Genomic DNA, 57671 nt, shown 5'->3' with positions numbered 1-57671 from the left:
CTGATACTTTGGTAGTTTATGCATCCATATCATTCTATTATCTGACCCTAGTTTTAGAACAAAAATATCTCTGTAATAATATCTATATGTTGTTCTGGAACCCGAGGAACTGGATGTTGTAAATGATTCTACAAAACGTTGTTCTCCCAGAAAGGTTGTACTACCATCACTATTAAATACGATATCATTTATTCTAAGTTTTTCAAGATCTTTTAGATCATTTTCTTTTTGCGTTCCTTCATTAACCCGCTCTTCTCTCTTTAAAGCAAATCCTTCTAACGTTTCTAAAGGAATATCACTTTTTATTACAGAACCTACTGTACCGCTTTCAGACAAAGTAGCAGAAAAAACTCCAGAAACCTCTTCTTTATTATTTGAATTAGCATAAAAGCCAGATACTTTTACTTTTCCCGCTCCGTCAATTTCAATAACGGCATCGGTAATTGATCTACCAGCAACATCGATCTTACTTTTTATGATTTCGCTACCGCTCTCTTCGGTAATCCTAAAAACTTCAGTATGGTATGTGTTTTCTAATTTATTTTTATCCTTTGATTCTGAATTAAAAATAGAAGCAGTCATATAAAAATGTCCATCATTGCCAATAGCAAAATCTTCATTTTGAATTCTATCAGAAGAATACGGTAATGTTACTTTTCTTTTCCACAGGAGACTTAGATCATCATTATAGACAGCCATTCCTATTTTATCTCCTTTTCCTGCACTTGTTTCTATACGATATAAAATCAATATTTTTTTTTCATCCGCAGATTTTTTAAAAACAAATTTGTTAATTCTTCCGCCAGCATCAAATCCATAGGTGCTCTTAAAACCAAAATCTCTATTGACATTTTCTCTGTCATTAACAAGTTGAATAGGTTTCTCTACCACTATACCTGTAAGAGATACTTTTTGTGCATATGCTTTATCATTTATAGAATAAAACACTACAGCTTTTCCTCCTAGCTTCATAACAGTTTCAAAATTTCCTTTATCATCTACAACTTGTCGTTTCTTTACATCTTCTTTAAGGTTATCCAGAGAATATCGCTGTATGGTCATAGTGTTACGGCCTTTCTTAATAGAAACGAATCGATTTCCTGAAGCTACGTGATAGGTGTTTACACTTCTTATTCGTTTATATTTTTCTCCAATTTTAAAAGAAAAATCTTCTAGTAGAATAGGTTTTTGTGCAAATGTATAGCTAGAGATAAGTAAGGCAAAAACTAAAAGGTATTTACTTTTCATTTTTATATTGTTTTTATAACTCTTCATAACATAATATATAGGTCAATAGTATACAAATATATAAAAGAAGTATTTAAGGTTTCTGTAGCTTGTTATTCAAAATTCAAGCCATTTTTTTTTTGAAGAAAAAACTGATTTTCAAGTTTTTAAAAAGAAGGTTGAGCTAAATAAAAAATAATGGCAAAAAAATGTTGCATCATAGACTCATAAAACCTACATTTGCATCCGCATTTGAAATATTAAATGCGACGTTCATAACAAAAAATTTATAGGAGAGGTGCCAGAGTGGTAATGGAGCAGATTGCTAATCTGTCAACGCGCAAGTGTTGCCTGGGTTCGAATCCCAGTCTCTCCGCTTTATTTTTTATGATTCGGGGTGTAGCGTAGCCCGGTTATCGCGCCGCGTTTGGGACGCGGAGGTCGCAGGTTCGAATCCTGCCACCCCGACTTTTTAGAGTTACGGGCTCGTAGCTCAGCTGGATAGAGCACCTCCCTTCTAAGGAGGCGGTCATAGGTTCGAATCCTATCGGGCTCACAAAAAGCCATACTTTTATTAGTATGGCTTTTTTGTTTTTATAAACTTCTAGATATCTTAGAATATGTTTTTCTACAAATATTTAGAAAGTAATCATCAATATATTCTTATCATAATTCACTTCTCCTTTTTCTAAATGGATCTATCTTCTATCTAAGACTCCAGTACATCACAAAAAGATGACACTTCGTACCAATTCCCTTTCTATAAGCAGTGTATAAAGGTTTCAAAAATACTTTTGCTGTCATTAGAAATTTAAAAAACAAGAATCATTATGAAAAAAATCATTCAGAACTCTATAGGTTTTCTGTGTTTAATCATTGGCATATTGGGCCTAAACAGTTGTGAGAAAGAAAACCTTTCTTCAATAAAAAACAATCACCCTTTTTCTATTACATCAAAGTACACAAATACAACATACAGTATACATGTTTTGTATCCCCAGGCTTATGCCCCTTCAAATAGCTATCATACAATCTATATGCTAGATGGTGATGATTATTTTAAAGAAGCTGCAGATATCGTTGCAGAATCAAGTAGAGACGATATCATTCTTATAGGAATAGGATATGCCAATAAAAATCGAAGGGGAACAGATTACTCGTATCCCGAAGACAGTAATTTTTCGGGAGCTTCTGGAGGTGCAAAAGAATTTATCAATTTTATAAATAACGAACTTATTATTCATATTGAAAATGAGCTTGAGATTAAAAGTATCGATAAGACACTATTTGGCCATTCTTTAGGTGGATATCTTGCTTTGTATACATTATTTCAACAAGATCAACCCAACCCTTTTGATAATATTATTGCAGCAAGCTCAAATCTTATGTGGTATAATGCATATTTACTCCATTTAGAACAGCACTACTTTGACACCCATGATTCACTAAATAAAAATCTTTATATAACTGTTGGAGATTTAGAAGGAGCTTCGATCAATCTTTTTTTTAACGCCTTTAAGGAAAAAATAAGTAAACGGTATTATACTGGTTTAATGCTACATCATGAGAGATTAAAAAATATTTCTCATAGAAACAGTCCTATGGTCACTTTCAAAAAAGGATTATCCATCATTTTATAAATACAACATCATGAAAAACTATTTAGTATTCCTTTCGTTTATTCTTTCCTTACCAGTTTTAGCTCAGGGACAAAAAGAAAACATAGAATCAAATCAAAAACGATGGAAATTAGAACTTTTATATACTCAAGATATATTAAATACCAGTTATGGAAAAAACTATGGTTATATATTTAAAGGAAAATTAATGTGCTTGGATAGCAAACATTTTACGTTATCATATGGTGCAGCTCATCAAAATAGTTACATAAATGAAACAGACAATTCATTTACTGATTACGTAGATGGACATACAAGAGATATAGGGTTGTATTCTATTTTTGACATCACTTATTACCCTTTTAATAAGAAAAAGCTATTCCTATCACTAGAACCTTTTATAGGAGTAACACATTTGAAGTCTAAAGGAACTTTAAAAATACCACAGTATTCGGTATATGAAAAATACAAAAATGAATATGTATATTTTAATTATGGATTTTCTCAATCTCTTGGCTATAACATTAATAAGTTTAGTGTTAGTGCATTTGCATGGGCCTCTTTAAAAGGAATTTTGGATAAAGGAAGAAACAGGCCCGCGGACTTCGATTCTCGATTTTTTGTAGGGTTAGGTATCGGATACGCCTTGTAGATAATATATTAAATAATCACAATTTTTAAAAGTGTAATCTCATCAAAGGTTACACTTTTTTAATAGTAAAGGCATCTTTGAAAGTTTGAAATTTATTCCTTGACACAGGAACTTCATGAGGAACTCCTTCAAAACTAATACGATAATTTCTGGCGTTGCCTGTGGTAGTATTGATGTTTCTTATATTAACGACATATGACCGGTGTGTACTAATAATAAATGGATAATTAGTAAGTACTTCTTCAAGTTTTTGAATCGTAAGCCGATATGGTTTACATTTTACTTCACTAAGTGTTTTTGTAAAAACATCTACATAATTACCTTCTGATTTAGCGAATAAAAAGGCATTTATATCAAGCTCAATGATTTCGTTTTTATTACTGGTTTGTATATTAATAATATCGGATACTTCATTCTCTGTATGTATAATTCTAGATTCGAGTTGTTCATTGTATAAGGAGACTTTTTTTAAGTTTTCTTTTAAAAGAATGGTATAATTAAGCCAAACAAGAAGAAAAGCCGGGACAATGCCTAGAAGAATAACATATAGCGATGAGTTTAAAAAATGTAGTATTATATTGTTAGAAGGCTCCTTACTAATCATAAGAGACAGTATATTATTAAATATAGCAATTACAAAAAGAAGTGAAACGATTAAAAGACATTCTTTTCCTACTGTCCAGTTTTCCTTTAAATCAGGCTTAAAAAATATCCGAGGTATAACTTCGAGTACTAAGAGAATACTAAAAAAGGTCACTAATCCTGCTAGTGTACAAAGGAAAGGTTTTGAGAGTACAAAGTTTATGTCTACATAACTTTTGTCTACTGCTAATACATTAATAATATAAATCAACATTCCCAGTACAAAAGCGATTATCAAATTTCTTTTGGGATGAAATAGATATGGATAAGGCTTATGTATGATTTTGGCAATATAATGTCGAGACATTAAAAACTATCTTTTTAATCAAAAGTAACATTTTTAAAGGGTTTGAATCGTTTTTTAATCTATATAATCTTTCCTTTTCTTAATTTCTTCCAGAAATTTTTCTTTATCCTCCTTATTAAATTTCTTTACAATTTTCTTGATAAAGAAAGACCAAATAAAATATTTATCAGATGACTGGTTCATATAGCAAATCTGGAAATTAGTATGTTGTGATGTCTGTTTATGTAGTTTCTTTAGCTCGACAAGAATTTAATCAGCTTATTTTTTATTTCTCAATGCAAGTACATTTCCAAAAATAATAAGCACAATCCCTATAAAAGCATACACATCTGGTTTATATCCTTCAAAAATGGTAGAAATAGTTAAGGCAATTACTGGTATCACTACAATAACGTAGGCTGCTTTACTTGCTCCAATTTTGCCTATTAACGTAAGATAAGAGGTAAACGCAATGATAGATCCAAAAATTGTCAAATATGCTAGTGAAGAAATATAAGAAAATGAAGTATCAAAACTTATCGATTTCCCGCTAAACAAGGCTATTAATAACATAGCTATAGCACCATATAACATCCCAAAACCATTGGTTTGAATAACAGGGAGTTTAAATTTGCGTTGATTATTCGAAGAAGTAATATTTCCTAATGAAGCAAAAATGATTGAGCAAATACAAAATATCAATCCCTTGATTTGATCATTAGTTAAATCCACCTTTCTAAACTCGGTCTGGTATATCAAAACTGTTCCTAAAAGCCCGAAGACAGCCCCTATTATTATTTGTTTTTTTATTTTATCTCCTAAAAATATTGCACCAAAAACTATATTCATAAAAATTAATGTAGAAAATGCTACAGCCACTAACCCACTACTTAGATATTGTTCTGATAAGTATACTAACCAATAATTTGTTCCAAATAGTAGAATCCCTTGTAAAGCAATAAAAAAGTGTTGCTGCTTTGTAAATGATAGTGGAAGTTTTCTAATCTTAGAATACCCCAATAATATAATACCGCCTAATCCAAATCGATAGGCAACAGAAACTATAGGATCTACAGTTCCTAACTGGTATTTAATGATATACCAAGTAGACCCCCATATTAATGCCGGAATTATAAATAATAAGTAATTAGATTTTAGCATGATAAATAAATTTATTCTTTAAAACTAGACTATAATATTTTTATGATCTTTCTTAAGAAATTTCTTTTGTTAATTTAAACGTATTAGTATACTGCCTGGCACATATTATAAATAATAGTAATGAAAAAAGAATGAATCCAATTAAAGTAAAAATAAAATTAGACCACCCCCATTTTGATACTATATGCCCAGTTAAACTTCCTATACCACCTGCTCCCATATACTGGCATATTAAGTATAAGCAATTTGCAGTGCTTTTTCCTTCAACTGCATATTGAGATATTATCTTGTTTACCACAGTCTGGATCCCTAATAAACTAAAAGTAAGCAAGCTTAGACCTAACACCAATAACCACAATTCTTCTACTAGTAAACCTAATGTTCCTATTAGAAATAACACTAATAAGATTTTTAATATACGAAAAGGGTGAATTCGATGTGTCAATGCCCCAATTGTTATTGTTCCTCCTACTCCTGTAATATAGATTAGAAATAATAACGAAATAACATAATGAGGAAGTGAAAAAGGAGGCATTTCCAGTCTAAAACTCAAATAATTATAGATACTTACAAAAGTGCCCATCATTAGGATCATTAAAATAAAGACTCCAAAAAATAATGGATTTTTAAGGAAGCTCTTCATATACATTAGCTTTTGAAATGTTTGAATTTTTTGTGGATTAAAGTTTAGGGATTGTGGTAAAAGTCTCATAAAAAAGATACTTAATACCACGCCTACACCTCCAATAAACAATGTCGCTATTCTCCAATCATACCAACTAGAAATTAAACCTGCTACTACACGCCCCCACATACCACCTAATACATTTCCGGCTAAATATATCCCAATGACAATCCCTACATCTCCTATCTCAACTTCTTCAGAAATATAAACAATAGCAACTGCTATCACTCCTGATAATAAAAATCCTTTTATGAAACCAAAAACGACCAGTACATTAAAATTCCATGAGATTGCCGAGAGTATCGTGATTAATGAGGATAGAAATAAAGCAATCAGCATTAATTTTTTGCGATGTAGGATATCTGCATAAAAAGCAAACATAAAAAGCCCTAAAGCAATACCAATCATAGAAGACGAGACAACCAAGCTACTGATAGCAGGAGAAACTAAAAAACTTTCGCTTAATGATGGTAATAATGGCTGAAACATATAAAACTGTGAAAAAGCAGCCAAACCAGGAATAAAGATCGCTTTTCGAATCTCTTTATAACGTCTTGTATTTCTTTCTGCTTTTGTTTTCATTTCTTTATTTACCTCCTCTTTCTTATAAGTTATAAAAGATTTGAAGTACAAAGTTCAAAATTATTTTTACATTAGTAAAACGTTATTTTCTTATCATATACATTAGTAAAACTTATTAATAATGGAATTACGCCAGTTAAACTATTTTGTTAAAGCAGCAGAGTGTTTAAATTTTACAGAAGCCTCTCATAAAGTATTCATAACACAAAGTGCACTTTCGCAGCAAATAAAGCTTTTAGAACAGGAATTAGGAGTTCCTCTTTTTGATAGAATAGGAAAGAGAATACAGCTCACAGAGGCTGGTTCATTATTTTTAACCCGTGCCCGGCATACTCTTAAAAACGCTGAAAATGCCAAACAATTAATAGAAGATTTACAAAACCTGCAATCGGGAACTTTACATATCGGAGTAACCTATGGTTTAACTAATTTGTTTACAGAAACACTGATATCCTTTTCTACAAAATTCCCTTCAATACAGGTTAAGGCTTTCTTTGGCACATCAGATGAATTAATGGAAAAACTCAAATCGGGTATGTTGGATTTTATTTTATCCTTTAATAAAGCAACAGATGATAAGATGATTACTACTATTCCATTATTTCAATCCTATTTAATGTTGGTAGTACACGAATCACATCGGTTAGCTAATAAAAAACAAATCAGTATCGAAGAGCTTAATACTATGGAGCTAGCTGTACCTGCAGAGGGGTTTACAACCAGAAAAGTTCTGGATAAAGCGTTTAGAACAAACGAACTTCCATATCAATATCAAATAGAATTAAACCATATTCCTACCTTAATTCGACTTATTGAAACCGGAAAATGGGCAACTGTTCTTACAAAATCGACTACACAATATTTACCTACCCTCAAAAGTATTCCTATAAACAAAAAGAAACTTAAATTACGATCTGCAATACGGTATCTTAAAGGCAACTATCAAAAAAAAGCTTCTAAAATTTTCTTCCAAATGATTTTGGAACATTATGAGCAGAATACAGATTTAAATTAGCATATTATGAAAATGACGATACGAGAAGTTATCATAAATGATTTAAAAAATTAATTATAACTAAAATTATAATGAAAAAAGCTGAAATACATATTCGACCTGCATATAATAAAGATCTGGAAAGAATTTGGAGTCTGTGGAAAGTAGTTGTAGATCAAAAAATCTATTTTCCATATGATGATGGTTTTTCCCGAGAACACATTGAAAACAGTTGGGTAAATCTAAATAATAATTGTTTTGTCGCAGAAGTAGAAAAAGAAATTATAGGTGCATATATTTTAAAACCTAATCAACCGGGTTATGGAGACCATATTGCAAATGCTTCATATATGGTTGACAGTCAAAAAAGAGGAATGGGTCTTGGTCATAAGCTTTGTGCTCACTCTATTGATGCAGCAAAAAAGCTAGGGTATTATGCAATGCAGTTTAATCTGGTAGTTAGCACTAATAAACCTGCAATAAAAGTATGGTTAGCCAATGGGTTTGAGATTATAGGAACAATACCTGGTGGGTTTAGGCATTTTGAAAAAGGATATGTAGATGCGCATATTTTTTACAGGAAATTGTGATTTGTATATATTTCAGAAAAAATGGCATATAGGTTTTATACGGTAAAATAATAACAACTTTATATAAGTTCCTTCCTATACCTCGTGGGGCTAATCCCTTTATTTTTTTTAAAAAATTTATTCAAATGACTAACATCTGTAAAGCCTAGTTCATCAGTAATTTCAGTTATGCGCATATCACTATACTGAAGCCTGTTTTCTATTAATCGAATCCGGTAATTAGTAATATATTGCTGTAGCGTTTCTTTGGTATGTTTTTTAAAATAACGGCCAAGATATGTTTTAGAAATACCAAACTGATGACAAATTTCCTCTGTCCTCAATTTGGTTGGATCATATATATTCTCTTGTATATATTGTAATATATTCATCGCTTTTTCTTCTGTTCCTGCGTCTATAACATCAGGAAGATATTTTGCAATATTTCTCGCAACAATAACAATTAATGTATTCACTAACTGCTGTATGATTTCTTTGTTGTATAAGTCCCTGTTAACATATTCGCGTATCATAGCCTCTACCATAGGTTTAACTAGTGTTTTGTCTGTAAGATTTCTTAAAATACAGCCTGGTTGATGATTTGCATTTTTTAAAATAAACTCTAATCGTTGAATATTATCAGCACTTATCTTTCCTGATTTAATATAAATATCATTAAATCTCAAAAAGAAAAATTGTGTAGTTGTATTGATTTCTATAGAAGATATATCTGTTGGAGTTAATAAAAGCATATGCCCAGGATGATATAAAAATTCGTTCTTATTTACACATTGAGTTCCTGTACCAGATAAAATATAAACCAATTCAAAAAAACTGTTTTTGTGCTCATGCACTGGAGATTGATCTAATGTCTCAAAAGCTATCGAAAAAGGTTCATATAGATTATTTTTATCCATGATTATGCATTTTTACATTTAAAACGAAAAAATATACTACTAAACAATCTATACAAAGGTATAAATTTGCTATAAATTATTAAAACATATATAACATGAATGCAATAGGAATCAAAAAATCATTACCAATAAGCGAGGAAAATAGCCTAATTCAGTTCGAAACAGAACGACCTGTACCAAAAGGACAAGATCTATTGGTAAAAATTAAAGTAATAGGAATGAATCCTGTGGATTATAAAGTTCGTCAAAGAAGTGTACAAAATCAAGAATTAGACTCTCCAAAAATATTAGGCTGGGATGCTATAGGTATTGTTGAAGCGGTGGGTGACAAAGTAACCTTATTTAAAACTGGTGATGAAGTGTTTTATGCAGGAGATATTACACGTCCAGGATCTAATGCCGAATATCAATTAGTAGATGAGCGTATAGTAGGCAAAAAACCGAATACTATTTCTGATGCTGAAGCCGCAGTCATGCCGTTAACTTCATTAACTGCCTGGGAGGTATTGTTCGACAGACTAAAATTAACTCCAGGAGAAGGAAAAGGAAAAACTATACTAATTATTAGCGGTGCAGGTGGTGTTGGCTCTATTGCAACTCAATTAGCCAAAAAATTAACCAATTTAACTGTTATAGCCACCGCCTCTCGCCCTGAGAGTCATTTATGGTGCCAAAATATGGGGGCCGACCATGTTGTTAATCATCATAACCTCATTGAAGAAGTACATGCATTAGGAATCAATACCGTAAACTACATCCTAAATTTTTCGGGAACTTCTGACCACTGGAAAAACATAATCGAATTAATTGACCCACAGGGACACATATGTACTATTGCAGAATCTCCTGATAACCACATCAATATAGGGTCTTTTAAATCTAAGAGTATAACCTTATCCTATGAGTTAATGTATACACGATCCATGTATCAAACAAAAGATATGATTGAACAACATCATATCTTAAACAAAATAGCTACAATGCTTGAAAACAATGAAATTAAATCAACACTCAATAGCACCCTTACTGGTTTTACAACTGCAAACCTCAAAGAAGCTCATCAAAAATTAGAATCTGGAAAAACCATAGGGAAAATTGCTATTACATTTTAGCACCACTGTTTAATTTTGATGAAATGAGTTGATAATCATCAAATAAAACCAGAACTCTTATACGAATTACTTAAGAATTGATTGAACTTGTAGTTGTAACCGAGGTATAACCTCTTTTTTATACCATTCATTTTTTGCCTGCCAAATATTATTTCTTGGCGAAGGATGTGGTAATACAAAATAATCTGGCAAATATTCTTTGTAATTCTTTACCGTATCTGTTAGTGTTCTTTTTAATCGATCACCCAGATAATACTCTTGAGCATATCTGCCAATGAGTAGTACAAGCTCTACGTTTTCTATTTTGGTCAAAAGTTTTTGATGCCACAGGGGAGCACATTTTTTTGTAGGGGGGAGATCTCCGGATTTCCCTTTTCCCGGGTAACAAAACCCCATAGGTACAAGTGCAATTTTTTGTGAATTATAAAACGTCTCATCATCAATTCCCATCCAGGCTCTTAAATTCTTCCCGCTTTTATCATCCCATGGGATTCCCGACTTGTGAACAATACTTCCGGGAGCCTGCCCAATGATTACTATTTTACTATGAGTATGTGCTGAAACTATTGGTCTTGGCCCTAATTCTAATTGTGCTGCACATTCATTACATTTTGAAATCAAAGACAATAATTTTTGCATAATCGATATTACGTTTTATAAATTGATTAGTAAATTATAAAATAATATGGTTTCACTTTACTTATTTAAGATTTGTTTGATGTTTTATCTCATTCATAAAAGAACACCCTAACGAATTAGCCAAGGTGTTCTCCAAAAGAAAAACTAATCACACCGGTTAGAACTTTTCTACTAGACTAAAGAAAAGTATCAAAACCTCTAATTATATGTATTACGAAGCTTCTCCCAATTACCATTAGCTTTTGCAACTAATTTTTTATGATTGTTTTCTGCAAGCCATAATTGTTGTGCGTCTAGCTCTATGTTGTATAAAAACAAAAAGTATTTTCCATCTTTTACTACAAACTTATTTGGGTCTGGTCTAAACTTAGCACCAGCATATACTCCAAATGCACAGAATCCTCCATACTCTGGTAAGTAGTGTTTAGGGTTTTTATCAAATTTGGATTTTTGCTCTTTAGATGTAAAATAATACACAACCTTCTCATGTTCAGATTTATATTCTTTGTTTCCTCGTTGTGCAATACCGAGATCCAGATATGATACAGGACTATACCCTTGCAAAGCTATATTGCTGTTATCAATATTATTTCCTTTCTTATCCTGCGCAATAGTAGTCATAGTTGCCATTATCATTACTACTAATGTTATTTTTATATTTTTTAAAGTTTTCATTTTTTTTATCTTAAGCATTAAAATATTCTTCTTGTACAACCTGTCCGTCATTGTTCCATACTCGTCTAATGATTTCATGCCAATAAATTGTACTATTATCGGTCATCTCGAAATCAAATGTGAATTCTGAAGCTGAAACATTACCGTCTACTATCGTATGGTGATGAGTGATACCGTTTACTTTTTTAATAGAATTGGCAAAACCTTCCATTTTTTCTACCATTTGTGCTTTGTTTTTGGTGGTAAGATTATTGTAATCTGAGGTTGTAGCATCCTCAGCAAAAAATTGTTTTACTGCATCTACTATTGCTCCTTGTGTAACAATACTATCCATTTCTGTAGCTAATGCTTTAATATCCATTGTTTTTATTTTTAAATGATTAAACAAATATTGTTTTGTAATTACACTACAAATTTCTGGATATATCAAGGAAAGAGAGCTACAAAAAAAGGACTAGTTCTTGTACTTTTTATTCTTGAAATGTGACGGAGATTCTCCTGTATAATGCTTAAAGAAGTTAGAGAAATGATTAGGCTCTTCAAAACCTAACTCCAGTGAAATTTCCTTAATAGTAAGGCTTTTGGCTAAAAGAGACTTTGATGTATTAATCATCTCATGCCTAATAAGTTTTCCCAGAGAAGTTTGCATTTTATCTTTCACTTTCCTGGAAAGTACTTTTGGAGAAAGATTCATTTTTGAGGCATAAAAATCAAGTGTTCTCTCTTTGGTATGATATTGCTGAAGAAGTTCGATTATACTCTGAGAGAAAAGATCTCTATTTTGATAATCAAAATTCTCTCTAAATTCTTGAGGGTTCCTACCAACATTATTTTTAAAAACTCTGGTAAAATATGCCGGGTCATTGTACCCTAAATCATAAGATATCTCTTTAATACTTTTATCTGTAAAAGCAATCTCTTTTTTACTTTCTAATAGCTTTTTACCCGATAACAGAGATTTTAAAGAAATTCCTATTTTATTTTTTATCAAAGACTGAATATTATATCCGTTTTCATCAATCAAAGCCGTGAGTTCTCTATTATTAATATTACTAGAATATTGCGTATCAATAACATCCTTTGTATCAAAAATAACACGGTACTCCTCTCTATTTGCCTGAAATGGATTCTGATAATACCATTGTTCTGCAGAAACATCTATGATGCGATCTACTGCTATATCATAGTCAATTTGATTTGTTATTTTTTGGAAATCATTGGATTCATCAAAATTTATGTACCCCAAAGAAATAAGATGTTTAAATAACACTCTAAACTCTTTATTTCTAAAAACCGTTTCATCAGGAAATTCAATTTTTTGAATCAAGAAGTCGTCTGAGAGAAATTTTATGTATTGTCCTTTTTCGAGATAAATGGCTTTATTTTGCCAATCGAAGTAATTCTTAAAATCAACTTGAATACCACCACTACCAGATAAAACCTGGAAAAAAGTATATTGATTTATAAAGTATACTTTATTTATTTCTGGTGTAAATTCTGTAAACACGATAATCGTTTGATTGGTGTATTATAAGTCGAAACTTTTATCGAAAAATAACATCTTAACAATCTAATTAATTATTAAAATCAATAGAAGCTTTTTTTAAAGAGTTTAAGTTCGATCTAAATTTAGAGGGCAATAAAAATCGTCAAATCGAGTGATTTTTAGAAATGTAATGAAGAAAAATTGTATCGAGATTAGGTTTTTGTTGGAAAACAGCTTATTCTCGATACATTTTCTTGTCTTTGCAAGCCAATAAAACACTCGACCTGACGCAGTTTTTTTGCTCCGAACTCAGGGTTAAGAATGTATTTTTTAGAATATATGGAGCAAAGTGATGGTGTGTGGTATACTTTCTAAAGTATAGAAAGTATTCTGGGCATAATACCAAATTATACCCAGGTGTTATTTACTTTTTAATACGGTTTTATTTTCCTTACTTCTTTTTATTATTATAGAATCTCTATAGATTTTTTTTACTGAAATATCTTCTAGCATATCCCCTTCTCTAATCTTATAAAATTTATTATTCATTCTAATTAAGATTAATTCTGAAGTACTTTTGGCTCCTTTAACATAACCATGATAGCTTAATTTAGGCCATGGTTTTTTGATATTATTTTTAGGAACACTATTTGTTTTCTTAGGTCTAGTTACTAATTTCGTACTTGTCTTACGTTTTTTTGCTCTAGAAGTCATATACTTTCCTAAGAAAGGGTCTCTTTCAATTTTTCTAAGATTAAAAGTATCTTTTGAAAAATTCATTCTAGGATCTACAATAGTAATTGGATTGACCGACATGCTATCTTCCTCTATATTGTTTCCAAAAAAGTTGAAAATTTTATTAAAAACAATTGCCCAGATGATAAGCATGAAAAAAATCAAAACGCTATTTAAAATCTTTTTATTCACTAGCCTAAAATTATAATTCGATATATTCTATTTACTCAACTGTTATTTTTCTAACTTCACTATATGTACTTTTATTACCTGCTTGATCCACTATTCTCACTCTCCAATAGTAATCTCCTAAATTAGAAAATGTTATTTCCTGAGAGTTCGAACTGGTCGGTACAGTTTCAATTATGGTTGCAAAACCACTATCTGTTGCTACTTCTATAACACTAGATAATGTAGATTGAACTTCTCCTGTATCACTAGGTATATTCCAGGTAAAAGTAATTGGAGATGATCCTTTTGCATCATTATTAGGTGATGCCAATGTAGGTTGATTAGGTACTTCGGTATCTAGAAAAATCTTTCTCGTCGAGAATTCAGTTTCAGTACTATTATTTGTATTTACTGCTTTAACCTTCCAGGTATAAATTGCATCTTCGCTTAAAACTGTAGAATTAAGTGTAAAATTATTATTGGTTAAATCAGGAGTTTGGATTTCGGTAGCCGTATTTCCCTGAATTGTTTTATCTACTATTACAGTATATGAAGTTGCTGCCTGAATTCTATCCCAGGTTAATATTAAAGCATCTTTATTCGTGTAAAAATTCTCTGATGGTGACGTTAAAAACACATCTTGATTAGTTAAATCGTCTGATACAGAAAGCGTAAAAGAAATAGGAAAACTATAGGCTGTGCTATACGCAAAATTTTCTCCTCGTATCCTCCAGCTATATTCGCCGGGATTAAGCCCATATGTAAAGTTATTACCCTTAACTAATGAGTCTAACACATTTCTTTGTGTGGCTTCTTCTACTACTTGTATTCTATAATCATCTGCATCTCCTAATTCATCCCATCTAAACTGAACCGAATTACCATCCAGATTACTTTTATCCTTTGGTGCTACGGTTGTTACCAAATCATCTGTAATATCTTCTTCGAGAACATCATCGCACGCTATCAACAGAAATAAACTGCTAAAAACTATGCCTATACTAACTATTTTTTTCATAATTCTGAAATATTATCTTTACTCTTAATTTATTTTTCCGTGTTTGGAATTCTTTTTCTTTTGTAAATGAAATGCTAACAATATTTGAAAACTTAAATTCTTTTTCAAATGCATACACAATTTCTAACAAAGCATTAAAATCTCCTTCTAGTGTTAACTGGTTACTAATTACATTAAAACCATTACTCTCTGCTATATGAATTTCATCTAAGTTAAAAACATATACATTATCATAAGATGATGTAAAATCAAGTATTTGTTGTTGTATTTCTTCGGGCTCTATACCCTGTTTACCTATTATTTTATCATAAAATTTTAACTCTACCTGTGTTTGAGTAACATCGGTCGTTGATGAATTTACATACTCTAATTTGTCTTCTAATTGTTGAACCTGATCATAAGCCTGTCGAGTAATTTTAAAAGATCTTTTATTCGCTGCCATGAATAGCAATATTCCTATTGCTATAAGTCCAATTAATTTTTGTTTATATGTTAGGTTTGCAAACACTATTTCATCTGTTTATTTTATTGTTTTTTACAGGTCATATGGAATTATTCACCAATAACCATTTAGATCGGCATTAACTAAGTTATTATGGCTCATTTCACAACGATTTTTAAAGTAAACTCACTTTTTTTATTTCTACTCTTACTAAAATCCAAAATCTCTATTTTGGAAATCCATTTTTCTTTCTTTAATTCTTTTACCCAAGAATTAATTGGCATACTCGAACTAGAATTACCATTAATAATAATGGTATTTGTTTCAAATACTATTTTTTCAAAATTCTTAATCTTTTTCTGTGTAGGGTTTACCTTTAGACTATTAAGTCCCACATTATTAGGAATAGAATTCACAATACGATACATATAAAAAGAGAGAAAATTCTGGCTTAAGATACCTGATTCCTGAAGTATTTTTGTTTTGTTTTGCTTTTCGTTTTCTAGCTTTTTAACCTGATTATAAGTATCATTAAGGTTGTATAACTGAGATTCGTAACTTACATATTTATCGTTATAGTAATTCAATAACAAGTAACTAATCAATAAGGCTGATAGGAAAAAAATCCCCAGTACCGTAGCTACGGTATTAAATGTCTTTTTAAGTAGATTTTCCTTTTTATTCTGTTTTAAAAACTCTGCTTCATAGCTAAAATCATCTGAAGGATACAAATAATGAAGTAGTGTAGAAAACAAAGGAACCTGAGTATTGCTAATCCTCTCTTCTCCCAAGACATATTCCTTGGTAATAGCATCTAGTTTCTGAGTTCCAATCAAATAATTTTCATCAAAACTCAATTCGTAATCGGCAGAAATAATCGATGACTCATTAGACAACCCTTTAAATAGTACTCCAACAAAAGGGCCAATACTATAATCTACAACCAAATACTTATTTTCTAAAAACAGTGCAAAGAATTTTTCTAAAACATCTTTTCTTACAATTGAAATAAAATTTTGTTGACTTTGATGTAGCTCATAAATATAGAAATCATCAATAGAAGCATTAAACAATACCTCTTTTAAATAGTTTCCTTTTGCAGAAACTTGTTTGTTTATAATACCTTTTCCATAAAAATTAAGAAGTAAGGGAACCGATGTATTCACTTTATCTTTAACAACATTAAAGTCCTCAGTAGAAAACGAAGTTTCTATCGATAAGGCATCAGATTTCTTATCTATAATAAGCACATTGTACATAGGGATATCCCCTAATACTACACCTACAATAGCATATTGTTTTTCCTGAAAAGGCTTAAGAATAATATTTTTTATCTGCTCTAACATTAGTAAACAACAGTCGGTTTTATAAATACATGTAGTTTTGACTTCTTCTTTTTCTTGGTTTTACTACTAAAAAACCATTTTATTATTGGTATTCTAGATAATAATGGTGTTCCTGTTCCAGAGTTTTCTTTTTCTAATTCATCTAATCCTCCAAGAAGTATCATTTCACCATTTCGTACTCGAACCAGAGACTCAAACTGCTGGGTCGATTTTCCTGGTGGAGCGTTCTCTCCTGCTCTTCCTAAAAAAGCACTCTTTTCTACAACAATAGTTAGTGTTATTTGTTCATCTTTAGAAACAAAAGGTTTTATATTAACACTTAAATTAGCATCTGTAGCTTTCCATTGACCTGACTGCAAAATATCACTACCTACTCCATTATTAATTAACCTATTATTTTGTTCGAAGTAATAATTAGTTTCTCCGATAGAAATTTTTGCTTCATGACCGCTTAGTGTAGAAATCTTGGGAGTCGATTGTAATCGGATTATAGAATTATTTTCTAGCGCTCTTAAATTAAGATAAAAGTCTTTTGCTACTTTACCAAGGTTAAAAATACCAAACCCATTAAAGGCATCAATCAATTTATTTACAGAAGATGAATTTAAATTAACTTCAGCTTGTGGAAATAAAACTCCAGAAGTAACTCTCTCTTTTTTATCAATTCCTGCTTTAATCCCGGTTTGAATATCATACCCTTTTTGATATTGTACTATGAGTACCTCTATAAGGATCATGGGTACCACTTTATCAATTTGTTTTATATACTCTTTTAACTCCAATATTCTTGGTCTCGAGCCAGAAACTACGAATCCATTAAGTTCTATAAACTCCTTAAGTTCTACATTTTCTATTAAGTCCTTGGGCAATGTTTCTAAAACAGTTTCTATTGTTCTATTCTCTAGTTGTATAAGCTCAGTACTTCTGAGACCTTCTCCATTTTGATCTCCAATAAGGTAAAAATCATCTGTTTTTTTGTACGTACTGTTTTTACCCATAAAAACATGATCCAAAAGCTCATCAAAAGTAATTTCGTTTACCACCAATGTTGTTGTAGCTCCTGCAGGTTTATCATACATAAAATAGTTTACATTGAGTTTTTCTGCTGCTTCTAATATTAACGAAGTAATATCGGCATCAAATGCCTGAACACTCAAAAATCCACTTGGTAGAACCGTTATTTCTGCAGATGACTCTGGAGTTCTGGTTTTTTTACCTTTCCTAGATGATCCAGTAGTGGTACCTGCCGGTAGTACTTGATCTTTTTCTATATAGTAAAACCCATTATCATCTTTAGTGATTATTAATCTATTAGATTTAGCCATCATCTCCATTACCTGATCAAATGGTCTATTTAAGATATAAGCAGAAATTTTTTCGTTTTTCACATTAGGGCCTAAGATTACATTTTTGCCTGATACATCAGTAATCTTTTGAGCTACGCGAGGTAAAGAATCATTTTTAAGTTTTATAGCTAAAAAATCATTTTGGCTATTGTAAGTGACGTCAATTTCTTTAAGCACTTTTGGTTTAGGAAGTTCTTTTGGTTTTATAGTTTTCTTAAAAACAATGATCTTGTTTATAAACTCTATACTTAGATTATATTTTTTAATCACAAAAAGAAACACATCCTTAACAGGAACATTAAAAAAACTACTGGAAACAATCTGATTAAGATCTGGATCTGCACTTATATTTAGCTTGTGCTCTATAGCAACAGATGTTAGAAAATCATATAGTGTAAGCCCCGAAACATCAATCTGTATAGTTTCATTAAGTTCGGGAGTATCTTCTGCATATGCATTAATTTGTTCCTCAATCTTTTGCATGTCCTGTTGTCCATACGAAAGTGGGATTACACAAATTAATACTATATAATATAAAAGTTTCTTCATAATTAAGCTTTGATTAGCAGCGAATAAATTTCTTCGAGAGAAGTTTCCCCTTCTTCTAATAAATTAAAAGCTTTATCCGCGAGGCTTTGGTATTTATAACTTATATTTTGTTCTAGATTGTGACTGTTATTTTTAATGGCATTAACTACATCATCTGTGATCGATACAATTTCATAGATTGCTCTTCTGCCTTTATATCCTGTATAATAACATTCTGTACATCCTACCGGCATATGATGTGTTGATATGGCCCTAGGAAGTTTGTAATTTCTAGGTAGTTCCTCTTCATTAAAAGGAGTTTCTTTTTTACAATGTGAACAGAGTTTTCTAACTAATCGTTGAGCAACAGACAGGTTTAAGGTTTCTGCAATATAAAATGCAGGAACCCCCATATCGACTAATCTGGATATTGTTCCCAGTGCAGAATTAGTATGTATTGTGGATAATACTAAATGCCCTGTTAATGATGCTCTAATGGCCATTTTAGCTGTCTCTGCATCCCTGATTTCTCCAAGCATAATTATATCTGGATCTTGCCGTAAAAATGATCGCAATGCCGAAGAAAAAGTAAGTCCGATGTCTTCTTTAAGTTGAACTTGGTTAATTCCTTTTAACGTATATTCGATCGGATCTTCTACGGTTACAATATTTCTTTTTACATCATTAAGAAGTTTTAGCGTAGCATATAGTGTTGTTGTTTTACCAGATCCAGTGGGTCCGCTAATCAATACAATACCGTTATTCTTTTTTACAGCTTCAAGGTATTTTTCTTTTTCATTCGACTCCAACCCCAGGTCTTCTAATCTAATATTAGAAGCATCTTTTCCTAACAGACGCATCACCACTTTTTCACCATGTAATGTCGGTAATATAGAAACTCTAATATCAAAATCTTTATAATCTATCCTTCCGTCTTGTGGTAATCTTTTTTCTGTGATATCAAGATTAGATTCTATTTTGATCTTATTTACTAATTCTAAATAACTCTCTTTAGGAATTTTATATTTTTCAACTAAAACACCATCAATACGCAATCTTGCCCTTGCTTCTTCTTCATATACTTCGAAATGAATATCACTACTACCAATAGATTTGGCTTCAAAAATCAAATTATCCAAAAAACTACTTTCTACAGTAGAGATACTTTGTGTTACTTCCTGATCCCTGTTATTCTTCCTGTAATAAACAAAGAGTGCCTTATTTAGTCGTTCTGATGAAATCTCATCAAACTTCAATGGTTTTCCCAAATACAGTTCCAGCTCTTCCTTGATCTGAGAACTTACTTTTTCTGCATCAATATAGAGTTCCATCACATCTTCAGTATTGTTCTTTGGAATAATACTATAATGATGTGCTAAATCAGCATTAATAAGCTGTTTTAGTTCTACAGATATTTGTATGTTGGTATCAGTGCTCAAATGAAAAAGTCGTAAAAAATATTAGTTGATAAAAATAGATTTGGAATCATTACTATAATGATATAAAGTGACAAGTACCCTGCCAGTGGTATTGTGTTTTGCTCGCTTTTATTCTGAAATATAGCATACAATACTAAAGACAATATCATCCCCGAAATAAAGAACAGCATATAATTTCTAAATGAAAAGAGAGGAATTACAGCAATTAAAAACACTAAATCTCCTATACCAATATATTGCTTAAATGGGTTTTGAATTTTTAATTGTTTAATGGAAAAGTATGCCGCAATAGAAATAAAATTAATGCCAATAAATAGTAATGATTTCAGGCTATCAAAAAGAACTATTACATCCTTATTCATATACATACTCACTACAAACACCAAAATAGGTAGCCCGATGTGTATATGTCTATATTTGACATCCTGATATAGCATTATCCCAAAAGAGATAAATAAAATAGATACTAATACGTATATCATTAGTCCTTTACCGTTTCTTTTAATAACTTATTATGATCAATCTCCCAGGTATTAAAACTCCCATCGCCATCAAAATCTGATAAAGAAACTGCTCTGGCTCTAAACGAATTAGTAGATGCCTCTGTTATTTCAATTCTATACACAGCCTGTCCTCCTTCACTAATAGATAATGCTGGCTCAAAACCTAAGGCTTCAAAATCTGTTGTATATTTAGAATTTCTATAAAAATAGCTTTTCTCTAATCCATACAAATGGTTTAGCATACTCTGAGCTTCAATAGCTTTTGCTTGTGATACTACAGCAGTTTGATTCGGTAATACCAATAGTATCAAAATCCCAATAATACACAATACAATTACCAATTCTGACATCGAATATGCCTTTACATACCCCTTTTTACAGGTGTTCATTTTTATTTTCATTTTCCTTTTTTAAGAAGGTTGAATAATTTTACTTAAATCAAACATAGGTGAATACATTGCAATTAATACTGTACCCACAACCAAACCTATAATTACAATTATTAATGGTTCCATAATAACACCAATCATCTTAGTTTGATGTTGCACTTCTTCATCATATTGCTTAGCCAATCTCTCAAACATATCATCTAATTTATTTACTTGTTCAGCTACACTAACAAGTGAAACCAATTTAAAATCATATATAGAATGTTTGGCTAATGCTTTTGAAAAAAGAGTTCCTTTTGTCACCTCTTTTTTGATCATATCTAAACTTGATTCTAATGGATAAAAAGATATCATACGCTGCACTAAATCCAAAGAAGTTACTAATGGAGTTTTTGCAGATAACAATAAGCTTAGTGATTGACAAAAACGAGTGATGTATATTTTTCTTACCAGTTTACCAAAAAACGGAAGACGTATAATTACATTAGATATTGCTTTTCTGTAAAAAGTATGGTTTTTAAAGTAAAAATGAAAAGCAATTATGGAGACTAATACAATACCAAAAACTATACTTATGGTCGAAAAATGCTCTGAAACGTAAATAATCTTTTTAGTTAAATTTGGTAAATCTTTTCCAAACTGTTTAAATACGGTAGCGAACATAGGCACGACATACTTCATCATAAAATACAGCACTCCAAAAGTTAGCAGCAATACAAACGAAGGGTATGTAAAAACAGATAACAACTGCCTTCTCATTTTTACTTTTCTATCAAAGTATTGATATAACTCTAATAATACTTCGTCCAATTTTCTGGTTTCTTCTCCAATTTTAACACTGAAGTATTCATACGGAGAGAATTTTCCAGAATCTCGTAACGCCTCGAATAAGGCTTTACCTTGTACTACTTCTTTTGTTATCGCTTGTATCAGATCTTTATGTTTCTCTTTCTTTTGCTGGTCTTTTAATATTTCGAGTGCTTTTCTAAAATCTACACCAGAGTTTAATAAAACAGAAAGCTCTTTATACAAATCCATTTTATCTTTATCAGAAAAACGATTGCCAAAGCTCACTTCCTTAGAGAAAAAGCTATTGCTTTTCTTCTTTGTCTTAGTGACATTTTTTGTTTTATATGTTGAAATATTAATACTCATCCAGCAAATAATTATTCATTCTCGATGCAAGAGAAATTTCTTTTGATTCAAAAAAATCAAAACTTGTTCCTAGTATCTCAATCTTAAGTTTTATGAGTTGATATTTTTCTTCAATTTTTTCATTTTGATTAAGCTTAACCTCCAGAACTTTTATATTAAAAGTATCTACAGCTTCTGCTTTTCTGATTATCTTTTCTGTTCTGAAAAAATAATGAACTTCTTTATTTGATACCTCTAGTACAATATGTTTATCATCATCTATATCTATAGACTTACTAAGTTGAACATCTTTTGAAAAAAGGTTTTGAAACTGGTTATACGCCATCAAATCATCTTGTTGATCTGCATAAACCACTACTTGCCTTGATAAATTATCATAAATAACATATACCATTGTAATTACCAATGACGATATCACCATGCCAATGACTAGTTCCAGCATCGTAAATGCTTGTAATCGTATATGTTTTTTACTCTTTAACAATGTATTGATACGTTTCTTTTTTTGACTGTACTTTTATTGTAAACACAACCTTATATCCTGTATTATTTTCTAATTCCTCTACTTTCTTTACTATGGTAAAAGACTCAAAATCATAATCTTCATCTATAAATTGTTTTTCGGTTTTTGTTTCCCAAAACAATTCTTTTACCTTTTGCCGAGCCTGGTAATGAGCAATACTATGATCAGAACCTAACACTCTACTATAAATTATAAGCGCCATAGACAAACAAATCGCAATGATGGTCATGGCAATTACCGATTCTATAACAGACCCTGCTTTTACATTATATTTGTTTAATAATTGCATAGGGTTTAAAGTATTCACTTTTATTTTTAAAGAGTGGTATCCTTACAAATTCATCAGGAAGACTTTTCCTATCAATTGTTCCGTTCAAAATATAATTATCATAAGCAGAAGCTTCTGTTCTAAGGTAAAAGTTACTGGTATATACCGTACCTATTACATTTCCTTTAAGCTGTAACTTACCACTACAGTAGATATCACCTATTACTTCGGCATCCTCTTCTACGGTAACTATCTTATCTAATCCTCTATTTATATCATTTATCACAATTCCTCCCAGAATCTTACTTTTCTTTCCTACAATAACCTCTCTTTTATCCACATTGCCTGTATTCATCAAAATACCAGATGGGTATTTTAAAACTACATTTTCTTCAAGTCCCACCACTTTTTCTGCTAGCACCTGAACATTACCAATGAAACCAGATTCAAAAGCTACCTTCGGAGCATCTATAATAATATCTTCTAATACATTGTTTTTCTTGATATAAACAGAATCTTTGGATCTTATAACAATATTTCCCGAAAGCCTTTTGTTATTTATAATTATAGTATCACTTTCTATAACTAGTGTCTGCTTACTAAAACTATTATATAAAAGAACATCATCTTTTATATCATTTAGCCTAACCTGGCGTATAGTATTAACATCATAAGCAAAATCTATATGATCAATCTTTGGTAAACTTGTTTTTGAGTTACGCTTTGTGCCTAACAAAAATTTTGTGTCTCGGTATGCATTAGAAGTTATATACCCTGCTTTTATACCAGATTTTGGTAAAAACACATTACCTGTAATTTTAGCTTTTTCTACCATAAACAAAGGTTTTGAAGCATCTGAAAGGTATAGTGCTAGTACATCTTCTTTCTGCCACTGCCCTATCAGAGCAGCTCTTTTTATAGTATCTTTCTTAAAAACTGAAGTGGTTAGCAATACTTTATAAAACCCCCATGGTTTTATACTACCCGATGAAACCATGCCATTATCAAAAACATCTATGGTAATTCCCTTCTCTTCGATATCCTCTATTTTTGCAAGAAAATACTCTTGTGCTGATTCATTATTAGATACTAGTTCGGCATGGGCATCAAGCATCCCCTGATGTATTTTAGAGTATCCACTCATCAATAACAGCGAATAACAAAATATCCCTACTACAATACAAATTAGTATCGCATATGCTATAGAACCAGCTTTTATCACGTATTATCTTTTTCTTTTTTACCAAATAATCGTTGAAAGAAATTTGGTTTATCGTTAGGTGTCTTTTTTTGTTTTGTTTTTTTAGCTCCCTTTTTAGTATTCCCTTTTACCTTTGTTTTATTATTTTTTGTCTTTTTGGAAGTTGCTCTATTTTTATCTTTTTTAGAAAAAAGTCTTTTAAAGAAACCTGATTTTTTCTGCTGAGGAGCTACTGAATCTTTAGCTTTCTTTTTAAACAGTCTAGCAAAGAATCCAGATTGTAGTGTATCTTTTTCTTTTCGTACTTTTTTACTATAATCTATAGTATCACCTTTTTGCACAAAAACCCATTTCCCCGATCGTTTACCACTAGTATATTTTCCCTTTGATATAACATTACCAATACTATCATAGAATACACATTTGCCATTTAGTATCCCGCTGTTCCAATTTTCTGTCGTTGCTAATTGGCCATTTTTATACCATGATTTCCAGATACCAATCTTTTTTCCTTTATTAAAATTGCCTTTCTCAGCTAATTCGTTAGAGTAATAATATTTGGTATATAACCCATCCAATAATTCTCCTGCATAATCACTTTGTGTAGCCTGTATTTTCCTGGATTTAAACCAATAGTACTTTACTCCAGCTTTTGGTTTTGGTTCATCATCTGTAATATGAAAGCTTTCTTTATACTCGGTAGTACTAATATTTTTCTTATTAAACAGTTCCTGTGAAGTTTTACAACTCAACAGGCAGATGAATACGATACTTATATATATTATTTTTTGCATTCTTTTACAATACTTTCGAACCATTGTGGTTCTTAAAACGTTATTTATTCTATACTGCACCAAACTTAGTTGATTACATCAACGACTACTATAAAAAATCTAAAAACTCATTTTGTAAAAATATTTTTAAAACACTAACAATCAGTGTCTTAAATTCATTTTAACAAAACATATACAGATACTACACCTTGTATACTTGTAAAAAATGAAGTCGCAAATATATTCATTTTTAAGTTGTTAAAAAGTTAAGATTTAACTTTACTTTAAGAGGTCTATTTTTCCTAAAAAAAACTAGCTCTTCATGTATTTTCCACACCCTCTATTGGATTAGCAAAACACATCAAATCACTCTAAATCATGATTTTAAATCAACCTAAATCTCATAAAAATTGCGCTTAACATCACACTACACCATTTTTCACAGTACAAGAATACGAGCCCTGAGTTTCATTTTTCGGGACTGGGAACTTTTTTTTTATTTTTTTTAGACCTTTAACATTATCGGAGTCATAAATCTGTTTTTATTTTGATAATACATTGAAGGCAGATAATTCTTATTTAAAAAATGAATAATTATTACTCTTCATGAATGTATATGATGTTATAAAAGCAGCAAAATAATTGTTGATTTTAACAACAAATGGTTATTTTCGTTCTCATAAAAATTGGCGAAGTTCTTTTAAATACTGATGTAAACAAGATTTTGATTACTATCCGTTTGGGATGCTACAACCTAATCGACATAAAGACTCTAAATCCTATAGATATGGATTCCAGGGACAAGAAAAAGACGATGAGATTAAAGGTGAAGGGAATAGTGTAAACTATAAGTACAGAATGCACGATCCTAGAATTGGTAGGTTCTTTGCGGTGGATCCGTTGGCTAAAGAGTATCCTCATTATACTCCTTATTCTTTTAGCGGTAATAGACTAATAGATAAAATTGAATTAGAAGGATTAGAACCATCTGATTATGATATTCAAAATGATCCTTTTGTAGTTGTTCGCTTAGTAAGAACTATTATGGATGGCCTTGAAATAGCCAGTTATAATACAGTTACATATATAAATGCATATGGAGGAATAGGAGTTCCACCTGTTGGGGTAAGAACTATTAAAGAATCAGTACAAGGAAAAGATGGGTTTTGGCGTGTTGAAAAAAGGATAGTTACTAAGTCTTTTAGCGATGCTACTTTTGGGCTTTTAGATGTACTAGGTTTAGGAGCTACACTATATGGAGGACCAGGAGGGTTGTTAACTAAACCTCAAGGAAGTGCGACTCAAGCTACTCAAACACTTAAGCAAGGTGTACTTTCGGAAGTAACAATGCTTTCAGATTCGCCAGTGCTATTGGAGTTATGGAACAAAACATTAAAATCGGCAGCAAATTCTAAAAGGCCCAATCTATATAAAAAATATTTAGAGAATTTAGAGAATGGTGTAGAAATGGATAATGAATTTTTAAGTGATACTTTTGGTTATATTCGTAGTAAATTTAAAACTGTAGCAGAAGAAGCAGGTGAAACTATTTCTGGTCAAATTCATCATTGGAACTTCCCTAAAAAAGATTTTCCTGATCAGGTTTTTAATCCTGATAATCTTACACAACCTGTCACCAGAGAAGTACATCAATTAATTCATGAAGCTACTTCAGGAGGAAGTAATATGTGGAAAGGACCAATACTAGAAGAATATGTAAAGCCTATTAACGGTACACCTATTCAAAATTAAAAGAACTCATTTTTATGATTAACTTAAATAAATTTATTGAAAATTTAAATGTTAGCGAAAGTTTTAAAAAACTTTTATTAGGGAATGTTTACATTCCTTATATCGCAGACGGGTATGAAAAAGTAAATGAAAAGGAACCAGTATTTTTCTTTCCTCCTATGCTAATACCATTATTTGTTGATTATTCTTTGACAAAATATAAAGGTTTAATTACTCATCCATTAAGCAATAATAGAACTAGCACATTTATTTCTTATAACATAGAGGATGATAATATATTAGAAATTGCTCGTAATGAAAATCAATTTTTGACATTGATGGTTTTAGAAATGAATATGATAATAGAAGGCCTGGATGATAAGATAAATAGTTTTTGTGATGAAATTAATTATTCATTTGCTAACGAAATAGATTTTTATGCTGATAAATATGGAAACGATTCTATTTTTTTTAATAAATTAATTTTTTTAGAAGATGATTTACCACTAAGCTATTGTAAAAGTATCGACCAATATAAAGGTGATTATCCTTCTTCTAAAGATTTAATTAATCAAAAAGTAGTTTATTCTGCAAGCTCATATGAGATTCATAATAACCAGTTGAGTTTTCTAAAAGAACAACCTTCTTGGTTCAAAACTAATGTTAGTTTAGAGAAATTATTTGTTAATTTCTTAGAGGCTGGAGAATTTGAATCGGCTTGGTTTACGCTTAATTGTAGAGGATGGGATATAGAAAAATTAGCAATGAGTTTGGAAAAGCTAACTATAAAAGTTAATAATCCGACACTTAATTTAATTTCAGATAATTGGCTAAAAAATTATTCGTTTTTTAAGTCATAAGTTAACCCAATAGGGCTGATTTAAACTCGTCCACTTAAAAAAATAGTAATATAAAGATAAAAACTGCCTATCTCTAGGTAGTTTTTATCTTTATATTACTTTAAATTTTACATTTTTAATAATAGTATTAAGTATGCATGGAAAAATATTTTGAGTCTCGAAAAATGGAACTCAAAACCCGTATTCTTGTATTAGAGTAAATAATGTCGTGAGACAAGAATATAAATAAATGAAAAAAACAATTGATTTAATACCTCTTTTTAAACAGTTCATTCGGGATTCTGAAACAGGAAAACGATTAAAGAAAAATGGAAATAGAATTACTGCTGGTACTATCGATAATTACCGATATGTATTGCATAATTTGATTGAGTTTTCCAGCTCTTGTGATTTTGATTTACGAGTCTGTGATGCACAAAAACTCACAAAACGAGAATTTGAATCTGAAAAGAATTATTGGAAAAAGTTCTATCGAAAGTTCTCTGATTTTATGTACAAAAAAGGGTGTTATGATAATTATGTAGGTAGTAATATGAAACAGATACGTACCTTCTTTAATTATCTAAAAAATGAAAAACATTTTAATACGGGGGACTTTCATAAGCTTTTATATGTTCGTAAGGAAGAAATCGATATCTTAGTGATATCCCCAGAACAATTAAAGTTCTTGATTCATAACAAAGAATTTGAAACTATACTTACTCCTCCCGAGAAACGTATTAAAGATATTTTTGTATTTGGCTGTACTACTGGTTTGCGTTTTTCGGATATTTTTTTGTTAACTACCAAAAATTTCGAAATACAAAACGGAGATTGGTATTTAAAGGTTAAAAGTAAAAAAACAAAAGCCTACAGTTCGATAAAACTACCAGGATATGCAGTAAAAATCTACCAGAAGTATAAATCCAAGAGTGCCAAAATTACCTTGTTTACTCCAATAGCATTATATACTTTTAATAAAACTCTAAAAAGTATCGGAGAAAAAGCAAATTTTACTGCTCCTATAGAGCTTTCTAGGGAGCGGCAGGGTAAAACCTATACTGTTTATAAAAATACTCAGAAAAAGCCAGAACGCTTTTGTGATAAGATGAGTTCTCATATGATGAGGCGTACAGCTATTACTACTTTACTAATTTTAGGGATGCCAGAACATTTGGTACGCACCATAAGCGGGCATAGTGCAAATAGTAACTCCTTTTATAGATATGTGCATTTTGCGCAATCCTATGTGGATAAAGAAATAGAAAAAATACATAATAAGCTAGAAACATATGAGTAGTAGCTTTTCATCAGAAAAGCTATAAAAAAAACCAAAAACTACCTAGAAATAGGTAGCTTTTATCCATAAATATTACCATTTTTCTTGTTGAGTGTTAGGATTGTAAATTCAAGATATATGGTTATTACTAAATAGAATATATTACTATTTTTACCTCACCTAAATTCTATTAGACATAAAATTATATTTAAATTTTGGATACCACATATTTATTGGTTGTGATACTTCTACTTAATATATTATTGCTACGTGATACCTTGGTAATACAAGATTGTAATTCTACAAAAATACATTAAATTAACTTATTATGGTTGAGCAAAAATATTATAATTTCTTTTTCCAAAAGAGTATAAACTATTATTTAAAAAGACTTAACAATCAATTTACATTTAATATTGATGCTTTTTTTCTAGGGATACTTTGGGTATTCTATAGAAAAATGTATAAATATGGTGTACTTGCTGTATTGATAATTTTGTTTTTTTTATTTATTGGATATGTTATCGATTATTGTATTATTACAAGCGACGATTTCTTTTACTATTATAATTTAATTCTTACTATTTGCGGAAGTATAGCATTTGGCTTTTTGGGAAATTATTTTTATTTAAAACATACTAAAAGTAAAATAAATAGTATCATCCAAAATACATCAGATAAAAAGTCGATATTAATAGAATTAAAAAGACAAGGTGGAGTAAATATAGTTCTACCGACCATTATTTTATTTTTAATACTTTTAATTAGTTCGATTCTCAATTAACCCTTATTGTTACATTTGATTAAGAAAATAAGGTAAATTCCTTTGAAAATATTCATTATTAGTTTTTTCTAGAATACTTTTAAGTCTTTTATAATAAATATCACCTTTCATTACTTTACCAATACAAAAAGAAATTGCGTTCATGAATAAATCTCTATCATCTTTTTCTTCATCTTGATCTATATCTTCTATTACTTTAACCATAAAAGGTATTGCTATAGAATTGTCATAAATCATAAAAATATCTAATAAATAATAAGAATAATACCAGTTTTTGGATATCAAAACCTGAGAAACGGATAAAACACATTCTGTCAAATCTTTTTGAGTTTTATACTTTGTCAATAATGTCTTGAAAAGAACTATTCTTTCTCCATTTAAATATGTCTGAATGAAATTATCAGAAAAATATTCTCTATATGGCATATAACCTTCCTTAACGTAAGACATAATATCTTTTTCTATAAAATCATCATAAATACCAATATCATTAAAAAAAGAAAAATAGTTTAAAGCTGCTCTATCGAGTATTTCTTCATATTCTAAATGTAAAGTTGCTTTCAGCATCGGATGATCTGCTTTCTCAAATTTATTCTTTACATTTTGAGATGTTTTAAAAATTTCCTCAAACTTTAATAATTTATCCATCTCCATTGTTTTTATCTGATTTATTAGAAGGAGTATCTATTGTTTCTATTTTTTCTGGTTCCTCCTGTAACATGTTGTTAAATACTTTTGTTGAGACTCCTGGAAAACCTATACTCATTCCTTTTTCATATTTGACGTACCAAAACCCCACACTTCTTGCTCCGTTAAATATTGGTCCTCCTTTCCCCTTTCCTGCCGTAAACTGGAAAGGAGTAGTTGTTAATTTAAGAGCATCAGTCAATTTCACTTTATATCGAACAATTAAATCATAGGGGCCATTTTTTATAAATTTTGCATTTTTTAAGTAGTTAATATCAGGCCTAACGTGAGGTCCTTCCCCTTTTATATTAATATCTTGTAAATATCCCCTTGTGATTTCAAATTCTGTTTTAGACATAGCTCTATAAAAGAATACATTTTCATCATCATCGTCATCATTTTTCAGTACTTCTTTTACAATCTTTAACTTAGCTGCTTCCATTGCTAAGTGATAAGTTTCTCCTTTCAATTTAGCAATTTCTGCTCTTTTCTTTTCAGCAGATTTATCAGACATATTCTTAACAATATTCATTGCTTCAAGAATCATTAACAGTCCACCCCTTCCAAACCTTCCTTTTTTCGAAGTTTTTGTCTTAGGTGGTGTTTTTCGATCTATTTTGTCTGAGGGGTTTTTAACAGCTTCTTCAGCTAGCTTTCGCTGCAATTCTTTGCTTGTTACTAATTGATGAGATGATTTAGTTTTAGTTATAGTTCCTGCTGTTCCTGTTTGAGTTTCCTCTAATCCTTCTAATTCAATACCATCAATAACCTTATTTTCGCTAAAAGCATAAGTTGAATTATATGGGTAACTACTAGCCAACGGATCCACTGCAAAGAATCTCCCAATTCTAGGGTCATGCATACGATACTTATAGTTTACACTATTCCCTTCACCTTTAATCTCGTCATCTTTTTCTTGCCCCTGGAATCCATATCTATAGGATTTAGAGTCTTTATGTCGATTAGGTTGTAGCATCCCAAACGGATAGTAACTATTATAGCTCTCTACCTTAGCTGTTAAGTCTCCTGTAGCAGGGTCCAGATTTTTACGATCGTTAACCACTACACGTACATTACCAAGGTGATCCTTGATTTCGTAATACTTATTACCCAGATCACGATATACCAATCCACTGGTTGCCTCATCTTCTGTCGTAAGAATGGTATACGGTTGATACGGTTGGTATCCTGTTACTCCTCCTATAGCAGCAGGTAAATTATTTAGCGCTGTACTGGTTTGAGTATCTAGATTCCACTCCTGTCCGCTATTCGTTGTACTTACAAACTGGTAGAGTTTATTATCCTTATTTACTCTAAGGTCTCCTAAAGCATTTGTAGCTACGACCTGATTATCTGAAGCTCGTTTTACGACCTTGGTATCTGCATTGGTTGTTACCTCTTGCGTATACTGTGTATAGTAGATATCATCTCCTGTGTTTATCAAAGAACCTTTACCAATATTACCGTTGGTTACTGCAATAGTCGATACACTTGCTACTACTGGTAGTTTCGTATCCGGATCGAGCTGCCAGGTGCGAATTTCTGCATCTGTAGCTGCGGTCCATTGTGCTGGCAAGGAAGTGTTATGATACACACTTATCGCTGTACCATCGGTTGCGATCTGCAACTCTCCATTACCTTCTTTATCGAAACTATTAAAATATTCTGGTAGTGATGTACCATCAAAACTTACAGCTCCTGTTTCACCAATTGTAAAACGAACCAGGTTGGTTCCTGGTGGCGTTGTTACTGTACCATCTGCTGCAACAGTACCTTCGGTATGTATGGTGGCATAAAGATACGCCTTTTTTTGTTGCTCATCCTGAATCACTGCCATATGACGCCCATAATTACTATAGGCAAAGTTTTGATGACCAGTAATCGATACTCCTCCGCTATTACGTAAAGTAGCACAATGTAAGCCAGAAGCTGTATCTCTATAGAATATCAAATATTCACTAGGATTAGATGGGTGTTTTACCACTACCGTTTTTGCCTGTGGATCAATTGATGTAGCCGTATCAACATTAATAGTTTCTAATCCTGATACCAGATTACCCAATGCATCATAGATTAATAATACAGAACGATCGGGATCAGTACTAAAGTAATTAGTCGCTACTGCGCCGTAGCTTACTATTTCACCTTGTGTATTCTCTATTAAGAAGACATTATTATCAGTTACAATAGGTACAATAGCTTCATTTTCCTGTTGTAAAGCTTCATATTGTAATGCATTAAACGTTCGATCCGCTTTTGCTTTCGCCATCTTGGTTCCTGGAACCTGCACTACAGCACCGTTTGCATCTGTTAATTCTTTACTATCATTTTGTACTAAGAATACATTGTCTAATGCGTTTGTGATGTTACTCATAAACTGTACTGCTACCTCTTCATAGTTTTCTATAACATCAAATCCATAGGTACGTGTATAGATCACTTCGTTAAAGACATCTTGTCCTACACGATCACTACCATAAATAGGTCGCTCTGAAATACTAAATGTTGCTGTATACGTATTATCGGTTGCATCATTTGGATTTATCTTAACATCCTCACGTTTATAGATTCCCATTACATTACCAGAAGCATCACAAGTATAATAAGTTGTTTCTACTGCTGCCGGATTATGAATTTTCGGACCTTCTCCAGTCGTATTATATGGCATACGATTCACTTGCTTCATCGCACGCATACCCATACCATCATAAGTAAATGACATGTGTACTTTTTGTGTATCAGGATTACTCGTATTATCCGGAACAATTTCTGATACTTTACCTGCAGCTGTCCATACGTAACGTAATCCTTCGCTATTATCGCGAATTAATTGACCCGTTTCATCATATTCATAGTTTCCTACATTTTGATCAGGTAAATCATTGATTACTGCACTTACTTGTCCTACAGCATCATCTACATACGTCAGACGATTAGATAAGTTTGGATTTTCCAGATTGTAGTGATACGTTAGATCATCTATTAACTGCCCATCATCCTTATGACGTTTTAATCGTTGTAGGTTACCATTTTTATCATACTCGTAAGATGTTTTAAAGGCATTGGCACTACCTCCAATAGCTCCATAAGTTTGATTGGTATCACTATATAATTGTGTAGTTGATGATTTGATTCGATTTAACTGGTCGTAGTGGTAGCTATTTCCGGTAAGGTAACTCGCTCTGTTTTTCTCTTTCGCTTCTTCTGCAACATGAGAGGTCCAGGTACTAATATTACCATTATATAGATTCTGTTGTACGCCGTTTACTGCATTTTCCAGATTAAATGGATTGGCTGCTGTAAGCCCAGAATTTAATACTCCGTCACGAGTAAAGTCTCCTCGGTAATACCCTAATGCCATACCAAATTCATCTTTAGCATGTTTTGTTGCGGCATCACCACGTTTATTATTCGCATCTGGGTTATACCCATTCTGTGCAAGGTCTGGTGTATTGATACCTTTTAACCATCCATGAATGGTATAGGTAAAATCTAATCCCTGTACTTTATCTTCTCCTAGTTCGGTTCTTGCTAACGGGCCATGTAGATAATAATCATATCGGGCATCTTCATCCCAAACATAACCGTCTTTAGATGTTTTTACTGATACGATTCTGTTATCTTCATCATACGTATATTTATGACGATATTCATCTACTCGTCCTCTGTTAAAATAAACTTCGTTTACATTACCAGAAACCAGATCATAAGCATAGGCAACTGTTGTTCTACCAATCCCAGGGAGTTCCTGTACGCACCACTCTACATTACCATGAGGATCGTAACTGTAATACGTTTTAGTAACCTTACCATTTTTATCTTTATTATTGATAAAACTCACATTATTACGTAAAAAACGTTGTTTTTGATCTCGATAAGCTATTTCTTCTACCCTATCATTATATGTGGTTTGAATATATTCAGTTTTATCAATCATTGGTAAATCGATCGCTACTTGTGGATTCGCTTGATTATTAATCAAGAAATCTGCAGGGAATATTTTTCCATTTAATTTGGCTTCTCCACCTTCACGTACTCTTCCCAACTCATCATATATGACAAAGGAGAACACTCCTTCCCGTTGTTGTCGTTCGTTTTGAGAATACCATAATTGACCAATATCATTGTATACAAATTGTGAAGTACCTCCATCTGGTGTATTTTGACTGGCTAATTGTGAAATACTATTATAGTCATACCCCGTAACATATGTATGTGAAGTTGAGCTACGACCACTAACCGTGCGAACTCCTTCTGGTGGTACTGTACGTACCAGATTACCAGCACGATCATAATAGTATAAAGTGAAGTGATATGTATCACTTGTTCCTTGGGTATATTTTAACGTTACCTCATCATCTAATCCACCTGTATTATAAAGGACTGCATCTACACTAGCCTCTAACTTATCTATATTTTCAACAACACAAAGCTCTACTTTAGCTGCAATCGCTTGATTAAATGTGGATGGGCCTATAGGTTTAACCGTACGAGTAGTATCTGGTTCTGTATCGTTTCTTTCTTTTTGAGTCGGAGATTCCCAACTTAAACATATATTATAATTACGTCTTACAGGGGGTTGTGTCACTGCGGTAACTACCGTTTCTGCGGTACAGCCATTAGCATCTGTTATGATAACCTTATAATTACCTGGTGAGATACCAGGATAACTAGATGTACCACCTTCCTGAACAACTTCTTGGTATTTCAATTCTTCTACCTGTTCTATAACAGGATCTCCGTCTGGAGGAAGAACTTCTTCTTCGGTTACTAAATACCATGTAAATGTATAGGGTGCAGTTCCCGATGTATATCCTACTACCGTACCTCCTGTTGTTCCTGATCCTGAAACCGCATCACAACTCGTTTGAATATCTTCTATTATTGGAGTTTCTAAAGGCGTAGGATCTTCTAAGGTTACTTTAATAGGATCTGTTGCTCCACATCCACTCTCATCTGCAACTACTACACTATATTCACCAGCTATAAGCCCCGTTGCAATATATCCTATTGAGATCACTTCGCCCGCAGTATTGGTCCATTCATAGCTAACCGCTCCTGAATTTCCTGTTACCACAACTTCTGCACTACCAGAATCTTCTCCTGCACATTGTGGATTATTCGCTATCGTATCTACAGATAAGTTAGAAAGCGCCTTTATATTAAAATAACTAGATGCTCCACAAACTCCAAGATCTCCACTATAGGATGAAACCGCACTTGGTTGTACAAAAATTTTATAATTACCTACCCCAACATTCTGTAATTGAAATGGTGTAGGATCACTTCCTAATGACGGAATATCACTAAACACTTCTGGCGTTCCTACGAATTCACCTTCATTATCTACTTCTCCAAAGAATACAGTATACCCCGAAACAGCATAAATTGAACAGCCGTTCCCATTATTTCTTAATTCAAAGTTTGCATCTAAAGTGTCATTGGCAAAACAAACTTCCAGATCTCGATTATTATCCTCAATTTTTATACTTGCTCCAATAGTCTTTGGCACAAAAGAAGTCCTAAATATACAGCCATTAGTAGCAGTAAGTTCTATAGAATAAAAATCACCAACTATTGCATTTATAAGTTCATGACTTTGTGCATCAGGAAATGTTCCTGTATAGGTTACAATATCTTCTGATATACCTCCAGTAATTTTATATATCCTTCCTGTATAATTTGTTCCTGTAAGAGATGGATGAACATCCAAAGTATTAAATGATACCGTTACATTACCACTTGTGACATCACAAGGTAATAACGAAACACATAATTTATCTATAGGTTTAGCTACAACACCAACAGCTATTGATTTTTCAAATTGACAACCATAATTATCTTTAAATGTAATACTGAAGTTTCCTTCGGGTACTTTTTCTATAGTTAATTCCTGTCCATTTGTTAATTTTTGGCCAATAGTAACCAAGTTAGGATACGTAGAATTTACAATTTCAAAAGGTTCTTGCTCTAAATACCCGGTTCCTTGTTCTCCTGTTATACTAACCGTAACTTTACCATCAGACTTACCAGAACAACTTATACCGTCTACCAAAGTAAGGCTTATTTCGGCACTTGGATATACTTCTACATCTACAGTTGCAGTACCACTACAATTAGGTGCAGGGTTTGTTGCAGATTGTACAGTAACTTGTAATGATGTTGAATTTAATGGTCTAAAAGTAAACTTATTACCATTAGAAGATATTGGCTGTACATTCCAGGTATACGTATAACTTCCTCCTGCTAATGCTCCAGAAAGTACAACTTCTACCACCACATCTTCACCTTCGCACACCGGGGAACTGCTCAATGTATTAATGGTTATTCCCGGAAATGGAGAGTTTACTACTTCTACGGTATCACTTGCCGTAGTAACCTCAAGGTCACAAACCTGATTGTTTAAAACACAAGTAGCTTGCCCATTTTGTATGGTTTCTACCTGATACTCAAAACTGGTTCCAGATAGATTGGTTAAACGGGTATTAATTTTAAAGGTTTGATTTTTATTAGTATCTAAATCTGTTAGACTCCAGGTTACCGTGGTTGCCGTAGTACTTGTCGGTGCAGGGAAACCACTTACCTCATTCGCATACGTAACTCCGGTTGGTAATGTAACTACCAATTGCTGTTGAGCAATAGGATTAACACTTGCATTTACTACTGCTATTGTTACTTCATTACTATCATTACATACTAAAAAGTTACTACCCGTGATATCTACTGTCATATCCGGAGTAGTTAATCCTTTAAGCGGTATAAAACGATCAAACTGAAGACTTATATTTTCTGAACAGTTGGTAGTACCTTCTAAGAAAAATTGAACTGGTTTTCCTGGGTTATAGTTACAATCTGAGTTCAGGCTTATTCTAAAGCTAATCTCATTCTTACCTGATAAACGAATCCCTGGAATAGTACTTTCTGTTGCATCGGTAAGATCTCCTGATGCTACAAGTAAAGAAGTCACTAAATCTGACGCGTTGATTATTAGATCTTGAGTACCTGATACATTTTGCTGAATAAAAGAAGTAGGAACTGTAGCTGAAGCTCCATTATAGGTATAGGTTATCGTACTTACATCCGAAACAGAAACTCCAACTGGTAAATCGACAGTGACATTGGTATCATATACATTAGCAAACTTAGAGCTTACTACTTTTACATCAAAAGCAATATCCTCACAAAGATCTACTTCGTTTCCTACGCGGTTTACTTCCCAATCAATTCCTCCGGTTTTATACCGTAGGGTTACTATATTTTGTTTTACTTCAAATTGACAAGTAAGTGCTCCATCATTTATAATAGAATTTACTGCGGTCAACTCAGCTTCGGTATCAAAAGCTTCTCCAGATAATGGCCAAGAATCACAAGACCAACTGGATATCAAATCAATATCTTGTTCTACGTCATTCTCACAAACACGGTATTCTGCAATCGGATAAATTGTAATACAAGTTTGCGCTGCGATTTTGGAGTTATTAATTCTTACCAACATGTTTCCAGGTTTTCCAGAACGAGGATTTATAGGTCCGTAATGAATTATATCCTCTTGCGGAATTATGTTTCCGCTCTCATCTTTTGCCCCAACTAAGATGGTACTTTCATCTCCTGTTTTCAATTCTAAAGCAACCCATACATTAGAAATTGTTGTATTAAAAGTATTGGTAGCTTCATTACAATACTGTACTGGCCAATCGGTAGTACGTTCGAAACCTTCTTGTACCTGATTTGGATCTATCCTATATGGAATGTTATACTTTTCTACCATTGTACGTCTAATTCCATAATTACTATCCAAAGAATAGTCTATGACCTCTGTTTCATTCCTTACAAAATCTATATAAAATAGATTAGATTCAAAATTTTTACGGTTATTAAACGGAGGAATTACATAATCTGAATTGCACTCTAGTTCTATTTCCGCAAACATTGTTATGGCCTCATATCGTTTATTACCACCAGGTACAAATACATCATTAAAACTTACAATGTTTTGATTGGAAGTTTGCGAATACGACGCCGGATAATTATTATTAACGACAAAGTCTCCTATATTGTAATAAACGGAACTTGAAGAAAGAGTAGGCTGATCCGCCAATTGATATCCTTCTGGTAAAGAAAATTCAAGGTTCTCCATTAAGATAGGTCTATATTCATTCAAGAAATCATCTCCTTCTGTAGCTGAATAGTATCTAAAAACACCTAAATTAAATGGTAAAGCACAAGTTGCATTTACAGTTGTAAATAAAAAATACTGTATACTTGGCACGTACAATTCAAAATTGGTTCCTTTAGATCTACCACAAGAAATTTCAGAACTTGCAGTTGTTTTTCCGGAAAACCTTCCTCTAAATACTGCTAAATCATGAGTTTTTCTTCTAGATAATTTAACATCTTTAATATTTTGAAATTGTAATTGTAAATCTTTAACTTCTAATGGGATATTCGCACCCGATATTGGAGTTATTGGAACTGTATATCGATACGTAATTCTATGGTTACCATCTATAGTTACTACAGGATTATTTAATACATAGTTAGTACCACCAACCAAAAGGGTTCCATTATCAGTATGTTTCAATTGTTCGACATCTCTATCATCTGGTAAATTAAAAGCTATTTCAAATAATATCTCGTTATATGTTATAGAGTCACCTGTATTAAGGGTTCCTGTAGAACTAACTAGTACTTTATCATTTGGGTATGCCGCATTTAATTGAATATCCGGAGTATTAGCATCTACCTTTGGTATTGAACTCAATTGAGCTTTTGAATAATACTCTTGTCCATTATGACCATCTACATATCCAAAAGTATTTCTTTTAACTTCAAAAGTTTCTGTATTAAAATCACAAGTATTACCTCCTCCTCCTGGTCCACCAGGATCTGTAGTACATCGTTCAAAAACTGTGAATATGGATTTCGAAATATCTACTAGCTTTAGCAGTTCTGAAGGGTTATTACATACATCACTATACATTTTCCAGTTTACATCTTCAATCGTTTCAACCAAAGTATCACTACATTCTACCAAAACATTAATATCAAAGTAACCTATCTTACTTCCTCCTTTGATTTCATATGTATTTCCAGAAATCAGATTTGCTGTAAGCGATATTGGTTGACTAGAACCAGTTTCATACCATTCAGAACTTTCGATTATATAGCCTTCAGGAAGCGTAAATCTCGAAAGGTAATTGTTTGTTCCATTTATAGCATCGAGATTGTCATGTAAAACATTTGCAAAATCTACATTAAATTTAAGAGTCACCCTTTGATCTGTTGCCAATTCATCGGGAATATTCATAGAAGAAGATCTTTTTATGGTTTGTACAAAAAATGCATCTGCTTTAGTATATGTATTAGAATCACAAGTATTAGATTTAGCATTTAAACGGCCTTGTGAAATAGTATTAGAAAAAGAAAAACTAGTCGTCCTATAGTATGCCTCAGCCCACTCCAATGTCATCTCATAATCAATAGTAAGGGTTGCTCCTACAGGCAAATCATCATAGAATCCATCTTTATCTATATCTTCCAAGCCTACTCCAATACCATCTGGATCTGAAGTAAAAATCCCATCATAAATATGGGATTGAAAAGTTGAAGTCCCAGAATTATTTAACAAAGTGATTCCGTTAATCAATAATTTATGCACTCCTAAATTACGGAATATACTTGCGTCTTCTCTTATCCAAACATCAAAAGCTGAATCGGCAGAAGATATTTCTGACCCTGAACCTATATTAGTAAATTTATATTGAAATTTTATCGTATCTCCACATAAGTCTCCTTGTTTTATGACAATCATATCAGATTCAAAATTTGGAAGACCTGTAATAAAACTTAAATAGTTTACGGATGTTGAGTCTTTATCTTCAACCGCTTCGCAAAATGTAGTATTACAACCATATATTGCAGTATAATTAGTCGGCATAGAAGAATGACAATCAGTAGAATCTAATGATACCTGATCAATAAAAACTAGTTTTTCATTTTGTTCAAACAGATTATTTCCATTACCAACACTAGTAAAATTAGTTATTACATAAGTTAATCGTTGTAATCCTGCGCCAAGTGGTGAAGTTACTGCAGCTCCTACAGGTGAGAATACCAGTCCTGAAGATAATTTAAGTTCCTTAAAATCAATATTTGCATCGTAATCTACATATAATCTAAACTCACTCACGGCCCCAAGACCACTATTTATAACTTCTACTTCTCTATTAAATATAGAGCCATCGGTATCTTTTTCTAATACTCCTACCTGTATATTAACATCCTGATCTTTTACTTTTACAAATAGTTCGGGGAAATTAACATTATATGATTCTGAAGTACCTGTTACCGTTTGTTCTACTCCTGCGTTTACCTTATAGGCGATTGAGTTATCATTTCTTACAACAAATGTTTCATTAGTTTGTGTTGCAGCATCAAACTCAGTTAGCAGTGTACAGTTTCCTTTTGCTGTATAGGTAAAGCTGGTAATTCCATTAGCCGGGATATCTGGTATTAAAAACTTTATTTGACTAGCTGTATTACCATTAGGATATTGCGAGTTTACCAAAGTAATTCCATTCGGTAACTTAGAATTATATACAATACCAGATAAAACAGCATTGCTTCTATTAGTCAACTTAATGGTAAAAGTTACTTCGTCTCCACAAACTACCAATGCTGCATTGGTAGATGTTTCTATCAACAAATCAGCATTGGATTGTGCATATCCTATTACACTAAGTAACAGAAAAAGTGCAGTATATATTTTTTTCATTTTGTGTGTATTCGAGTTGGTTATCTGATTTGTTTACGGTTCTTGGTGATTAGCTGAAATTCGTTATTTAAAAGTCGAACTTCTATGGCTATAGATTTCGGTTTTGCTTTACCCCACTTCTTTTCTATATTCATTTTTAGATCATCTAAATAGACTAAGGTTTCTTGTTGGTTATAAAACAAATAGAAATTATTATCTGATTTTCTATTCAATATTGCTTCTTGATTATCTAACAAATGTCCATCTTCAATTAGATCTACCTGAATAAACTTTACATCTACAGCTTCATAAAAGTGAAATGAAATTTCGAATACATTTTTTTCTTTTTCAAAAACCTCAAAGTCAAATGTATTTTGTTGCGCATAAAAAAGTGTCGTACAAAACATCCCAAAAATCAGGATCATACTATGTTTGATTCTATTTTTCATCGTTGCTATAGGTTTAGTTGTTAGGATCAATGACTACGTTTATTCCTGTTTTTGGTGACTCGACCGGATCAAAATCAGGATCAGAAGGAGAAAATGGTTTTTTGGTGGTTTTGATATATTTATCTCTATCCACAAAAGTATCTCCAGGTCCATTTGGATTTTGGCGAGTAATATAATCTGCCTGATCTGTACATATCCCAAAAGATTGTAGTTCCCATTTTTTGCTTTCTCTATTATAAACATATACTGGTTCGACAGGAAGATTGTTTGTATCGTATGTCAAATCCGGGTTATAATTTCCTTTGTCATCACATTTACTCGGGATATCTAATTTCACGGTCCATTCTACTGCTTGTTTCTGCCTAGTCGATTGCGCATAGGTGAGCGATTGTCTAATATCCCAAATCGTCACAAAAGGATATGCCGATGTATTATACGAATACTTAATTAATCCATTAGGAAGGTTTTCTACTATTGGAGATTCGTTTGTCTGAGTTGTTATCCCTGTTAACGGATCAAAATATTTTAATTTCTGTGCTTCTCTTGTAGACAATCCAGCTACTACAGGCCCCGATACTCCTAATTCTGGAAAACTTAGATCTATAGTATATTTAGAAATAGCATTAGGATCTGATCTATCCACTCGTGTAGGTGCTCCCAAAAGTCTACATGTTTCATCAATACAAGCATAGGTATCTACTTCACATTGCTTTTTACATTGTTGCACAATCTGCTCCACTAATACATCAATATCCTCTTCGGGTACTATATTATCATTAGGATCGATTTTACATTTGCCAATTACATAACATCTTTCTTCAAACAGTCGTATTAAGTTTTGCCTAAACAATTCTCGTTTTTCTTCACAGTTTTCATTACAATCCTTAGCCAGTAGCGAAATTTCATTTTCAATCATACTAACTCCAGTAGCTTGTGGTTCGCCGGCTAGATTAGTAAACCATCTATCTTCTGGAATCGGCGGCATATCTGCAAAATCATTAGTGATATACCCTCCGTTTTCTGCAAATAAATCTGCTGATAAAAACTCTAATCCAGATAATGTTCCCGGTAATACATCTGCACTAGTAAACGTTAATATGAAACCTGTTTCTTTCTCATAATCTGGATTTAACACATAACTTGTTGCTTCAAAATAATTTCCACAATTAACAGGTACCACATCTGGAATCACTTCTTCTTTAAAATCTTTTACCAAGTTATAAAAGGTAAGGCGTTGATCACAATTCCAGTCTTTTGAAGTTTGCTCACACTTTATATATCCAACATCACAAAAATTACAAGGAATCGGGGTTCCATCAGGATATTCACCGCAGCAACCGAACTCTTTTTCTTCTATTTGTCCAGTTGTTTCATTAACCACTTCTTCTATACAAATATTAGGATCTCTAAAACAAGTTTCTCCTTCAAGAATAGGAAATGTCCCTTCTTTATATTCAAAATACTTAAAGGCATATACCGGGTCTTTAATATTATAATAAAGTTCTCTTGTTTCCGGATCAAAAAGGTCTAACCATTCCCCTATAAGGCCTGTTAGTCTCTTTCGATCATATTTTGTATATTTTAGATTGGTTTTTGAATTCACCAACGTATCAAAATCGGGTTGAAATACTGCAAAATTAGCCTTAGGAGCTCTGTCTTTCGGTACTTCATTTATGATATCTCCAAATTTATAACCAGTACATTCAAAAAACTTATGCACTACACTACCCAGTTCTGCCTCTGCCTGATCCTGAGCAACACCATTGGTGCTTATATTTTGTCTTCTTATTCTTCTTACTAGTTTACGCTTGGCTATCCATCGAACAATAAAATTATTGATATTATCTTTTAGATGTCCCTCACTATCACCACCTCTTGTATCATAACTATCTGCTACATTATTTTCTTCATTTGAATCCAAGTCGTAACCCCCAACGCATAATTTATTTACTAGTTCTATCACAATAGGTTCCCAGCATTCTGCCAGTTCTTGTGCAGAGTACTGCGATTCTGGTAATATCACTTTAGGTTTTGGGTAATCACAAGATTTGTAATTTCCATTTAGAACCGGATGATTAGGAATATCCTCTTCTACTTTAGGGCAATCCTGATCACCATATTTATCTGTAGCCATATGATATACCATTTGATTAAACACCCCAGGTCTTTGCCACCCTACGAGTTGAGCATATATTTCTGCTGCTGCTCTTTCTCGCGTGTATCCAATATTTACCGCACTTTTACATTCGTAAAGCATAGAAATCGCATACCCTTCAAAATCAATAGGATAAGCATCAGTATTCTTAAGTGTAACCGAACCATCGCTTAGTTTTTCATAAGTGAAATTGTTCTCTGTATCTAATAAGAAATTTGGATTTGGATTTATGGGGTTATCTGGATTTGGAGTGGTTAACGGAGTGGCTCCTGTCCCAAAATAGGAGATAGATTCTACCACCTGATCATCTAACTGTTTATTATTTCGATATGCCTCTAAAGCTGTTGGAATCGGAGTACGGAAAGGTGGTGTAAATAATATCGGTACCTGAAACTGACAACATGGTGTTTCAAACCCCACTTTTACAGGTCTTCGTCCTGCAATTGAAGTATCGGTAGCATAATCAAATGCCTTTAAATCACCACTAGGGTCAAAATAATAAACTGTGATTTTATATTGCTCTTCTTTACCTATATAATAATCTAAAAACTCATCATCTGCTTCAGGGTCGGTAGGATCTTTACTACTAAAACTTATTTTTTCATCAGAGCACCCTACGCAATCAAAATTAACGGTAGCACTTCTTCTTCCTGTAGTAGCATCCGTAACAATATTTGCTGCGAGTTGCTTATTATAAACTAGTTTACCGAAATGAAAAATATCATTATATAAATATTCCATTTCTTCTTCACAATCTATTTCATTCGAAAAATCAATAATCCAATCAAAAAATGGTTTTATGAGTTTATTAATATTATCCTCTGCATTAACCAAATCAAGCTTTATAGAATCGCTAGGCACTAATGTTTTTTGAATATAATATGTACCTGTACTTAAAATTACATTTCCAAAATCGACTGTAACATTATCTATACCGTCATTTGTTGTATCTGTTAAATCTTTTAATGTTGGTTGCTCAAAACTATGTACTACATTTCCTGTACTTATATCAAAAACTTCAATTTTTAGATTATAGTCCAAATTTAATTCCAGGTTATGGCATAATCCATCTAATACAGGTCTTGTTATTGTATAACTTATGTTTACATCTGTTCCATCTTCTAAAATAGTAATACGCTTAGATGCTAAAAAACCTGTCGATGTTTTTATATTATTGGTTATTCTATCGGTTACCCCTTTAACTATGTTATCTGGATTTGTATCTTTTACACTATCTAACACAGTATCATCTTCACTAAAAGTAAGCCCTGTAGCGATTGTATTTCCTTCTTTAGTGATATAAGAAACCGATCTTGTACTATTAGGATCAACGGTTATAATTTTTGCAACATCTTGATGATTAGGTGCTTCATCACCAAATAACTTCACTAACTCATCCTCTGTAGGTGTAGAATACAAAGTTCTTGTTGTTCTCGTTTTTCCATCGGCTATATTGCCTATCATGTGCGTTTTACCAACACCCGACTGTTCGACAACACGATCAGTACCATCGTTACTAAAAATAACTCTAGTAAAAGGGTACCCTTTTGCATTTGGTATTCTTTTATCTGCATTGGCACCAGAATAGTATTCAAAAGCACCGGTAGCATCTATCATTGCCGGAGCATTATAATTACTCTCTTCATCAAAATCCTTAGCTTTATATAAACTTTCACTCGTCTGTACAAAACCTTCTTTATATGCATTTATCTTCTCTCCAACGATGGGCACAGGTAATGTATTTATAGTAGGTCTTCCCGAATTATCCAGAATTGTTTGTGTAATTACCTTATAATCTTTTGATGGTATATATCGTTGTGTTTGTTTAACTTGATTTAAAGAAGTAGCATAGGTCACTTGCTCGCTTACTTTATTATTTTCTGTAAAAACTCTACTGTATTGATAATTTTGTTGATCATCGACATCTGTAAAAAAGAATACTTGATTAGAGGTTGTTGAAGGTGTAAATACACATGAAGTACACGCTGTATAATCTAAAGCATTCCAACTTCCCCAGTTTTTATTATTACCAATTCCATTTTCATAATACGTTCCTATTGGTCTAACTCGCCATGTATAATATCCTTGTCCTTCTCCCATTGTGAGATCAATAGAAGTTGTTGCTCCATCAACATGTAACGATAATGCCTTATTCCAATCAATAGTTGTAGTTATTGTTCTTTGATCAGATGATGTTGCCGGATCAGTGTTAAATAATCTAATAATCTGAAATTCGTACCCTGGAGCGTTACAACTATCTGCCCAATTAAATACTATTGCTTTGGAATTTGCTATAGCTGTTTTTGTTAAATTACTTACTGTGTTTGCACTTACATCAATACCATAATTCATTTCATAATTTAGTCCAACATTTAACTCTGTTCCTGCATTAATGGTAACTGCCGTATTTGTAAGGTTACTAACAGTAGCTACAACTCCATTAATTTTATTACCTAGATAAGAGAGTCCTGTACTATTATTATTAGTGTCTATGTATTGGTTAAGATCGAGAAAAACTACACTTTCTGGTTTGTTATTATTCAATTCAACTTTAAATGATATTGCCGGATCTGTACCAGGATTATCGGTAAGTACTTTTATTTCGAGATCCATTCCTATTTCAAACGGGACTCCGAAATTATCATATCCAAATTCGTAATTTTCTCCCAGGTCAATTTTGACCCATACTTTTCCTTCATTAACATTAAAAGTAGAACATGGAGTAATAAAACTTAAATTACCCGAAGTTGATTCTCCTGCACCAGGAATACTTAACATAACATTGTCTAAGTATACTCCTTTATCTTGCGAAAACAATGTACTGCTAGCTAGAAAAAGCAAAAAGATGATTCTTGTGAGTGACCAATTAATTTTCATCTGTAAATTTTATTTTAAAGTTGTCCGATAGGGTTGATATACTAAAAAACTTCATCCTATTTAAATGACTTTTTAGTATACAAAACATCATTTATTTTTTCTGTTATCTATAATCTCAAAATTCTTGTATACCGCCTTTAATTTTGTTCCATTAAAAATGTATTCTAAAGGCTTTTTTATTTTTTTAGAGCTTTTATAATCAATAATCTCATAATGCACAATCTGCTTTTTGATCTTACTTTTTTCATTAAATCGATTTTCGACTTTTGTAACTCGTTTTTGATTTACATCATATTCTAAAACCTGTCGTATTAATCCCGATTTTTTTTCAAAATCCTTATTGGGCACTATGGTAATATTCTCTTTACTGCCATTAGTTACGCAATCAATTGTACTTATTGATTTTAAAAGTGTTCTCTCTATTTCTAAAAATTTTCTTTGTGCATTATTATCTGTAAATAATCTTGGATCAGAATCATTCCAGTATATCTTGCCTATCTTAGGTAGAACCACAAACATTTCTTTATCATCTCCAAATATTTTCATGTTTTCATCGTCCATAAAGATTTTATACTCTGCGATAAGCATTTCACTTTTGGTTGAAGAAACAGGAAGGTTATATTTTTTGAAAAAAGTTGTATTGGTACTATATTTCATATAATACACCTGGCCTTTCTTTGGTGATATCACTTCCTGCATACCATCCAGATATTCTAAAATTTTATCTCTGCATTTACTTGAAGCATCATTTTGTGTGTATCCACTAAAATGAAAACAACAATATGCAATCAGGACTATTACTTTAAATTCTCTCACGGCTTTCTTTTGGTAAATTATATTGTGTTTCTGTTATTATTTTTAATCCCTTTTCTGTCTCGATTAGTTTACGAACTAATTGCCCTTCTCCATTATACTGATAGTACAATCCAAAATGTTGATCATCAAATAAGGTCAATAGTCGAAGTGATTTCACATCATACACATAGCATGTTGTTTGTGCTTCTTTTGGATTAAATTTGATATCGTCTATATATACTTGTGGATTTTCAAAACTCAGACTTACCGAAACTCCTTGACCAGAAACAAAAGATTGTGGTGTTATGTAGGTTCTATATAAAGACCATTCTCCTGTTTTTGCCATAAACTCTGGAGTCAACATATTACCATTAATCTGAATCTGCGGGTTACTTAGTTTTTCATCAGATTTTGTCCAAAACTTCAACCAACCACCTGTAGTCGATAATAAGTTTCCGGCAATGACATTTTTTAGTAAACTCTCACCAGAAACAATTCGTTTAGAATATATTCCTGAATGAGCTATATTCTCTACTAAACCAGTTTCGACACCTACTTTATCTTCAAAATGTTCAAAATACATTTCTTCATAGGTTGAGTTTTTGGCAATCATAGTTGGAAGCGTGAAGTTATACCCATACTTAGAAGCACTATGTATTCCTAAAACATCCCGTTCTTCTAGTGCTGCACCATTAGGTGAATACTTGGTAACTTCAGTAAGTTTCACCCATTTTTCATCTTGTGAATTTGCATTGTAGTTAAACGGAGTAAAATTTTCTACAATTCCACCTTCATAAATTTTTCCTGAGTTTGTATTTCGATCTGAAGATTTCTTTACGTTTCCTTTAAATGCATAATTTTCATGCATTCTATATACCGATGAATTTCCTAAGGATCCATATTCGGTATTTACACTTTGATTATTTGTCCACTCAGAAACTCCAGCCAATACATTATAAGTACTTGCTCCTGCAGATATAATTTTATCAGATTTAATATTCCAGGTGCCATTGTCATTAATTGGATTAGCATCTGTCCCATAGGTTACAAATTGTCCTGAACTAGCTAATAATTGATTTGTATTGCTTGATATTTTGGACTTCTGCCCCATTTTATCATAATTCCAGTGTGCAGGAATATTCAGGTTATAAATAGACCCATCATGTTTTTGGTTTGCAACAGCTAAATCAATACCATGATATGCATCATATGTTTTTGTTAAAATCGAGCGCCCGGTAGCATAATCAAATGCAAGGTTTTCTGTAGTAGATGCAATATTATCTGTATACGAAACTATCCTTTTTTGAATTGCTGGATATTTAATAATCTTTGATGTAGCGTATTTGGAAAGTAATTGTTCTTTGTATCTAAATACTAGACCAAATGATACAAATATAGGTGGTGGTAGCGTTAGCCCAACACTTACATCTATTTCAAATTCAAAGTCTAAATCTTCATTTCTAATACTATACCCTTCTTGTGTGACATCCATTTCTTTACCTGGCACATCCCATATATATGTTCCCGAATTTTCACCACTAAATGTTTTAAACAATCGTACTTTTTCTCCTGGTTCATAATAATAAAAATCCTGACCCGAAGAGATATAGCTTGTATTACCAGATTTATAACTACCTCCATACGTTCTTACCGATTTAGGAACACCATGCATTCCATTTTGTATAAATCTAAATCCTTGAGAAGCCCAGGCTTTATCAAAACCATACGAAAAAAAGGGGCTAGGAAGATTAAGTTTATCATTATGCATATTATCCTGAAGTACAGAATAAGAGACTCCGCGTTCTGGATGTACATTAGCAAAATCAAACTTTCTTTCATTTCCTTCATATGATTTATAATCATATAATTTATCATATGGATAATCTTTACATGTATAAAATTCATGAACGGTATGCCCTGTACCTGTTTTACCGGTATGGATATTCTCTACAACCACCCGTGAGTGAGTGACCGAAGCAGATGGAAGCAGTGATTCTCCTATTGGTCCTTCAGTTTGTTCTTTATCTTTACCTGCTATTAGTCTATTAATCCAGGATTGATTTTTCTTAGGAAGAAATTCTACCAGAGAATTTTCTTCTCTCATTTCTTGTGGTTCATTAGTAGCCACACCACTAGACCTTCCATCTTCTAGTTCGTATTTATAAATTTGACCATAGGTAGCTTCATCTCCAGATTCTATACCTTTATCATACATCAAAACTTTTTTAACTCGAACTCCTCCACCTCGTTTTGCCTTATTGATAGGTATTTTAAGATAGGATAAACTAGGGTTTAATTTTTTACAAGTTTCATATTTATCAGGAAATGAAACATTTATCCCTCTGTTTGCTAATTCTTTTATTCCTTTCCTTGCATATTTTAATGTCTTGACAGCTTTTATTAAATCTGTACTTCCAATATCTCCATTACAATCTAAAAGTCTAGCTGCAATTGCATTTTCATATTCTCTTTCTATTTTACCTTCGCAACCTGCAGAATATTTACCCCATCTTTGTGTTACATAATAATCGTAACAAGCTTGTCTCGGTGATAGTCTATAGTTTGAATCTTCTTGAGACTCTTCTGTAAATGTATTTCCTGAATATTTTGTGTGATTCTTACTGTTTTTCGATTTTAGAGTAATAGAAATTGAGCTTCCATTACAAGTGATTTTTGAGATCTTAGCATATCCTGTTATGTACTCTGATTGACACCCTAATAAATCGGGGTTATTGTCTTCTAATGCATATAATAGTTTAAAATATATCCTTTTTCGAACATCAATTTCACCGCCTCCATCAGGTTTTCCTCCCAAGAAATATTCATTAACTTTTTCACATAACCCATCAGAATACCCTCCTATATCAGATAAATCTAATGTATATGTAGGGTTATCGTATGTGTTTTGAGCACTTGACAATCTTACCATTGCCATAGCATCTCTATCTTGAACATATAAATAGTCTTTACTTTCATACTCTACCAGAATTTCTCCTCCAGATGGTAATACTATTTGTTTTAACTGCCATGCAGCTGGGTCAAATTGCTTTTGTGGAATATCTCCCTGATATGGCCATGTAATTAAATTAAGATGTCTGTTTTCTGCACTATTTGTATTGCCTCTTACATTAAATTGATTATACCCCCATGCATCTAAAAGATGTGGCCCGTAATCTGGATTCTGAGCCGATAGCGAATATTGAGTATCCATTTGATGATTAGATGTATATTGGTACCCAAATTTATATGAGCTAATCCTGGAATCTACGACTCCTTCAAATTCTGACCATACTTTTTTTAGTGTCAATTTCCCACTATTTACAGCCGTTTTATTATTAGGATAATTTCCATTTTTATTATTCGGTAAGTTTTGAACTAAAGAATAATCGTATTGAAAATTAGTAACTTGTAAAGGAGTATTTGGTCGTGCTTTAGAGAACAATACTATTTTTTCAAGATATTCTAATTCATCTGTTCCTTTTGCTGTTGCGCTTTTAGAAGAAGGATCTTCATTGATTGTTAAATCCTGTGCGGCCAGGCCATCTAGCCTCGAGGTTTGAGAACCTTGTAAATAACTTGCCCCTGATCCCGTAACTCCAAATCTGGCTGCGTTAGATGTATTCGTAACAAAATAGGCTACATGAGTTTTTGTTTCTACTTTTTTAAGAAAAAACACTTCTTTCTCTCCTGTAGTCACAAAACCAGCATCGTCTTTAATATCAGAGATAGAGTTTTTATTATAAAAAAGTCCATTGTAGGGAGTTCTCCAGCGATACCATTTTCCTTTCTCACTCGCCTCTCCATATTTTTTATGATACTCAAACGATGTCCATCCACCAAAATCACTATCATCTACCCCCGTAGTACCAAGGTCAATATAATCTGGAGTTGTAATAACTTTTAATAATGATATATTTTCATGTGGTAGAGCTCTTACTTCTCCAGTTACTCGATCTTGTTCACAAACATCTACTTTGTAATCATTAGACAAATAGGTAGTTGTATATGCTAAATGATTCTTCTCGATGTTATCGTTTTCATCAATTCCAAAAGAAAGATTTGAAGTGTTTTTAACCATTACTGGCTGTGAATACCCATATTTAATTCCTGCTTCACTAAATATTTCATATCCTCCAGTACTTAATTTTTCGATATGTGATGAGGTATTGATTTTTGAATCAATTGTTGGATCCAAAAACGCTTTTCCTTCATTCCTAACAGCTGCACTTACTCCTTTTACCCCTGGGAAGTTAGGGTTTGCACCCAATTCTATATTTGCAATATCGTTATTAGCAAAATTTACCTTACCTCCCATATCTCCATAAAATCTGTATTTTAGATTACTATGTGATCCAGTTCCTGGAAAATACTTCATTTCCGATTTACTTCTTCCAAAAGAAAGGTTTACCCCTACTCCAACATTGGTACCTACCATTCCTTCTATACCAACACCATATGTTTTTATTTTATTTTTTACATTTTCATCATTACTAAAGGTTCTTGGACCATCTGCAAACGCACGAAACCCGCCAGACAAACCTTCACCAGATAAAAAGTGATTATCGGGTGTACTAAAAGGAATACCAATAAAGAAATCTCGTCTATCAAAAAGTTGAGCTTTTTCTGTAAAGTAATCTGATCTCGCATTTGAGCCCTTCATATATCCCGAAGCATTCAAGACGCGATGCGCTATAGAATGGTTTATAGAAAATGAGCCAATATATCCTCCTTCAATCCCAACAGGTGCAAAAGCTGGATTAATTTGTCCTCCATAACTTAGATTCACATTCATTCCTTTAAGCTTTGTTAAAGTAACAGACTGTCCTACATCAGTAAAGGTTTGTAACCCAAAAGTAGATCCTACATTTAGAGATCCTCCTCCTTTAATTGAAGCCTTAAATCCAGTTTTATATGACTTTGTTTTAGTTGGATCATTTTTATCTGCTTTCTTTTTAGTTTTTGACCTTTCATAAGATAAATCAGGAACCCCATTACCTAAAAGGGCATAAGGATTAATTGCTGCACTGAAGGTGACTCCCGTAGCTGACCGATTAAGAGATAAACTAGCGAACCCTTTAGACAATCCTATGGATGTAGTTCTAGAAACTCCCTGATAATTATTATATCGCACATAATCAGAAACCCCTACACCTACACTGAAAGCTTCAAGATTTAGTTTTACAACCCCCGACATTGTCCAATTAGGTCTGGTTTTATTATAGACATCTATTGGTACATTGTTATAGTCATCGGGATAGCCTCGAACACTTGTGTTTATTGCTCCAGGGTTCAAAGTCCAGCCATGTCCAACCCATGAGGACTCTTCTTCTGATGATGTTCCACTGTGATAAGATAGCGACATTGCATATCCTCCTCCATCGGGTCCAGGAATTTGAATTACAGGTAAATTGTAAGTGAAATTACCAGATAACGGATCCACCAGGTTTGTAGTTGCCACAGGTTCAAAACTCGAAAATTCTGGTGAACCAGGTCCAGACGTTAAAGCATATAATGAACCTACTGATGGTACAAAAATTCCAATCAACATATCACATAACAAGAAGTATGTGATGATCTTAATATTTTTCTTACGTATTGAAATCATAAGTGCTCTTAATTAAAAGTTTAAATTTGGTAGATTATTTATTTTTTTGCCATCAAAAACAAAATGGCTTATTCCGGTATCCAAAAAAGTATCTTGAAATACAATGTCAAGTTGTTCTGAATTCAATATTTCTTTTTGATCGTCTGAAAACACCATATAAATTGACTTTTTATTAGCTATTTCATATGCATTTTCCATAGTGGTTAAAACAGGATTATATTTTTTACCAGAACTTGTCTTTAAAACCAGTACTTCTTTTATATTAAAACTTAAATCTCTAATCCTTTGCCCATATTCACTAAGGTTAGCAACGTTATAATTGCTTACATTTATTGTTTCTTCATCATGGCTTATAGTCAACAAAAAGGTTTTAGAGTTTTTAAACTCATCTACATACTTCTGAAAATCGTTCATATCAGTTTTATTATCTTTTTTCATCTCATTAAGAGCCAGATACTCTGCTGGTAAATATTTCATCGACAACAAGAAACCATTTGCTTTCGTTTTTTTTATAAACCCATGATCGGGTTCTCCTAACCATCCTAAGAGTTCTTTTTCATTATTAATTGAAGAGCTGCAGCTCATAGCAATCAAAAGAAAAATGTATATACTATTCTTTAATCCCTTCAACATATTCCTTATTTAATCCTTCTATAATATCTTGTGTTATATCTATGGCATCAGATGCATACATTATGTTTCCAGAATTTGTAATTCCTTCTATCAAATCTATATCATGAGTTTCTGCGTAACGTTTAACAAAATCATTAATCTTATTATATACGCCTTGAAGTAATTCTTCTTCCTGAGCTACTACTTTCTGTTCGATTGCTTTACCTAACTGAATTGTTTTGGCTTTAAGAACCTCTAGTTCTCCTTTCTTTACTATCCTTTCCTCATTTGATAATTTTTCAGAAATAATCTCGAGTTCATTAGATTTAGATTCATAAGTACTTTTTTGTTTTTCAAACGTATCTTGCATCTCCTTCGTTTTGATCTCGAACAAATCCTGAGCTTCTTTAAAACCTTGATAATTTTCTAAGACTGTTTGAGCATTCACGATTACATTTTTTTTGATATTATACTGTTGGAAGCATAAATAAGCTATAACCAGCAGCATAAGTAGTGTTATCAAAAAGTGTATTTTATTATTTATTTTCACCTTATTTAATTTTATAAGTAATTATGAATCATTGTTTTTTAAAATGAGCTATTTCCTGTTTGACCAGATCCAGCTACCAGAAAATGCCCTTTAAAGGATTTATTTTGAATTTTTATGATAAACTTATAGGATCCTGATTCTGTTAATGTTGTACCTAAAACAAAACCATTAATAGTAGCACTTGGCTGAACAACTATATTAGCATTTGAAGGAGAAAAAATCTCTACGGTTGCTCCAGTAAGATCAATATTGTTATTAACATTTATAGTCAATGGTACCGAAGAATCATACTGTACTCCATTGATTAGATTTATTGTAAATGGTACAACCGGAGAGGTTTTTTTATTCATAAAATATAGTGTACTGCCTTCTACACGATAAAACTCTGGTGAGAAATCCAGCCAATTACCACCGTTGGATACTTGTACATTAGAGATACCATTAGTATTTGCAATAAATCTTAGATGAAGTGCTCCTGTATTTTGAGAAGGTTTTACATTAATAAGAACCGTTTTATTCTCGCCTGTATCGGCTCCAAGATTTACAAGTGTTTCGCTATCTGGATTTCCGCTTATTATACCAGGTATTGTTGTACTACCTGATACAATATCAAACTCTGTATTTGGAAGGTCTTTAGTATTTATTGTAACCTTAAGTTCATTTACTGCCGGTGTAACCTCAAGAGTAATTGGATTACGGGTTAGAGTAAGATCTGTTATTACACTATTGGTCGCAGTAAAATTATACACTCCAGCATCAGCATCTGTAGCATTAGAAATGACCAAATCTTTATTTGTCGCTCCTGTAATTGCTGCTCCATCTTTATACCACTGGTAGCTATTATTTGTACTGGTTAATGCTGTACTAGACAATGTGATACTTCCATTGGCAGCTACAGATAAAGCCTCTGTTTGATCTACTTTGGCCTGAGGTGAATAATTAAAATATGTTAATTTATTTTGTAATACTTCAAATTCAGATTCAAAATCTAAAAACATAAATCCATTCTCTTGTATTTCAAAAGCATTTAAATTTGGTAAACTTTTTATTGTCTGAGGGACAATTCCTGAAAGTTGATTTTCATGTACATAAAGTCCTTTCAAATTAGTTAATTGACCTAATTCATTAGGAATATTTCCTGTTAACTCATTAAATGATAGTACCAATTCCTGAAGATTTCCCATAGTCCCTAAAACAATAGGTATTGCTCCTGTTAGCTTATTTGTATGTAAATACATATGTGTTAAGCTTGTTAACTGACTTAATTCTCCGGGAATACTTCCTGAAAGTTGATTTTTATGCACATACATTTTTTTTAAATTTACAAGTTGACCTAATGATGAAGGAATTACCTCTGTTAAATTATTAGATGACAATTCTAATTCTTGAAGATTTATTAATGTTCCTAAAGAAGCAGGTATTGCACCGGTTAACTTGTTTGTATGTAAATGCAAACGGGTCAAGTTTGTTAATTGTCCTAATTCCCCGGGAATATTTCCTGAAAGTTGATTTTTTTGTAAATAAAATGTTTTTAAACTTGCCAATTGTCCCAACTCACCAGGTATTTCACCAGTTAGCTGATTAAACGATATCGCAAATTCCTGAAGATTTACTAATGCTCCTAAAGAAGCAGGTATTGCACCGGTTAACTTGTTTGTATGTAAATACATAAGTGTCAAATTAGTTAGCAGCCCTAATTCACTAGGAATACTTCCTGAAATTTGATTTTCATGCAAGTACAGTTTCTTCAAATCTATCAGTTGACTTAATGATGAAGGAATTATTCCTGATAAATTATTTGTACCTAGCCCCAATAAAGTCACCTTACCTTCAGTTACAGTAACCCCATACCAATCGCATACTTTAGAAGTAGGGTCATTGATTAACCAAGGTTTGTTATTTGTTGTTGTATTCGTCCAATTGGCACCATTTGTACTAGTGTATAAATCTATCAACGCTTGGCGTTCTGCAGCAGATACTTCACAAGTACCTCCTGCACCAATCGACAAGGTTATCGGATTACGAGTTAATGTAAGATCTGTTATTACACTATTAGTTGCAGTAAAATGATACACTCCTGCATCAGCATCAGTAGCATTAGAAATGACCAAATCTTTATTGGTTGCTCCTGTAATTGCGACTCCATCTTTATACCATTGATAGCTGTTATTAATACTTGTTAATGCAGCGCTAGACAAAGTGATACTTCCGTTAGCCGCTACAGATAAAGTCTCTGTTTGGTCTACCTTACCTTGCGTGAGATAACCAAAACCTGTTATATTATTTTTATAAGTAGTAAAATCTGATTCAAAATCACTAAAAACAAAATTATTAGTACTAAAACCAAAAACGTTCAATACATCATTAGTTGCTAATACTGCTAAACCAGAAGGTACTGCTCCAGACAATTGATTACGAGAGAGCCCTAGAGTTTTTAATCCCGGCAAATTACCAATACTTGAAGGGATAGAACCTGTAAGTTGATTAGTAGATAAATACAGCTTTTCTAGTTTTAATAAATTACCTAAAGCAGATGGTATCTCTCCGGTAATTTTATTATCTTCTATTGACAAAAATGTCAAATTAGATAATTGCCCTAATGATACTGGGATTGAACCACTAAGACCATTTCTAAATAAATTAAGACCTGTTAGTTGAGAAAGATTGCCTAACTCTGAAGGGATTGAACCAGTAAGTTGATTAGCATTTAAAGACAATCCTATTAAATTACTTAATCCTCCCAAAGAAGATGGAATGGTACCACTAAGGCCGTTTCTTGCAAGGTTTAACGATTCTAGCTTGCTTAGATTACCCAGTTCTAAAGGGATAGTTCCTGTTAAAGAATTCTGGAAAAAATTTAACGTCTTTAAATTTAATAAGTTTGACAATGATACAGGAATAGAACCTGTTAATGCATTCTCTGCTAATGTTAAATGAACTAAGTTTGATAAACTACCTAATGATGATGGAATTGTACCACTAAGGTTATTCCTAAACAAGTTAATATTCTCTAAAGCTGATAAAGTTCCTAATTCCGTAGGAATTGGACCTGTAAGCTTATTTGCATTAAAATCTATCTGTTTGATATTAGTCCAATTACCAATTGTTGCCGGGATACTGCCTATTAAACGTCCATGTCTTGTAATAGATATAGAAGTAAGATGAACTAAATCTCCTATAGAGGCTGGAAGCTCCCCGTTAAGAGCATTGTCAAAAATATATAAACCAGTAACTTTTCCATTGGTAACTGTAACTCCTGTCCAGTCACAAACAGGAGCATCAGTTGCCCAATTGGTATTATTACGCCAATTAGCACCATCTGTACTATTGTATAAATCTACCAAGGCTTGTCTTTCTGCTGTAGAAACCCCACAAGTATTCTCTGCTGGAGTTACTGATAGTGTTATATTATTACGATAAATATTGAGCCCTGTAACAACAGTGTTTTTAACAAGCATCTTATAAACTCCGG

At 32.3% G+C, this 57671-nt stretch carries 39 protein-coding genes, 3 tRNA genes and 1 pseudogene (2 of these 43 cut by a window edge); 12 read left to right on the top strand and 31 right to left on the bottom strand.

The window, feature by feature from the left end; all coding sequences use genetic code 11:
• Positions 1-1248 carry the 5' portion of a hypothetical protein gene (locus AAFU52_RS18360; protein ID WP_438422993.1) on the bottom strand. It extends 351 nt beyond the left edge of the window, so only the first 1248 of its 1599 coding nucleotides appear in the window; its start codon is at positions 1246-1248; its stop codon lies off the left edge, out of view.
• Positions 1249-1519: 271 nt separating this feature from the next.
• Between AAFU52_RS18360 and AAFU52_RS18355 the strand changes: the two genes are divergently transcribed.
• From AAFU52_RS18355 to AAFU52_RS18335, 5 genes are all read left to right on the top strand, one after another.
• Positions 1520-1603: transfer RNA gene (locus AAFU52_RS18355), tRNA-Ser, on the top strand.
• A gap of 17 nt (positions 1604-1620) precedes the next feature.
• Positions 1621-1695 (top strand) — tRNA-Pro (locus AAFU52_RS18350).
• Between the two features lie 14 nt (positions 1696-1709).
• Positions 1710-1783: transfer RNA gene (locus tag AAFU52_RS18345), tRNA-Arg, on the top strand.
• A 274-nt stretch (positions 1784-2057) separates the two neighbouring features.
• The gene (locus AAFU52_RS18340; protein ID WP_438422992.1) at positions 2058-2867 is read left to right on the top strand and encodes an alpha/beta hydrolase; all 810 of its coding nucleotides are present in this window, start codon (positions 2058-2060) and stop codon (positions 2865-2867) included.
• Between the two features lie 10 nt (positions 2868-2877).
• The gene (locus tag AAFU52_RS18335) at positions 2878-3498 is read left to right on the top strand and encodes a hypothetical protein (protein ID WP_438422991.1); all 621 of its coding nucleotides are present in this window, start codon (positions 2878-2880) and stop codon (positions 3496-3498) included.
• A 49-nt stretch (positions 3499-3547) separates the two neighbouring features.
• On the opposite strand, the gene AAFU52_RS18330 is transcribed toward AAFU52_RS18335, so the two are convergent.
• The 3 genes from AAFU52_RS18330 to AAFU52_RS18320 all read right to left on the bottom strand — a co-directional run bounded on the left by AAFU52_RS18330 (position 3548) and on the right by AAFU52_RS18320 (position 6854).
• On the bottom strand, positions 3548-4447 hold the full coding sequence (locus AAFU52_RS18330; RefSeq protein ID WP_438422989.1) for a LytTR family DNA-binding domain-containing protein: 900 nt from the start codon (positions 4445-4447) through the stop codon (positions 3548-3550).
• Between the two features lie 258 nt (positions 4448-4705).
• Positions 4706-5587, bottom strand: coding sequence for a DMT family transporter (locus AAFU52_RS18325; protein ID WP_438422987.1), 882 nt, complete (start codon positions 5585-5587; stop codon positions 4706-4708).
• A 52-nt stretch (positions 5588-5639) separates the two neighbouring features.
• Complete coding sequence (locus AAFU52_RS18320; protein ID WP_438422986.1) at positions 5640-6854, bottom strand: MFS transporter; 1215 nt, start codon at positions 6852-6854, stop codon at positions 5640-5642.
• Between the two features lie 121 nt (positions 6855-6975).
• Here AAFU52_RS18320 and AAFU52_RS18315 point away from each other — a divergent pair, with 121 nt between their 5' ends.
• Together AAFU52_RS18315 and AAFU52_RS18310 are read left to right on the top strand one after the other, a co-directional pair.
• Positions 6976-7869, top strand: coding sequence for a LysR family transcriptional regulator (locus AAFU52_RS18315; RefSeq protein WP_438422985.1), 894 nt, complete (start codon positions 6976-6978; stop codon positions 7867-7869).
• Between the two features lie 71 nt (positions 7870-7940).
• Positions 7941-8438, top strand: a complete 498-nt coding sequence (locus AAFU52_RS18310) for a GNAT family N-acetyltransferase (protein ID WP_438422984.1) — start codon at positions 7941-7943, stop codon at positions 8436-8438.
• A 59-nt stretch (positions 8439-8497) separates the two neighbouring features.
• Here the strand turns inward: AAFU52_RS18310 and AAFU52_RS18305 are convergent, their stop codons facing one another.
• Complete coding sequence (locus AAFU52_RS18305; protein WP_438422983.1) at positions 8498-9334, bottom strand: AraC family transcriptional regulator; 837 nt, start codon at positions 9332-9334, stop codon at positions 8498-8500.
• 95 nt (positions 9335-9429) lie between these two features.
• Between AAFU52_RS18305 and AAFU52_RS18300 the strand changes: the two genes are divergently transcribed.
• Positions 9430-10446 carry a zinc-binding alcohol dehydrogenase family protein gene (locus tag AAFU52_RS18300; RefSeq protein ID WP_438422982.1) on the top strand — a complete coding sequence of 339 codons (1017 nt, stop codon included), beginning with the start codon at positions 9430-9432 and terminating at the stop codon, positions 10444-10446.
• Positions 10447-10512: 66 nt separating this feature from the next.
• Here AAFU52_RS18300 and AAFU52_RS18295 read toward each other — a convergent pair whose 3' ends face one another.
• The 17 genes from AAFU52_RS18295 to AAFU52_RS18215 form a co-directional block, all read right to left on the bottom strand.
• Positions 10513-11085, bottom strand: coding sequence for a uracil-DNA glycosylase family protein (locus AAFU52_RS18295; RefSeq protein WP_438422981.1), 573 nt, complete (start codon positions 11083-11085; stop codon positions 10513-10515).
• A gap of 198 nt (positions 11086-11283) precedes the next feature.
• The gene (locus tag AAFU52_RS18290) at positions 11284-11760 is read right to left on the bottom strand and encodes a YHS domain-containing (seleno)protein (protein WP_438422980.1); all 477 of its coding nucleotides are present in this window, start codon (positions 11758-11760) and stop codon (positions 11284-11286) included.
• 10 nt (positions 11761-11770) lie between these two features.
• Positions 11771-12121 carry a hypothetical protein gene (locus AAFU52_RS18285; RefSeq protein WP_438422979.1) on the bottom strand — a complete coding sequence of 117 codons (351 nt, stop codon included), beginning with the start codon at positions 12119-12121 and terminating at the stop codon, positions 11771-11773.
• Positions 12122-12214: 93 nt separating this feature from the next.
• A complete protein-coding gene (locus AAFU52_RS18280; protein ID WP_438422978.1) occupies positions 12215-13267 on the bottom strand; it encodes a helix-turn-helix domain-containing protein in 1053 nt (350 codons plus the stop codon).
• Between the two features lie 399 nt (positions 13268-13666).
• The gene (locus AAFU52_RS18275) at positions 13667-14173 is read right to left on the bottom strand and encodes a hypothetical protein (RefSeq protein WP_438422977.1); all 507 of its coding nucleotides are present in this window, start codon (positions 14171-14173) and stop codon (positions 13667-13669) included.
• Between the two features lie 31 nt (positions 14174-14204).
• Entirely contained in the window at positions 14205-15170 is a 966-nt protein-coding gene (locus AAFU52_RS18270; RefSeq protein ID WP_438422976.1) for a hypothetical protein, read from the bottom strand.
• Complete coding sequence (locus AAFU52_RS18265; protein ID WP_438422974.1) at positions 15154-15678, bottom strand: hypothetical protein; 525 nt, start codon at positions 15676-15678, stop codon at positions 15154-15156. Before AAFU52_RS18265 ends, AAFU52_RS18270 begins: the two co-directional genes overlap by 17 nt.
• Positions 15679-15770: 92 nt before the next feature.
• A complete protein-coding gene (locus AAFU52_RS18260) occupies positions 15771-16958 on the bottom strand; it encodes a PilN domain-containing protein (RefSeq protein ID WP_024771094.1) in 1188 nt (395 codons plus the stop codon).
• Complete coding sequence (locus AAFU52_RS18255) at positions 16958-18853, bottom strand: type II secretion system protein GspD (RefSeq protein WP_438422973.1); 1896 nt, start codon at positions 18851-18853, stop codon at positions 16958-16960. Before AAFU52_RS18255 ends, AAFU52_RS18260 begins: the two co-directional genes overlap by 1 nt.
• 2 nt (positions 18854-18855) lie before the next feature.
• A complete protein-coding gene (locus AAFU52_RS18250; RefSeq protein ID WP_438422972.1) occupies positions 18856-20271 on the bottom strand; it encodes a GspE/PulE family protein in 1416 nt (471 codons plus the stop codon).
• Complete coding sequence (locus AAFU52_RS18245) at positions 20268-20753, bottom strand: hypothetical protein (protein ID WP_438422971.1); 486 nt, start codon at positions 20751-20753, stop codon at positions 20268-20270. Before AAFU52_RS18245 ends, AAFU52_RS18250 begins: the two co-directional genes overlap by 4 nt.
• Complete coding sequence (locus tag AAFU52_RS18240; protein WP_199852736.1) at positions 20753-21175, bottom strand: type II secretion system protein; 423 nt, start codon at positions 21173-21175, stop codon at positions 20753-20755. The genes AAFU52_RS18245 and AAFU52_RS18240 overlap by 1 nt, the downstream gene beginning before the upstream one ends.
• A 9-nt stretch (positions 21176-21184) precedes the next feature.
• Positions 21185-22318, bottom strand: a complete 1134-nt coding sequence (locus AAFU52_RS18235) for a type II secretion system F family protein (RefSeq protein WP_438422970.1) — start codon at positions 22316-22318, stop codon at positions 21185-21187.
• Positions 22308-22802: a PulJ/GspJ family protein gene (locus AAFU52_RS18230; RefSeq protein WP_438422969.1), complete on the bottom strand. Its 495-nt coding sequence runs from the start codon at positions 22800-22802 to the stop codon at positions 22308-22310. The genes AAFU52_RS18235 and AAFU52_RS18230 overlap by 11 nt, the downstream gene beginning before the upstream one ends.
• The gene (locus AAFU52_RS18225; protein ID WP_024771101.1) at positions 22789-23130 is read right to left on the bottom strand and encodes a hypothetical protein; all 342 of its coding nucleotides are present in this window, start codon (positions 23128-23130) and stop codon (positions 22789-22791) included. The genes AAFU52_RS18230 and AAFU52_RS18225 overlap by 14 nt, the downstream gene beginning before the upstream one ends.
• Positions 23108-24331, bottom strand: coding sequence for a hypothetical protein (locus AAFU52_RS18220; protein ID WP_438422968.1), 1224 nt, complete (start codon positions 24329-24331; stop codon positions 23108-23110). Before AAFU52_RS18220 ends, AAFU52_RS18225 begins: the two co-directional genes overlap by 23 nt.
• Positions 24328-25104, bottom strand: a complete 777-nt coding sequence (locus tag AAFU52_RS18215) for a toxin-antitoxin system YwqK family antitoxin (protein ID WP_152538589.1) — start codon at positions 25102-25104, stop codon at positions 24328-24330. The genes AAFU52_RS18220 and AAFU52_RS18215 overlap by 4 nt, the downstream gene beginning before the upstream one ends.
• A 720-nt stretch (positions 25105-25824) precedes the next feature.
• Between AAFU52_RS18215 and AAFU52_RS18210 the strand changes: the two are divergent.
• The 4 genes and pseudogenes from AAFU52_RS18210 to AAFU52_RS18195 form a co-directional block, all read left to right on the top strand.
• Positions 25825-26835, top strand: a pseudogene (locus AAFU52_RS18210) (hypothetical protein); the annotation flags it as partial.
• A 14-nt stretch (positions 26836-26849) separates the two neighbouring features.
• Complete coding sequence (locus tag AAFU52_RS18205) at positions 26850-27674, top strand: hypothetical protein (RefSeq protein ID WP_438422967.1); 825 nt, start codon at positions 26850-26852, stop codon at positions 27672-27674.
• A 229-nt stretch (positions 27675-27903) separates the two neighbouring features.
• A complete protein-coding gene (locus tag AAFU52_RS18200) occupies positions 27904-28953 on the top strand; it encodes a tyrosine-type recombinase/integrase (RefSeq protein ID WP_438422966.1) in 1050 nt (349 codons plus the stop codon).
• A 307-nt stretch (positions 28954-29260) separates the two neighbouring features.
• The gene (locus AAFU52_RS18195; protein ID WP_438422965.1) at positions 29261-29716 is read left to right on the top strand and encodes a DUF2628 domain-containing protein; all 456 of its coding nucleotides are present in this window, start codon (positions 29261-29263) and stop codon (positions 29714-29716) included.
• 9 nt (positions 29717-29725) lie between these two features.
• On the opposite strand, the gene AAFU52_RS18190 is transcribed toward AAFU52_RS18195, so the two are convergent.
• From AAFU52_RS18190 to AAFU52_RS18150, 9 genes are all read right to left on the bottom strand, one after another.
• Positions 29726-30364, bottom strand: coding sequence for a hypothetical protein (locus AAFU52_RS18190; RefSeq protein ID WP_438422964.1), 639 nt, complete (start codon positions 30362-30364; stop codon positions 29726-29728).
• Complete coding sequence (locus tag AAFU52_RS18185; protein WP_438422962.1) at positions 30357-41177, bottom strand: RHS repeat-associated core domain-containing protein; 10821 nt, start codon at positions 41175-41177, stop codon at positions 30357-30359. The genes AAFU52_RS18190 and AAFU52_RS18185 overlap by 8 nt, the downstream gene beginning before the upstream one ends.
• Before the next feature lie 20 nt (positions 41178-41197).
• A complete protein-coding gene (locus AAFU52_RS18180) occupies positions 41198-41605 on the bottom strand; it encodes a hypothetical protein (RefSeq protein WP_438422961.1) in 408 nt (135 codons plus the stop codon).
• Positions 41606-41618: 13 nt separating this feature from the next.
• Positions 41619-46637, bottom strand: a complete 5019-nt coding sequence (locus AAFU52_RS18175) for a hypothetical protein (protein WP_438422959.1) — start codon at positions 46635-46637, stop codon at positions 41619-41621.
• A gap of 87 nt (positions 46638-46724) precedes the next feature.
• The gene (locus AAFU52_RS18170) at positions 46725-47453 is read right to left on the bottom strand and encodes a hypothetical protein (protein ID WP_438422958.1); all 729 of its coding nucleotides are present in this window, start codon (positions 47451-47453) and stop codon (positions 46725-46727) included.
• Positions 47440-53037 (bottom strand): hypothetical protein, encoded by a 5598-nt coding sequence (locus AAFU52_RS18165; protein WP_438422956.1) that lies wholly within the window; start codon positions 53035-53037, stop codon positions 47440-47442. Before AAFU52_RS18165 ends, AAFU52_RS18170 begins: the two co-directional genes overlap by 14 nt.
• A gap of 12 nt (positions 53038-53049) precedes the next feature.
• A complete protein-coding gene (locus AAFU52_RS18160; RefSeq protein WP_438422954.1) occupies positions 53050-53670 on the bottom strand; it encodes a hypothetical protein in 621 nt (206 codons plus the stop codon).
• The gene (locus tag AAFU52_RS18155) at positions 53648-54097 is read right to left on the bottom strand and encodes an OmpH family outer membrane protein (RefSeq protein WP_438422953.1); all 450 of its coding nucleotides are present in this window, start codon (positions 54095-54097) and stop codon (positions 53648-53650) included. Before AAFU52_RS18155 ends, AAFU52_RS18160 begins: the two co-directional genes overlap by 23 nt.
• A gap of 140 nt (positions 54098-54237) precedes the next feature.
• Positions 54238-57671, bottom strand: partial view of a leucine-rich repeat domain-containing protein gene (locus AAFU52_RS18150; RefSeq protein WP_438422952.1) — the 3' portion only. 1537 nt of this gene lie beyond the right edge of the window; only the last 3434 of its 4971 coding nucleotides appear in the window; the start codon falls outside the window, past its right edge; its stop codon occupies positions 54238-54240.

The organism is Aquimarina macrocephali (assembly GCF_051627225.1).
Classification (GTDB): domain Bacteria; phylum Bacteroidota; class Bacteroidia; order Flavobacteriales; family Flavobacteriaceae; genus Aquimarina; species Aquimarina macrocephali.
The sequence above is the reverse complement of the archived record's forward strand: the minus strand, read 5'-3'. Positions and strand labels throughout refer to the sequence as shown.

Bases quoted from the DNA above. Each gene is read 5' to 3' on its own strand.
- AAFU52_RS18340 (WP_438422992.1), top strand. From the start codon at position 2,058: ATGAAAAAAATCATTCAGAACTCTATAGGTTTTCTGTGTTTAATCATT.
- AAFU52_RS18335 (WP_438422991.1), top strand. From the start codon at position 2,878: ATGAAAAACTATTTAGTATTCCTTTCGTTTATTCTTTCCTTACCAGTT.
- AAFU52_RS18330 (WP_438422989.1), bottom strand. From the start codon at position 4,447: ATGTCTCGACATTATATTGCCAAAATCATACATAAGCCTTATCCATAT.
- AAFU52_RS18325 (WP_438422987.1), bottom strand. From the start codon at position 5,587: ATGCTAAAATCTAATTACTTATTATTTATAATTCCGGCATTAATATGG.
- AAFU52_RS18320 (WP_438422986.1), bottom strand. From the start codon at position 6,854: ATGAAAACAAAAGCAGAAAGAAATACAAGACGTTATAAAGAGATTCGA.
- AAFU52_RS18315 (WP_438422985.1), top strand. From the start codon at position 6,976: ATGGAATTACGCCAGTTAAACTATTTTGTTAAAGCAGCAGAGTGTTTA.
- AAFU52_RS18310 (WP_438422984.1), top strand. From the start codon at position 7,941: ATGAAAAAAGCTGAAATACATATTCGACCTGCATATAATAAAGATCTG.
- AAFU52_RS18305 (WP_438422983.1), bottom strand. From the start codon at position 9,334: ATGGATAAAAATAATCTATATGAACCTTTTTCGATAGCTTTTGAGACA.
- AAFU52_RS18300 (WP_438422982.1), top strand. From the start codon at position 9,430: ATGAATGCAATAGGAATCAAAAAATCATTACCAATAAGCGAGGAAAAT.
- AAFU52_RS18295 (WP_438422981.1), bottom strand. From the start codon at position 11,085: ATGCAAAAATTATTGTCTTTGATTTCAAAATGTAATGAATGTGCAGCA.
- AAFU52_RS18290 (WP_438422980.1), bottom strand. From the start codon at position 11,760: ATGAAAACTTTAAAAAATATAAAAATAACATTAGTAGTAATGATAATG.
- AAFU52_RS18285 (WP_438422979.1), bottom strand. From the start codon at position 12,121: ATGGATATTAAAGCATTAGCTACAGAAATGGATAGTATTGTTACACAA.
- AAFU52_RS18270 (WP_438422976.1), bottom strand. From the start codon at position 15,170: ATGAAAAAAATAGTTAGTATAGGCATAGTTTTTAGCAGTTTATTTCTG.
- AAFU52_RS18260 (WP_024771094.1), bottom strand. From the start codon at position 16,958: ATGTTAGAGCAGATAAAAAATATTATTCTTAAGCCTTTTCAGGAAAAA.
- AAFU52_RS18255 (WP_438422973.1), bottom strand. From the start codon at position 18,853: ATGAAGAAACTTTTATATTATATAGTATTAATTTGTGTAATCCCACTT.
- AAFU52_RS18245 (WP_438422971.1), bottom strand. From the start codon at position 20,753: ATGATATACGTATTAGTATCTATTTTATTTATCTCTTTTGGGATAATG.
- AAFU52_RS18240 (WP_199852736.1), bottom strand. From the start codon at position 21,175: ATGAAAATAAAAATGAACACCTGTAAAAAGGGGTATGTAAAGGCATAT.
- AAFU52_RS18235 (WP_438422970.1), bottom strand. From the start codon at position 22,318: ATGAGTATTAATATTTCAACATATAAAACAAAAAATGTCACTAAGACA.
- AAFU52_RS18225 (WP_024771101.1), bottom strand. From the start codon at position 23,130: ATGCAATTATTAAACAAATATAATGTAAAAGCAGGGTCTGTTATAGAA.
- AAFU52_RS18215 (WP_152538589.1), bottom strand. From the start codon at position 25,104: ATGCAAAAAATAATATATATAAGTATCGTATTCATCTGCCTGTTGAGT.
- AAFU52_RS18205 (WP_438422967.1), top strand. From the start codon at position 26,850: ATGATTAACTTAAATAAATTTATTGAAAATTTAAATGTTAGCGAAAGT.
- AAFU52_RS18200 (WP_438422966.1), top strand. From the start codon at position 27,904: ATGAAAAAAACAATTGATTTAATACCTCTTTTTAAACAGTTCATTCGG.
- AAFU52_RS18195 (WP_438422965.1), top strand. From the start codon at position 29,261: ATGGTTGAGCAAAAATATTATAATTTCTTTTTCCAAAAGAGTATAAAC.
- AAFU52_RS18190 (WP_438422964.1), bottom strand. From the start codon at position 30,364: ATGGATAAATTATTAAAGTTTGAGGAAATTTTTAAAACATCTCAAAAT.
- AAFU52_RS18185 (WP_438422962.1), bottom strand. From the start codon at position 41,177: ATGAAAAAAATATATACTGCACTTTTTCTGTTACTTAGTGTAATAGGA.
- AAFU52_RS18180 (WP_438422961.1), bottom strand. From the start codon at position 41,605: ATGAAAAATAGAATCAAACATAGTATGATCCTGATTTTTGGGATGTTT.
- AAFU52_RS18175 (WP_438422959.1), bottom strand. From the start codon at position 46,637: ATGAAAATTAATTGGTCACTCACAAGAATCATCTTTTTGCTTTTTCTA.
- AAFU52_RS18165 (WP_438422956.1), bottom strand. From the start codon at position 53,037: ATGATTTCAATACGTAAGAAAAATATTAAGATCATCACATACTTCTTG.
- AAFU52_RS18160 (WP_438422954.1), bottom strand. From the start codon at position 53,670: ATGTTGAAGGGATTAAAGAATAGTATATACATTTTTCTTTTGATTGCT.